The 57,671-nt window shown below is 43.5% G+C and carries 56 protein-coding genes and 1 pseudogene (1 of these 57 cut by a window edge); 34 read left to right on the top strand and 23 right to left on the bottom strand.

The annotated features are described in order from the left end of the window. The 3 genes from RAM70_RS03215 to RAM70_RS03205 all read left to right on the top strand — a co-directional run. Window positions 1-463 carry the 3' portion of a PilN domain-containing protein gene (locus RAM70_RS03215; protein WP_045361110.1) on the top strand. 308 nt of this gene lie to the left of the window's left edge, so only the last 463 of its 771 coding nucleotides appear in the window; the start codon falls outside the window, past its left edge; its stop codon occupies window positions 461-463. After that, window positions 460-1,260, top strand: a complete 801-nt coding sequence (locus tag RAM70_RS03210) for a pilus assembly protein (protein ID WP_312672270.1) — start codon at window positions 460-462, stop codon at window positions 1,258-1,260. Before RAM70_RS03215 ends, RAM70_RS03210 begins: the two co-directional genes overlap by 4 nt. 92 nt (window positions 1,261-1,352) lie before the next feature. Further along, complete coding sequence (locus RAM70_RS03205; protein ID WP_045361107.1) at window positions 1,353-3,446, top strand: secretin GspD/PilQ domain-containing protein; 2,094 nt, start codon at window positions 1,353-1,355, stop codon at window positions 3,444-3,446. A 167-nt stretch (window positions 3,447-3,613) separates the two neighbouring features. Here the strand turns inward: RAM70_RS03205 and RAM70_RS03200 are convergent, their stop codons facing one another. From RAM70_RS03200 to RAM70_RS03180, 5 genes and pseudogenes are all read right to left on the bottom strand, one after another. After that, window positions 3,614-3,736 (bottom strand): hypothetical protein, encoded by a 123-nt coding sequence (locus RAM70_RS03200; protein ID WP_274518360.1) that lies wholly within the window; start codon window positions 3,734-3,736, stop codon window positions 3,614-3,616. Between the two features lie 67 nt (window positions 3,737-3,803). Further along, window positions 3,804-4,850 (bottom strand): S66 peptidase family protein, encoded by a 1,047-nt coding sequence (locus RAM70_RS03195; RefSeq protein ID WP_045361105.1) that lies wholly within the window; start codon window positions 4,848-4,850, stop codon window positions 3,804-3,806. 39 nt (window positions 4,851-4,889) lie between these two features. Next, window positions 4,890-5,045, bottom strand: coding sequence for a hypothetical protein (locus RAM70_RS22855; RefSeq protein ID WP_288016917.1), 156 nt, complete (start codon window positions 5,043-5,045; stop codon window positions 4,890-4,892). A 209-nt stretch (window positions 5,046-5,254) separates the two neighbouring features. Continuing rightward, window positions 5,255-5,347, bottom strand: a pseudogene (locus RAM70_RS03185) (polyhydroxyalkanoate biosynthesis repressor PhaR); the annotation flags it as partial. 42 nt (window positions 5,348-5,389) lie between these two features. Then, a complete protein-coding gene (locus RAM70_RS03180) occupies window positions 5,390-5,857 on the bottom strand; it encodes a CBS domain-containing protein (protein ID WP_012265148.1) in 468 nt (155 codons plus the stop codon). A gap of 161 nt (window positions 5,858-6,018) precedes the next feature. On the opposite strand from RAM70_RS03180, the gene RAM70_RS03175 reads away from it, so the two are divergent. Further along, window positions 6,019-6,585: a Uma2 family endonuclease gene (locus RAM70_RS03175; protein WP_045361104.1), complete on the top strand. Its 567-nt coding sequence runs from the start codon at window positions 6,019-6,021 to the stop codon at window positions 6,583-6,585. 71 nt (window positions 6,586-6,656) lie between these two features. Then, window positions 6,657-7,505, top strand: a complete 849-nt coding sequence (nadC, locus tag RAM70_RS03170) for a carboxylating nicotinate-nucleotide diphosphorylase (protein WP_045361102.1) — start codon at window positions 6,657-6,659, stop codon at window positions 7,503-7,505. 103 nt (window positions 7,506-7,608) lie between these two features. Here nadC and RAM70_RS03165 read toward each other — a convergent pair whose 3' ends face one another. Beyond that, entirely contained in the window at window positions 7,609-8,406 is a 798-nt protein-coding gene (locus RAM70_RS03165) for an SAM hydrolase/SAM-dependent halogenase family protein (RefSeq protein ID WP_312672267.1), read from the bottom strand. A gap of 134 nt (window positions 8,407-8,540) precedes the next feature. Here RAM70_RS03165 and pirA point away from each other — a divergent pair, with 134 nt between their 5' ends. The 3 genes from pirA (at window position 8,541) to RAM70_RS03150 (ending at window position 9,464) form a co-directional block, all read left to right on the top strand. After that, on the top strand, window positions 8,541-8,702 hold the full coding sequence (gene pirA, locus RAM70_RS03160; RefSeq protein WP_002733724.1) for an arginine synthesis PII-interacting regulator PirA: 162 nt from the start codon (window positions 8,541-8,543) through the stop codon (window positions 8,700-8,702). Window positions 8,703-8,851: 149 nt separating this feature from the next. Then, entirely contained in the window at window positions 8,852-9,016 is a 165-nt protein-coding gene (locus tag RAM70_RS03155; protein ID WP_002760035.1) for a DUF8624 family small hydrophobic protein, read from the top strand. Further along, window positions 9,009-9,464, top strand: a complete 456-nt coding sequence (locus tag RAM70_RS03150) for a GNAT family N-acetyltransferase (protein ID WP_312672265.1) — start codon at window positions 9,009-9,011, stop codon at window positions 9,462-9,464. Before RAM70_RS03155 ends, RAM70_RS03150 begins: the two co-directional genes overlap by 8 nt. Window positions 9,465-9,700: 236 nt before the next feature. On the opposite strand, the gene RAM70_RS03145 is transcribed toward RAM70_RS03150, so the two are convergent. The 4 genes from RAM70_RS03145 to RAM70_RS03130 form a co-directional block, all read right to left on the bottom strand. After that, complete coding sequence (locus RAM70_RS03145) at window positions 9,701-10,921, bottom strand: efflux RND transporter periplasmic adaptor subunit (protein ID WP_312672263.1); 1,221 nt, start codon at window positions 10,919-10,921, stop codon at window positions 9,701-9,703. Window positions 10,922-10,964: 43 nt separating this feature from the next. After that, window positions 10,965-11,186 carry a DUF4327 family protein gene (locus RAM70_RS03140; protein ID WP_045361095.1) on the bottom strand — a complete coding sequence of 74 codons (222 nt, stop codon included), beginning with the start codon at window positions 11,184-11,186 and terminating at the stop codon, window positions 10,965-10,967. A 168-nt stretch (window positions 11,187-11,354) separates the two neighbouring features. Then, on the bottom strand, window positions 11,355-12,242 hold the full coding sequence (argB, locus tag RAM70_RS03135) for an acetylglutamate kinase (protein ID WP_045361093.1): 888 nt from the start codon (window positions 12,240-12,242) through the stop codon (window positions 11,355-11,357). 79 nt (window positions 12,243-12,321) lie between these two features. Beyond that, window positions 12,322-13,545 carry a M20 metallopeptidase family protein gene (locus tag RAM70_RS03130; RefSeq protein WP_312675784.1) on the bottom strand — a complete coding sequence of 408 codons (1,224 nt, stop codon included), beginning with the start codon at window positions 13,543-13,545 and terminating at the stop codon, window positions 12,322-12,324. Between the two features lie 917 nt (window positions 13,546-14,462). Here RAM70_RS03130 and cpcB point away from each other — a divergent pair. The 6 genes from cpcB to RAM70_RS03100 all read left to right on the top strand — a co-directional run bounded on the left by cpcB (window position 14,463) and on the right by RAM70_RS03100 (window position 20,019). Continuing rightward, on the top strand, window positions 14,463-14,981 hold the full coding sequence (gene cpcB, locus RAM70_RS03125) for a C-phycocyanin subunit beta (protein ID WP_045361084.1): 519 nt from the start codon (window positions 14,463-14,465) through the stop codon (window positions 14,979-14,981). Window positions 14,982-15,047: 66 nt separating this feature from the next. Further along, window positions 15,048-15,536: a C-phycocyanin subunit alpha gene (cpcA, locus tag RAM70_RS03120; protein ID WP_045361082.1), complete on the top strand. Its 489-nt coding sequence runs from the start codon at window positions 15,048-15,050 to the stop codon at window positions 15,534-15,536. 119 nt (window positions 15,537-15,655) lie between these two features. Beyond that, complete coding sequence (locus tag RAM70_RS03115) at window positions 15,656-16,471, top strand: phycobilisome linker polypeptide (RefSeq protein WP_045361081.1); 816 nt, start codon at window positions 15,656-15,658, stop codon at window positions 16,469-16,471. A 45-nt stretch (window positions 16,472-16,516) separates the two neighbouring features. Next, window positions 16,517-17,395, top strand: coding sequence for a phycobilisome linker polypeptide (locus RAM70_RS03110; RefSeq protein WP_045361079.1), 879 nt, complete (start codon window positions 16,517-16,519; stop codon window positions 17,393-17,395). A gap of 137 nt (window positions 17,396-17,532) precedes the next feature. Further along, window positions 17,533-19,209 (top strand): bifunctional 3,4-dihydroxy-2-butanone-4-phosphate synthase/GTP cyclohydrolase II, encoded by a 1,677-nt coding sequence (ribBA, locus tag RAM70_RS03105; RefSeq protein ID WP_312672258.1) that lies wholly within the window; start codon window positions 17,533-17,535, stop codon window positions 19,207-19,209. Window positions 19,210-19,275: 66 nt separating this feature from the next. Next, on the top strand, window positions 19,276-20,019 hold the full coding sequence (locus tag RAM70_RS03100; protein WP_312672257.1) for a Uma2 family endonuclease: 744 nt from the start codon (window positions 19,276-19,278) through the stop codon (window positions 20,017-20,019). A gap of 171 nt (window positions 20,020-20,190) precedes the next feature. Here the strand turns inward: RAM70_RS03100 and RAM70_RS03095 are convergent, their stop codons facing one another. Beyond that, entirely contained in the window at window positions 20,191-21,249 is a 1,059-nt protein-coding gene (locus RAM70_RS03095; protein WP_312672256.1) for a D-alanine--D-alanine ligase family protein, read from the bottom strand. A 293-nt stretch (window positions 21,250-21,542) separates the two neighbouring features. On the opposite strand from RAM70_RS03095, the gene RAM70_RS03090 reads away from it, so the two are divergent. Together RAM70_RS03090 and nblS are read left to right on the top strand one after the other, a co-directional pair. Further along, window positions 21,543-21,890, top strand: a complete 348-nt coding sequence (locus RAM70_RS03090; protein ID WP_045361076.1) for a DUF4359 domain-containing protein — start codon at window positions 21,543-21,545, stop codon at window positions 21,888-21,890. Window positions 21,891-22,004: 114 nt separating this feature from the next. Further along, window positions 22,005-23,996, top strand: a complete 1,992-nt coding sequence (gene nblS, locus RAM70_RS03085; protein ID WP_045361075.1) for a two-component system sensor histidine kinase NblS — start codon at window positions 22,005-22,007, stop codon at window positions 23,994-23,996. Here the strand turns inward: nblS and RAM70_RS03080 are convergent. Together RAM70_RS03080 and RAM70_RS03075 are read right to left on the bottom strand one after the other, a co-directional pair. Next, window positions 23,977-24,336, bottom strand: coding sequence for a hypothetical protein (locus RAM70_RS03080; protein WP_312675782.1), 360 nt, complete (start codon window positions 24,334-24,336; stop codon window positions 23,977-23,979). The genes nblS and RAM70_RS03080 overlap by 20 nt on opposite strands. A gap of 217 nt (window positions 24,337-24,553) precedes the next feature. Then, window positions 24,554-24,961: a hypothetical protein gene (locus RAM70_RS03075; protein ID WP_045361074.1), complete on the bottom strand. Its 408-nt coding sequence runs from the start codon at window positions 24,959-24,961 to the stop codon at window positions 24,554-24,556. Between the two features lie 44 nt (window positions 24,962-25,005). Between RAM70_RS03075 and RAM70_RS03070 the strand changes: the two genes are divergently transcribed. From RAM70_RS03070 to folE, 3 genes are all read left to right on the top strand, one after another. Continuing rightward, the gene (locus RAM70_RS03070) at window positions 25,006-25,911 is read left to right on the top strand and encodes a hypothetical protein (protein ID WP_312672252.1); all 906 of its coding nucleotides are present in this window, start codon (window positions 25,006-25,008) and stop codon (window positions 25,909-25,911) included. Between the two features lie 341 nt (window positions 25,912-26,252). Next, window positions 26,253-26,981, top strand: a complete 729-nt coding sequence (locus tag RAM70_RS03065) for an SDR family oxidoreductase (RefSeq protein WP_312672251.1) — start codon at window positions 26,253-26,255, stop codon at window positions 26,979-26,981. Between the two features lie 49 nt (window positions 26,982-27,030). Beyond that, the gene (gene folE / locus RAM70_RS03060; RefSeq protein ID WP_312672250.1) at window positions 27,031-27,729 is read left to right on the top strand and encodes a GTP cyclohydrolase I FolE; all 699 of its coding nucleotides are present in this window, start codon (window positions 27,031-27,033) and stop codon (window positions 27,727-27,729) included. A gap of 228 nt (window positions 27,730-27,957) precedes the next feature. Here the strand turns inward: folE and RAM70_RS03055 are convergent, their stop codons facing one another. Beyond that, window positions 27,958-28,596, bottom strand: a complete 639-nt coding sequence (locus tag RAM70_RS03055; protein WP_045361070.1) for a phosphoribosylanthranilate isomerase — start codon at window positions 28,594-28,596, stop codon at window positions 27,958-27,960. Between the two features lie 120 nt (window positions 28,597-28,716). On the opposite strand from RAM70_RS03055, the gene psaK reads away from it, so the two are divergent. Further along, complete coding sequence (gene psaK / locus RAM70_RS03050; protein WP_002756861.1) at window positions 28,717-28,983, top strand: photosystem I reaction center subunit PsaK; 267 nt, start codon at window positions 28,717-28,719, stop codon at window positions 28,981-28,983. A 778-nt stretch (window positions 28,984-29,761) separates the two neighbouring features. On the opposite strand, the gene RAM70_RS03045 is transcribed toward psaK, so the two are convergent. Next, window positions 29,762-30,289, bottom strand: a complete 528-nt coding sequence (locus RAM70_RS03045; protein ID WP_045361069.1) for a DUF3011 domain-containing protein — start codon at window positions 30,287-30,289, stop codon at window positions 29,762-29,764. 249 nt (window positions 30,290-30,538) lie between these two features. Further along, a complete protein-coding gene (gene psbD / locus RAM70_RS03040) occupies window positions 30,539-31,594 on the bottom strand; it encodes a photosystem II D2 protein (photosystem q(a) protein) (RefSeq protein ID WP_002737445.1) in 1,056 nt (351 codons plus the stop codon). Between the two features lie 494 nt (window positions 31,595-32,088). Here psbD and RAM70_RS03035 point away from each other — a divergent pair, with 494 nt between their 5' ends. The 5 genes from RAM70_RS03035 to RAM70_RS03015 all read left to right on the top strand — a co-directional run bounded on the left by RAM70_RS03035 (window position 32,089) and on the right by RAM70_RS03015 (window position 36,786). Further along, window positions 32,089-33,147 carry an AccI family restriction endonuclease gene (locus tag RAM70_RS03035; protein ID WP_190381488.1) on the top strand — a complete coding sequence of 353 codons (1,059 nt, stop codon included), beginning with the start codon at window positions 32,089-32,091 and terminating at the stop codon, window positions 33,145-33,147. Continuing rightward, window positions 33,140-34,753 carry an HsdM family class I SAM-dependent methyltransferase gene (locus RAM70_RS03030; protein ID WP_045361060.1) on the top strand — a complete coding sequence of 538 codons (1,614 nt, stop codon included), beginning with the start codon at window positions 33,140-33,142 and terminating at the stop codon, window positions 34,751-34,753. The genes RAM70_RS03035 and RAM70_RS03030 overlap by 8 nt, the downstream gene beginning before the upstream one ends. 259 nt (window positions 34,754-35,012) lie before the next feature. After that, on the top strand, window positions 35,013-35,270 hold the full coding sequence (locus RAM70_RS03025; protein WP_045361059.1) for a UPF0367 protein family: 258 nt from the start codon (window positions 35,013-35,015) through the stop codon (window positions 35,268-35,270). Between the two features lie 228 nt (window positions 35,271-35,498). Continuing rightward, on the top strand, window positions 35,499-36,167 hold the full coding sequence (locus RAM70_RS03020) for an energy-coupling factor ABC transporter ATP-binding protein (protein ID WP_190381490.1): 669 nt from the start codon (window positions 35,499-35,501) through the stop codon (window positions 36,165-36,167). Between the two features lie 73 nt (window positions 36,168-36,240). Continuing rightward, window positions 36,241-36,786, top strand: coding sequence for an NYN domain-containing protein (locus tag RAM70_RS03015; protein ID WP_045361085.1), 546 nt, complete (start codon window positions 36,241-36,243; stop codon window positions 36,784-36,786). A 144-nt stretch (window positions 36,787-36,930) separates the two neighbouring features. Here the strand turns inward: RAM70_RS03015 and sfsA are convergent, their stop codons facing one another. Beyond that, window positions 36,931-37,650: a DNA/RNA nuclease SfsA gene (sfsA, locus tag RAM70_RS03010; RefSeq protein ID WP_312672237.1), complete on the bottom strand. Its 720-nt coding sequence runs from the start codon at window positions 37,648-37,650 to the stop codon at window positions 36,931-36,933. 524 nt (window positions 37,651-38,174) lie between these two features. Here sfsA and aroC point away from each other — a divergent pair. After that, window positions 38,175-39,275, top strand: coding sequence for a chorismate synthase (gene aroC / locus RAM70_RS03005; RefSeq protein ID WP_312672235.1), 1,101 nt, complete (start codon window positions 38,175-38,177; stop codon window positions 39,273-39,275). A gap of 13 nt (window positions 39,276-39,288) precedes the next feature. Continuing rightward, entirely contained in the window at window positions 39,289-40,491 is a 1,203-nt protein-coding gene (locus tag RAM70_RS03000; protein ID WP_312672233.1) for a glycosyltransferase family 4 protein, read from the top strand. A 260-nt stretch (window positions 40,492-40,751) separates the two neighbouring features. Here the strand turns inward: RAM70_RS03000 and RAM70_RS02995 are convergent, their stop codons facing one another. Both RAM70_RS02995 and RAM70_RS02990 read right to left on the bottom strand, forming a co-directional pair. Further along, entirely contained in the window at window positions 40,752-41,342 is a 591-nt protein-coding gene (locus RAM70_RS02995; RefSeq protein ID WP_045361048.1) for a Uma2 family endonuclease, read from the bottom strand. 410 nt (window positions 41,343-41,752) lie between these two features. Then, complete coding sequence (locus RAM70_RS02990; protein WP_045361047.1) at window positions 41,753-42,247, bottom strand: hypothetical protein; 495 nt, start codon at window positions 42,245-42,247, stop codon at window positions 41,753-41,755. 455 nt (window positions 42,248-42,702) lie between these two features. On the opposite strand from RAM70_RS02990, the gene RAM70_RS02985 reads away from it, so the two are divergent. Beyond that, complete coding sequence (locus RAM70_RS02985; RefSeq protein ID WP_190381501.1) at window positions 42,703-43,533, top strand: hypothetical protein; 831 nt, start codon at window positions 42,703-42,705, stop codon at window positions 43,531-43,533. 129 nt (window positions 43,534-43,662) lie between these two features. Here the strand turns inward: RAM70_RS02985 and RAM70_RS02980 are convergent, their stop codons facing one another. Both RAM70_RS02980 and RAM70_RS02975 read right to left on the bottom strand, forming a co-directional pair. Beyond that, on the bottom strand, window positions 43,663-44,346 hold the full coding sequence (locus RAM70_RS02980) for a DALR anticodon-binding domain-containing protein (protein WP_045361044.1): 684 nt from the start codon (window positions 44,344-44,346) through the stop codon (window positions 43,663-43,665). Window positions 44,347-44,502: 156 nt separating this feature from the next. Further along, on the bottom strand, window positions 44,503-44,940 hold the full coding sequence (locus RAM70_RS02975) for a class I SAM-dependent methyltransferase (protein WP_288000435.1): 438 nt from the start codon (window positions 44,938-44,940) through the stop codon (window positions 44,503-44,505). 795 nt (window positions 44,941-45,735) lie between these two features. Here RAM70_RS02975 and RAM70_RS02970 point away from each other — a divergent pair. The 4 genes from RAM70_RS02970 (at window position 45,736) to RAM70_RS02955 (ending at window position 50,458) form a co-directional block, all read left to right on the top strand. Beyond that, window positions 45,736-47,358 carry an ArnT family glycosyltransferase gene (locus RAM70_RS02970; RefSeq protein ID WP_312672231.1) on the top strand — a complete coding sequence of 541 codons (1,623 nt, stop codon included), beginning with the start codon at window positions 45,736-45,738 and terminating at the stop codon, window positions 47,356-47,358. 439 nt (window positions 47,359-47,797) lie between these two features. Then, window positions 47,798-48,634: a putative glycosyltransferase family protein gene (locus RAM70_RS02965; protein ID WP_312672230.1), complete on the top strand. Its 837-nt coding sequence runs from the start codon at window positions 47,798-47,800 to the stop codon at window positions 48,632-48,634. 102 nt (window positions 48,635-48,736) lie between these two features. Next, the gene (locus RAM70_RS02960) at window positions 48,737-49,885 is read left to right on the top strand and encodes an IS4 family transposase (protein ID WP_312672229.1); all 1,149 of its coding nucleotides are present in this window, start codon (window positions 48,737-48,739) and stop codon (window positions 49,883-49,885) included. A 102-nt stretch (window positions 49,886-49,987) separates the two neighbouring features. After that, window positions 49,988-50,458, top strand: coding sequence for a hypothetical protein (locus RAM70_RS02955; protein ID WP_288002298.1), 471 nt, complete (start codon window positions 49,988-49,990; stop codon window positions 50,456-50,458). Between the two features lie 66 nt (window positions 50,459-50,524). Here the strand turns inward: RAM70_RS02955 and RAM70_RS02950 are convergent, their stop codons facing one another. Next, window positions 50,525-51,016, bottom strand: a complete 492-nt coding sequence (locus tag RAM70_RS02950) for a hypothetical protein (RefSeq protein ID WP_312672227.1) — start codon at window positions 51,014-51,016, stop codon at window positions 50,525-50,527. A 191-nt stretch (window positions 51,017-51,207) separates the two neighbouring features. Here RAM70_RS02950 and uvrB point away from each other — a divergent pair, with 191 nt between their 5' ends. Further along, on the top strand, window positions 51,208-53,211 hold the full coding sequence (uvrB, locus tag RAM70_RS02945; protein ID WP_312672226.1) for an excinuclease ABC subunit UvrB: 2,004 nt from the start codon (window positions 51,208-51,210) through the stop codon (window positions 53,209-53,211). Between the two features lie 4 nt (window positions 53,212-53,215). Beyond that, a complete protein-coding gene (locus RAM70_RS02940) occupies window positions 53,216-54,259 on the top strand; it encodes a flagellar assembly protein H (protein WP_312672224.1) in 1,044 nt (347 codons plus the stop codon). Between the two features lie 185 nt (window positions 54,260-54,444). Here RAM70_RS02940 and RAM70_RS02935 read toward each other — a convergent pair whose 3' ends face one another. Beyond that, complete coding sequence (locus RAM70_RS02935; protein WP_312672222.1) at window positions 54,445-57,324, bottom strand: UPF0182 family protein; 2,880 nt, start codon at window positions 57,322-57,324, stop codon at window positions 54,445-54,447. Between the last annotated feature and the right edge of the window lie 347 nt (window positions 57,325-57,671).

Genomic DNA, 57,671 nt, shown 5'->3' with positions numbered 1-57,671 from the left:
TCTGGTAACTGTATTCAATCAGATTAGGCCTTGGTCAGCCATTCTCCAAGAAATTCGTCTACAAACTCCCCCTAGTGTCCAGCTAACCAGTCTGCAACAGGTGGATGTTCCCGCAAACCCGGGGCAAGGGCAACCGAATCCGGCTACTCAGTTAAAAATTAGTGGTTTTGCCAGTAGTTACGAAGCAGTCAATGATTATCTCTTAACCCTACAAGCTTCTCCTTTTTTACAGGGTAAGAAAACGGTGATCGAAAGTGCTGCCCTGGCCGATTTGCCCGTACAGGTGGCCAATGAGTACAAAAATATTAGTGTTAGTTTCCCCCAAGCGGTTCAATTTGTGATCACCGCCCAATTAAGTGATACCCCCGCTACTGAACAACTGAAACAGCTGAAACGTAATGGAGCGGAAGGAGTTGTCACTAGGATTAATACCCTCAAAGACCAAGGAGCCATTCAACCATGACCTTTACTGAAGAATACATTGCCAATGAGGACAGGGAATTAGAGGAACTTGACCAGTATCCCACCGCTTTCGGGATAACTTTTACTCCCCGCAATAGTGGCATCACCGCCGGTGTGGTAGGTTTACTTGGCTCCCTCTATCTGCTTTATATTTGGGTGATACCCGCTTATAGTGACTTGCAGAAACTGCAAATCGATAAAGATAGCAAACAACAACAGGTAGATCAACAAACAAGCGGTCTCGGTGCCACGGAATTCCAAAAAATCGAGAGTCAGTTGCAACAAAAAGAGGCAACTAAACAGCAAATTCTGGCGCTTTTTGCTCAAGAAAAGAACTTAAGCACAATTCTCTTAGATATTAGCAAGATATTTAAGTCTCACAATGTTAAGCTGATTAGTTTCCAGCCCCAAGGACTAGAGCCGGTGCTGGTCTCCGATAGTTCCCTCGGTAGTGCGGTTAATAATAAGCTCAAGCGTCAAACTTTTAACGTCAAGATCGAAGGGAACTATACTAACAGCCAAAAGGTGATTCGGGATTTAGAAAGATTACAACCGCTGATTTTGCTGAATAGTCTCAATACCCAGATGGAAAAGGAAGGATCGGCGGTTAAAGTGGTTAGTACCGGTAACAATAAAGCCACTATCGAGCGCCAAGGCGATCAACCCGTTACTACCACCTTTCTTCTCAATGTGATTATTCCTCTCAATGCTGAAGAATTGGCGAAATTAGCACCGCCCCCCCCCGCTGAAGGTCAACCACCCGCCGAAGGTCAACCCGCCGCTAGTCCGCCCCAATAGGAGAACTTTCAATGATTAAATAGTCTTGATTCCATTGTCAGTATTGCGTTTTTTATCCGTTGAATCCCCTAATTGTGAGGAGTGAAATTAAAGTGAATCAGTCTCGCTATGCCCTGTTTATCCCGCAAATTGCCTCGTTTTTATTGATGGCTCCCCTGAGCGCCTTGGCCGAAACCCCCGAATCCTTCGATGGTTCAGAGTTAAAATCGAGTACATCAAAAATTGAATTTTCGCAAGAGTTTAGTCAAGAAAATTTACAAAAAAGACCTAAGAATTTCGTTCCCACCCCCGATGCCGTACAAAAGGAAATCAGCGATCGCATTTTAGCCAGTGAAAAACTGCTCGCCCAAAGTGCGCCCCTTGTTCCCAACCCGGAAATTATCATTCAAGGCGCCCCCCAAGCTCCCGGCGCTCCCACCCTACCGCGAGCCGTCGCCCCACCGGTGGGAGACATTGCCATCTCTAACATCGATGCTAGTGCCGAAAAGGTCAAATTTGATCGCAATGTCACCGTACCTCGTGTTTTACTCCGGGAAGCTTCCGCTAGAGAAGTGTTAATGACCCTTGCTAACATTGCTGGTTATAACGTCGTTTTCACCAGCGCCCAGGGGGAAGCTAACGCCACTTCTCAGACAGTTTCCTTGGAATTTACTAACGAATCGGTGGAAAGCATTTTTAACGCCGTGTTGTTAGTTTCCGGATTACAGGCCAACCGTCAGGGTACAACTATCTTTGTTGGGGCGCAATTACCCCAAGGCGCTCGCAATCTGATTAGCCGCACCCTGCGTCTCAACCAAGTTAAAGCTGTCGCCGCCGCCATTTTCCTCGCCACCCAAGGGGCAGAATACCAGCGTTTAGTTACCCAAACCGAGGATATCGTCGATCCCCTCACCGGACGGGTGACTGGTCGCCGGGATACTCCTCCCACCCTAGAGCCACTGGCCCCTCAAAACACAGAAGGCTCAAAAGCGGCCTTACTTTTAACTGGTTTAAGAATCGCCGCCGATGATCGCCTTAATTCTATCAATTTAATCGGCGAACCCCGCCAAGTCCAGATCGCCACATCTTTATTAACCCAACTGGATGCCCGTCGCCGTCAGGTAGTGGTCAATGTGAAAGTTATTGATGTCAACCTGCTCAATACCGACAGTTTTAGCAGTAGTTTTTCCTTCGGTTTTAACGATGGTTTCTTCGTTCAAGATAACGGGGCAGCAGTGCTGAACTTTGGTAATATGAACCCACCCACTAGCTCAACTGTAGGCAGACCGGGGGCTTTTGCACAGCCTGTTGTGCCGATTTTCGATATCATATCGGGTACGGGAACAGCAGAAATTCAACCTTTTTTTGACATTCAGAATGGCGCTCCCTTTGGGCGTGTTAACCGGGGACCGAATGACTTTTCAGGGGGTCTGACACCCTACTCGCGCCCTAGTTTTGGTCGCACTGTTAACCCCTTCCAACCCGGATTGAGTGATATTACTATTGACCCAGAGACGGGAATAATAGAGTATGAATACGAACCCCCGACCCTCTTCCAGTATCCCCAAAAATTCCTGATGACCCTGCAAGCGTCAATTCAGACAGGAAATGCCAAGATTCTCACCGATCCCTCGCTGGTGGTGCAGGAAGGTCAACAGGCCACCGTTAAGCTGACCGAGAAAGTGCTAGAAAGTGTTAACACACAGGTGGATCCTCTCAGTGGCGTACGCACCACTACCCCTGTACTGGCCGATGCTGGATTAACTTTAGCGGTAAACATCGATCAGGTGGATGATAACGGCTTTATTTCCCTGTCCGTTAGTCCCACTGTTGCCACTCCGGGGTCTCCAATTGAATTTGATAGCGGTGGTCTCACAGTCAACACCCTTACCCCCCTGATTCGTCGGGAATTAACTTCTGGGGTGATTCGTCTCCGGGATGGACAGAGTTTAATTCTTTCCGGCATTATCCAAGAGCGCCAACAGACTAACGAGACAAAAGTGCCGATTTTAGGCGATATTCCCATTTTAGGGGCTTTATTCCGCAGTCGTAGCAATAGCAATACTCGCAGCGAGGTGATCATTCTCCTCACTCCCAAAATCATCGAAGATACGGCCACCTCTACCCTCGGCATCAACTATCAACCTGGCCAAGACGCGGCGGAAATGCTTCAGCGTCAAGGTTTCCCCGTACAACCGCGACAGTAATCAGTAATTAGTTATCAGTAATCAGTAATCAGTAATCAGCTATATATTTTTAGGGATTGCCAATGATAGTGACCAACAGTGCGAGTGACTATTTTAATTATGAAAGTTTGACTGGAATCCAGATCAAGCAGCCTTAAACTTGAAAAAATACGGTGTGTCATTCAGGGTTATGGTGATGAGCAAATATTATCGAGGAAAGGGCGAATGCAATTCGCCCCGACAATAATATTATTGCGCCAATGGTAGGGGCGCACCGTGGTCAGTGAGTTGATCGAACTGCGTGCGCCCATAATGTAACTTCGCCAGTCTAAATATTCCGTTATCAGTTAAAAAAGGGAATAGCAACAGTCACCTATTTTACGGTTTACTAACCGCCGATTCTAACATAGTAATTGTTCCCTGATTCGCATCAAATTCTACTGCAATACCGATGGGAATAGTTTCAATAATTTCTAAATGTCCGATAGTTAATCCTAGACAAGCGGGAATTTTTAAGGGTTGAATATATTCTCGGATCACTTCTTCTAAAGTCAAGGAACCATAGTCACTATTGGCGCTACAATTGCTGCATTGACCGAAGATAAAACCAGCTAAATTATCGAGAATTCCCGCTAATTTTAATTGATTTAACAGGCGATCTATTTCATAAATATCTTCACCAATATCTTCTAAAAATAGGATAGCACTGGTAAAATCTGGTAGATAGGGAGAACCTGCGATCGAGGCTAAAGTGGTTAAATTACCACCGATTAATTTACCTTTTGCTTGACCTTTAGTAATAGTTTGAATCCGATTTTTTACCCGCATTAAACGATTGGCATCATCGGGATCGGGAATATTTCTAAAAGTCAACTTTTCCCCGGAAAATAAAACCTGTCGAAAGCTTTCAGTTTGAGCGGTGCGCCAACTAGAAAAGCCATTGGGAGCATGGAAAGTAACTAAACCAGTTTTGGCATAAATAGCTAATAATAAAGAAGTTATATCACTAAAACCACAGATAATTTTCGGATGACGGCCAATTAAATCGTAGTCGAGATAAGGTAATAAACGAGCGCTTCCCCAACCGCCGCGAATTGGTAAAATTAGGGCAATATTATCATCGGCAAAAAATTGATTTATATCCGACGCTCGCTCCCTATCTTTACCTGCTAAATAACCATAACGATCTAAAGCGTGTTGACCAACTTTTGGGACTAATTTTAAAGCTTTAACTGCTTCGATAACTATATTCAAATCATCTTCTTTAAAAGTTGCCCCCGCCGGACTAATAATACCCACTCCGTCCCCCGGTTGTAGATGTGGCGGTTTAATCAGAGGAAAATTAGTGCTAACGACTTTTCTAGGAACTAGGGAAAAACTAACAGCAGTTAGGGCGGAATTAGTGAGAAATTGACGGCGCTTCATCCTGATAGTTTTTAGAAAAATTGCAAGGGAAACAAGAATTTAGGGATTACTGCTCAGAAAAAAAGTTTTCACATATTTCTGGTTTTCCTCCCATGAGTTTAGTCGATTTTCTATTCCCTCAACTTTTCCCGTTAACACCGCTTGCCCTATCTTTAAATCCGTCACATCGTAACCGTTCAGGGGGGGGGATGTCAAGCCGCCAGTGGCATTGACTCTGTGGAAGGACTCTCCTGGGGCAGCAGAGAAGGAGAAGAACTGCCTTTCCTAGAGGCATGGATACTACTCTCCCACAGTAGCCGCTCTTTTCTACGCCTTTTTAGATTATCAGATTTTGTCCCCCCCTGAACTAGGGTTGATTCATTGTAGGGTTGATTCATGAATCAACCCTACCCCCTGAACAGTTACGTCACATCTTTTTGTAAAGAATCGATTTTTCCCTCAATCCGCATCAAGATAGTTTCTAGGGAATAAGTAACCGTTTCCTGAGATTGATTCATTTGTTCAAGACCTTTTAGTTAATTGTTGCCCTAGAAAAGCAATTATGCTTCGGATTTTGCCATATCGCGAATGATATCACCGCGAGTGATAATACCAATTACTTTGTGGGTTTCTTCCTCAATCACCGGTAAACGACGCACATGACGATCGTACATTAACGAGGCCGCTTCTTTCAAAGGGCGGTCAGCCGTGATACTAATAGGTTTATCGGTCATTACTTCCCCCACGGTTTGACCGAGAGCTTTATGGAGTAATTTCTCGTGACGGCTAGGATTTTGTAGATAGATGACGCTATCGAGGAGCATAATGTAAGGAGGAGCTTCTACTCCCGTTTCCTGCCACATGAGGTCAGTTTCGGAGATAACCCCAATCAGTCGCATATTGTCATCCACCACGGGTAAACCACTAAACCGCTTTTCGGCCAAAATTTTCACTGCTTCGGATAGAGAAGTGTTAGCGGTGACGGTGATGGGATTGGGAGTCATGATATCGGCAACTGTTTTCGTCATCTTAGCGACCTGCGACAATAATGCTTTCTCTCTCCATCTTATCATTAGGGTAATCAGTCACCGCTTAATTATGACTATTCTTCAATCTTCGGGCGAGAAAATGGTATAACATAAAAAGGAAATGGGATATTAATTTAGTTAGTTGACAAGGAAAAAGAAAAATGATCGCTCAACCTCAATACCCAGAAAGAATGACCCCGGAAGAGTATCTAGAATGGGACGCTACCCAGGAATGTCGCCATGAATATATTGATGGGGAAATTATCGCCATGACCGGGGGTAGTCTGCCCCATAATGATATTACCTTGAATTTTTATACGGCTTTAAGACTTCATCTCCGTCCGCGAGGCTGTCGAGTCAATGTATCTGATGTGAAAGTCCAAGCTAATAATAGTCGTTATTTTTATCCCGATTTGGTGATTAGTTGCGATTCTAGGGATAGAGAATCTCGTAATTTTATTCAACATCCACAAGTGATTATTGAAGTGCTTTCCCCCAGCACAGGAAACTATGATCGCACTAAAAAGTTACAATATTATCGTCAGATTGCCAGTTTACAAGAATACGTTTTAGTCGATCCCGAATCGATCAGTGTTGAGGTTTATCGTCGCGGTGAAGATAAAATTTGGTTTTACTGCGCTTATAGTCAAGGGGAAGAAATTATTCTATCTAGTCTCGATTTTCACTGTGCGATCGAGTTAATCTATGAAGGGATAAGTTTCGATTAAAGAAAGTTTACAAAAAGGTCAAACATTCCTAAACTTAAAATAAATACGTCCCGATTGTTTCGATAAATTCTATGTTACCGCCCCTATTAGTCCTTGATCCCTTGTTAGAAAACTGGTTACGAGAAGATCTCGGTAGAGGCGATCGCACCACCCAAGCAATTTTCTTCGGTCATGCTAAAATCGGTCAAGCTACTTGGATTGCCAAAGAAGCGGGAGTTATTGCCGGTTTACCCGTAGCTGAACGAGTTTTTCAACTGCTTAACCCCACTATTCACTTTACCCCCACCGTTGCCGAAGGGGAATTCTGCCCCAAGTCTAAAGTTATTGCCGAGATAGAAGGTTCCCTCGATGCGCTGTTAATTGGGGAAAGAGTCGCTTTAAATCTTGCTATGCGCTTGAGTGGGATTGCTAGTGCCACTCGCAAATATGTGGAGAAAATTGCCGATTTATCGACAAGATTGGTGGATACTCGCAAAACTACCCCCGGATTGCGAATTTTAGAAAAATATGCCTCCGGTATCGGTGGCGCTATTAACCATCGTTTGGGGTTAGATGATGCAATTATGATTAAAGATAATCATATTCAAGCAGCCGGCAGCATCGAGGAAGCAGTGCGTCGTGTACGGCAAAATATGCCCTATCCTCTCACAATTGAGGTAGAAACCAGCCAATTAGAAGAAGTGAATCAGGCCCTACAGCAGCAGGTAGAGATCATTATGTTAGATAATATGGATTTAGAGATGATGCAAACTGCTGTGGAGATGATCCGCAATTTTAATAGTAAAACCAAAATAGAAGCATCGGGAAATATTACCCTCGATCGCATTCGCAACGTTGCCGAAACAGGAGTAGATTATATTTCCACTAGCGCCCCGATTACCCGTTCTACTTGGTTAGATATTAGTATGAGAATTGATTAAAAGGCTATATCAGTTATCAGTTATCAGTTATCAGTTATCAGTTATCAGTTATCAGTTATCAGTTATCAGTTATCAGTTATCAGTTATCAGTTATCAGTTTTGATCACTGACTCCTATCTATTCTAACCTCGATCGCATCGCCAATATTTAGGTGTAATTGCTTTTGGGCGCTACCACTATTGACGGCAATTTCTAACCCCCCGTGACTACCGATAAAAGCGACTATTTCTCCGGAAGGAACATCACTGTAGGTGTTTTTTGCGGGGATAATTTTTGGCCCCAACTGCACTGACCAATTTTTTCCCTCTAGGAGATAATCGGGAATATTGCTGATTAAATTGCCGAAAATGTCAATATATTGAATTTGACCCCTGATTTTATCTTCCTCGATTTGCGGAACAGCGATCGCTAATTGTTGCAAGCTATCGGGATCAATAATCTCACCTAACATTTCTAGGGGTACTCCCCGGGACAAATAAGCGGCCACAGGAGCAAAAACATCACGACCGTGAAAAGTAGTGCTAGGGTTAGGGGTGCGCCAATAGGAAGAATTATTGAGATTAACGGCGGATATAGCGGTAGATTGGCTTAAAATGCCACTAAATAAACCATTATCTGGACCAACTAAATAACCACCGGCAAAACGAATCCCTACCCCGCGTCTTTTGCTTCCTACCCCCGGATCTATAACTGCCAGATGAATAGTGCCTTGGGGAAAATATTGATAGGCATTCAGGAGGATAAAACGACCAGCGTAAAGGTCTTGGGGCGAAATTTGATGATTCAGGTCGATAGTGCGAGCATGGGGGGCAATTCCCGCTATTACTCCCTTGATAATGCCCACATAACCGTCCCGTAGTCCAAAATCGCTAGTAAGGGTTATCAGTGCCTGTTCCGTCATTGACTTGTCACTAAGGTGGCCAACAGCTTTAATAAATCTTAACGCTAAATTCAGTAGCTAAAGATACAGTTTACCAAGGAGAATGTTATGATTTAGATATAAGGTAAGTTAAGTCGCTCAAAAGTCTGTCCATCATGAACAAAAATCGTCAGCAAGTCCTAACACAGGCCACCGTCGCTCATAGAGAAACACTCCGCAGAAATTTACAACACCGACTGGAAGTAGCTAGAGCGCAGGGAAATGAAGCTTTAGTACGTCAATTGGAAGCAGAGGCGGCCTATTTACACCTTCGTTAGATTTAATCGGTGTTTAGTCATAGTCTAGTTGTCGGTTTCTAGTGATCGGTATGCCGATCACTTTTTTTGGGCGAATTTTTTTTAATTGCTGATATCTTAACTGGCAATCCCTAAAATAGAAAGAATAGTAGTTTACAGATCAAATAATTATGGCTTTTTTCCGGCAATATATCGCCCCGCTCCTGACTATCTTCGTGTTTTTAGTTGCTCTGGTTGCCACTGGCATCCGGATTTTTTTACCGGCAGATTTAGCCGCACCCGCTCCGATCGAGCCATCCCTGGGCATAATTTTCTCTTATCCTTGGCATGGCTAACCTTCCCGAAGATTATCGGCTGCGACTGGGAAAACCGAGCGATCGCTATCTACTAATTAATTTTCTCACCCGCACCTATGAAGAATTTTTTCCCGAACAAAAAAACCTCTCCCATCTAGCTGATACAGTCAGACAGTTTTTTTGCCTCGATACTCCCCTGTGGATCGTCGAAGCACAACAAACGGCGATCGCTTGTCTCTGGATGGGGAGCGCCGTCGATCAGGTGACAGGCGATCGCTATGGTCATATTTTCCTAATTTACGTCGATCCCCAGCATCGTCGCCAAGGTATCGCCAGCGCACTAATCGATCGAGCTAAGGATTGGGCAAAAAGTCGCGGACAAACCCGCATCGGTTTACAAGTCTTCATCAATAACGACAATGCTCTCAATCTCTACCAAAATCTCGGCTTTCAAACTCGCTCTTTGCTGATGTTGAAAAATATTTAAAAACTTTCAGGAGACAGGAGACAGGAGTTAGGAGACAGGAGACAGGAGTTAGGAGTCAGTCCCGATGAAAAAATTTTCACCCCCACAGATGAAAGAGGTTTCCTTCCCCACACCCGTTCGGACCTCGGCGTGAGCTCGGTCGAACGCTGAGCTCACGGCCGAAGCCCACACCCCACACCCCACACCCTACTGATTACTGTTCACTGATCACTGAAAAGCCGCCAACCCCTGACTCATCAAGGATTACTCAGGATACTGATGCGGACTTTTTCACCATTTTGCAAAGGTTTACTACTATTGACGACGAAACGCTCCCCCGGTTCAAGTCCAGTGAGAATTTCTACTTGACCGTCGAGCGCTTGACCGAGACGAACGGGACGTTTTTGCACTTGCGAGTTAGACTCGGAAAGGACGAAAATGGCCGAGGATTCCCCCTGACCGACAATTGCTGTTTCGGGAACAATCACCTGAGGGGCAGAATTATTATTAAACCGCACCCGGGCCAATAATCCCCCTTTGATTAAACCATCCCCATTGGGTAGAGCAATCTCCACGGGAATCCGCCGGGCCGTGCCTTGGCTGAGGGGAAAAATCCTGGTGATGCGACCGGAAAAATTTCTCTCACCGAAAGCATCAAGACTGACATTAACCGTTTGTCCTAAATTAATCGTTTTTAAATCCAATTCCGATAATAATACTACCACCTTGACCTGTTTAAAATCACCAATTTTGAGGACTTCATCGCCGATACTGACTAAATCCCCCGGCTCTTTCAGTTTTTCGATCACTATCCCCGTCGCTGGTGATTTAAGAATAGCGTAGGCCTGACGTTGTTGTTCCTGAGCGATGACCGATTTTTGGGCGGCAATTCTGCCGATAATTGCCGCCACTACCTGCTCCTCGACTTTAATTCTTGATCGCCCGCTATTAACGGCTTTTAAAGCCACTGCCGCCGTAGTTTGGGCTGTTTCGCCCTGTTGCAGGGGAATCGCCCCTTCTAGGGCTAATTTTTGCAGGCGCTCGGCATCATTTTTGGCCTGTTGGTATTGTAGTTGTAGGCGCTCCACTTCAATTTCAGCGTTACTGACTTCAATTCTCGCCCGGGCTAATTCTGCTTCTAGAGACGATAGGGCAGCCTTTTCTTGTCGGACAACGGTGGCAAGGAGACGATCATCAACACGAGCGAGGATTTGCCCTAATTGCACCTCATCTCCCACATCGACGAGGAGATTGAGTAACTGACCCGTGGCTTGCGATCGCAGAGAAACGACTTTTAAAGGTCGGGTAGTTCCCGTGTAATCGAGATTGCGTCCGCTGGTTGCCGGTTTAGCCGTGGTGACGTTGACGGTAGTAGTACGGGCTGCTGGTGGCGGTGGTTGGGTTTCTGTCTGGGGAGAACAACTCGCACTTAAGGATAAGATAACCAGAGCGGAAAGGATAATCGGAGTCGATCCCATGGGGATAGTCCTAGTAGAAAGCCGCTTTTGAGTCGATGGTCGCTTATTCTTCGTCCCAAGCTTCTACCGCTACCACTTCGCTGAGAGGGTCTTGCATGGAGAAACCGAAATCGAGCAACTCTTGCTTCCAGTATACCCACTCATCTCCGTATAAAAGAGCCAGTTTCCAGATACTATCGCTAGGTTTGACTACTTTTGCATCTATCCACTTGCTAACCTTGCGTTGAAACTTCACCATCGGGTGAGCTACAGCTTGTTTGGTCATAAATTCAATTGCTATGAAAACTTCGGATTCTGCGCTTCCCGACTAAACTAACTCAAGACTAAAACTTTTGCCATTACAAAGGAGCGAGAAGCGCGTTTATTAACTTACTTGTACACCGGCTCTCTGGTTTTAGGCAAGTCTTTTTAACCAAAAGTACGGTAATTACTACTATAGATTACTATAACTGGAGGCCACAATCATGGAACCGATGCCTAGATCGGTGAAAATTTCCAGTAAAAGGGCGTGGGGAAGACGACCATCGATAATATGAGCGGCCTGAACTCCCTGGGCCAGCGATCGCACACAGCAGCCAACTTTGGGAATCATCCCGCCGGCAACGATGCCTTTTTCAATCAACTGCCGGGCCTGTTGGATATCCAATTTAGCCAATAAAGTGGAAGGATCCTTATAATTCTCCAAAATTCCGGCTGTATCGGTCATCAAAATCAGTTTAGCTGCCCCTAAAGCCGCCGCTATTTCTCCAGCTACCGTATCGGCATTGATATTATGAGCTTGGCCGGTTTCATCGGCGGCCACACTGGAAATCACGGGAATATAACCACTATTGACCAAGGATTCGACGACGCTAGTATCGACACTGCTGACTTCTCCCACAAAACCAATGCCCTCTTTACCCACGGGACGGGCAGTGATCAGATTACCATCCTTACCGCATAATCCTACTGCTTTACCGCCGGCTTGATTGATCAGGGCAACAATTTCTTTATTGACGCGCCCCACTAGCACCATTTCTACCACATCCATGGTGTCGGCATCGGTGACGCGTAAACCGTCTTTAAATTGGGGTTCAATGCCTAATTTATCCAGCCAACTATTGATTTCAGGACCGCCGCCGTGGACAATAACGGGACGAACCCCTACACAGGAGAGAAAAACGATATCTCGCATGACCGTGTCTTTGATATCGCTGTTATTCATGGCCGCGCCACCGTATTTAACCACTACGGTACGACCGCGAAATTCTTGAATATAGGGTAGGGCCTCGCTGAGGATTTTCACCCGTTGGGCATCGTTTTCGTGGGTATTATTGTTCATGGGTTTTTTTACCTGTCTGATTCAGTGACCAGTTTAGCGGTTTCGGGTTTGACAAAAACTGTTCACCTTGAACGGATTTCTAGAAAGTCTTAGAGTTACAGAATTTTTCCACGCAACGGACAAAAATCTCCACTCCCATGGCTAACACCGATTCATCAAAATCAAAGCGGGGATGATGGTGGGGATAGGTTAATCCTAATTCGGGATTGGCGGACCCCAAGAAGAAATAACAGCCCGGTACTTCCTGTAAAAAGAAGGACATATCTTCCCCTCCCATGGTTTGACATTCGGGAACGATTCCGGCTGGGGTTTCCACCACTTGTGCGGCGATTGAGCGCACTAATTCCGCCATCTGATCATGATTGATTACCGGGGGATACAATTGCCAGTAATCGAATTGATAACTAGCCCCCTGACTTTGACAGATGCCCGCGATAATTTCTTCCATCCGTTGTCGGAAATAGCCCCCTAACTGGGGATTGAAATAGCGCACTGTCCCACTGAGATTAGCACTATCGGCGATCACGTTTCTAGCGGTTCCCGCCGCTAATTTACCCACAGTCACTACGGCGGCATCGAGGGGGTTGAGGTTGCGGGCGACGATAGTTTGCAAGGCGTTGACGATTTGGGCCGCCACCAGTAGTGAATCGACGGTTTGATGGGGAATTGCCCCGTGGCCGCCCCGGCCTTGAATCTGGAGATCGAAACATTCCACCGCCGCCATTAAGGGACCATTTTTCACGCCCACTGTCCCTAAAGGCATATTATTCCAGAGATGCAGCCCGATAATTCCGTCCACGTCGGGATTTTTCAGCACTCCCCCTTCGATCATCGGTTTCGCCCCCCCCGGCCCCTCTTCGGCGGGTTGGAAAATAATTTTTACTGTCCCCTTGACATCGTGACGGTTTTGTGCTATATAAACTGCCGTGCCGAGGGCGATGGCTGTGTGACCATCGTGACCACAGGCGTGCATTTGGCCCGGATGTTGGGAACGATAGGGGACTTGGTTTTCTTCGGCGATCGGTAGTGCATCCATATCAGCCCGCAGGGCTAAAACTGGCCCCGGTTGACTGCCTGCGATGGTGGCGACAATTCCAGTGCCGGCGATGCCGGTTTGATGGTCAATTCCGTATTTAGTCAGGGTTTGACTGATTAAGGAGGCGGTGAGATGTTCTTGAAAGCCTAGTTCTGGTTTTTGGTGTATTTGTCGGCGCCAGTGGACTAATTGCGGCTGCAGGCAACGAATGGCAAGGCGAATTTGAGCGCAATTTAAGCTATTAGGAACGGGAAAGGAGGAAATCATCAGGTTCGGACGGCTAGATTTTTTGAGCACCGATTTCTAGTTTAACGTCGGTCGTCGGTCGTCGGTCGTCGGTCGTCAGGATTCAGGAGATTGCCTTTATTTATTCTCCCTTCTCCCCACACCCCACACCCCACACCCCACACCCCACACCCCACACCCCACACCCCACACCCTTCTCCCCACACCCCACACCCCACACCCCACACCCTTCTCCCCACACCCCACACCCCACACCCCACACCCCACACCCTTCTCCCCACACCCCACACCCCACACCCTTCTCCCCACACCCCACACCCCACACCCCACACCCTTCTCCCCACTCCCCACTCCCCACACCCCACTCCCCACACCCCACACCCCACTCCCCACTCCCCACTCCCCACTCCCCACTCCCCACTCCCCACTCCCCACTCCCTTCTTTACAAAACTTCATCGTATTTGAGGGCTGGAAAGGGCAATCCTTGGCTAATAGGGGAAGGGAAAGCGGGGAAATATTAAAAAAAACTTAAAAATTTTATCTTGCTGCCCTTTATACCCTTAAAGCCTTGCTGTCTCTGATTTCCCGACGGTGAGAGGCTTTGAGCCATGTCAGGAATTGATGACCAACTCGATCGAGTCATTGTTAAGTGACTGTTACAAAAAGACAGCAAAAAACTTAATAAGATGTAACAAACAAAGTTTCGACAGCAGTGTATAAATTTAATTTGAGGGGCCAAGATAACAGACAAAAGTTAAGCTGGATACTTGTTTAACCTCCTTAAGTGGTTTATGAGAGAGCCATGAAGTTTTTTCAGGTTTCTTAAAGTAAATCGCAACAATCGCGGTCAAGGCTCGTCCAGACTCACCGTGAAATCCCTTAAGAGGGAAAATTTTGATTGCAAGCAAAGCCCATTTAAATTTAGGAGATTGTCACAATGTTTGACGCATTCACCCGGGTAGTATCCCAAGCTGATGCTCGTGGCGAATATTTAAGCCCTTCCCAACTAGACGCTCTGAGCGCCATGGTTGCCGAGAGCAACAAACGGATGGACTCTGTTAACCGGATCACCAGTAACGCTTCCACCATCGTTGCTAACGCCGCTCGTAGCCTGTTCGCTGAACAGCCCCAACTGATCAGCCCCGGTGGTAATGCCTACACCAGCCGTCGTATGGCCGCTTGCTTACGCGACATGGAAATCATCTTGCGCTATGTTACCTACGCTACCTTCTCTGGCGACGGCAGTGTTCTCGATGATCGTTGCTTAAATGGTCTGCGCGAAACCTATGTAGCTTTAGGAGTACCTGGAGCTTCCGTAGCTGCTGGCGTAAGCAAAATGAAAGAAGCTGCTTTGTCCATCGCTAACGATCGCAACGGTGTCACCCCCGGCGATTGCAGTGCTTTAATGTCTGAAATTGCCAGCTACTTCGACCGCGCCGCCGCTGCTGTCGCCTAGTCCCTGGGGCTAGTCTCAATTAAACCGTAGGAAACTTATTGCAAGATTATTGGGAGATACCAAACAATGAAAACCCCCCTTACCGAAGCCGTAGCAGCCGCTGATTCTCAAGGCCGTTTCTTAAGCAGCACCGAAATCCAAGTTGCTTTCGGTCGTTTTCGTCAAGCTGCTGCCAGCCTCAGCGCCGCTAAAGCGTTAACCGAAAAGGCTTCCCAATTAACCCAGGGCGCAGCTCAAGCGGTGTACAACAAATACCCCTACACCACCCAAATGCAAGGGGCTAACTTTGCGGCGGACCAACGCGGTAAAGACAAATGCGCTCGTGACATCGGTTACTACCTCCGCATGGTGACCTACTGCTTAGTTGCTGGTGGAACCGGTCCGATGGACGAGTACCTCATCGCTGGTATCGACGAAATCAACCGCACCTTCGACCTGTCTCCTAGCTGGTACATCGAAGCTCTCAAATATATCAAAGCCAACCATGGTTTAAGTGGCGACCCTGCGGTAGAAGCCAACTCCTATATCGACTACGCTATCAACGCTCTCAGCTAGTCCGATCAAAAAAACTGCTGGTCTGGAAAGACAGGAGGTTGTTAGCAAAAGGGTTAGCAATCACCTGTTCTTCCAGACCTTGTTATATCCATTAAAGGTTAGTTTCAGGAGGATCGACGATGACTAGCTTGATAGCGGCCCAAAGACTGGGATTTGAACCCTACAACGGTTCCCCCCGCTTGGAATTACGCTCCACCGACAGTGATGAACAGGTAGAAGTGGTGATCCGCGGGGCCTATCGACAGATCTTGGGCAACGAGCATCTGATGTCCAGCGAGCGCCTAATCAGCCTAGAATCCCTCTTACGCAATCGTTCGATTAGCGTCAAGGATTTTGTTCGGGCGATCGCTCAATCAGAACTATATCGGCAGAAATTTTTCCACAGCAATCCCCAAAATCGCTTTATCGAGTTGAATTATAAACACCTGCTCGGTCGCGCTCCCTACGATCAAGCTGAGATCGCTTTCCACACCGATCTCTACAATCAACAGGGTTACGAAGCAGAAATTAATTCCTATTTCGATTCCCCCGAATACAACCAACATTTCGGTGAGAACATTGTCCCCTACTATCGCGGTTTCGCTACCCAAACCGGTCAGAAAACCGTCGGTTTTAGTCGGCTGTTCCAAGTCTATCGCGGTTATGCGACCAGCGATCGCGCGCCGTTAAAAGAGGGAAAACTGACCAGGGAACTAGCCTATAACAGTGCTTCCCCCGTTTATATTAACGGAACCGGTCAATCCTTAACCGGATTAGCTGGGGGCGATCGGGGCAAATTCTATCGCTTGCGCGTGGTTAGTGGCGCAAAAGCGGGACGACAAACCCGTGTGCGTCGCAGTGTGAGCGAGTATCTCGTTGCCTACGAGCAACTATCGAACAAATTGCAAGAAATAAACCGTCAAGGCGGCCAGGTAATCGAACTTATTCTCGCCTAGTTTTGAGCGGTCAGAAAATGATCATTTTTTTGTAGGAGAACTTTAGTGGCAATTACTACCTCAGCTTCCCGTTTAGGGACAACCGCTTTTAGCGAGGTTGCTCCCGTGGAATTACGTCCCGATTGGTCCCGTGACGACGCACAGGCGGTTATTCGCGCTGTCTATCGTCAGGTGCTAGGCAATGACTATATCATGCGTTCCGAGCGCCTTACCAGTGCCGAATCCTTACTCTGCAATGGTTCGATCACCGTGCGGGAATTCGTCCGCGCCGTGGCCAAATCGGAACTGTATAAGAACAAATTCTTCTACGGTAACTTCCAAACCCGCGTCATCGAACTTAATATCAAACATCTTTTAGGTCGCGCTCCCTACGATGAGTCGGAAGTGGTCTATCACCTCGATCTCTACGAAAACAAAGGATTCGAGGCCGATATCGACTCCTACATCGATTCCGCCGAATATACCGAAAACTTCGGCGATAGCATCGTTCCCTACTATCGTGGTTTTGCCAGCCAACCCGGTCAAAAAACCGTGGGATTTACCCGGATGTTCCAACTCTATCGCGGTTATGCCAACAGCGATCGCTCTCAGATTGCCGGCAAAACCTCCCGTTTAGCGGTGGAATTAGCCCAAAACGGCGCTTCGGCAGTAGTCGGTCCCTCCGGTGGCAGCGATGGTTGGGCCTATCGTCCCTCTGGTCAACGCAACACCCCCAGTAAAGCTCTTGGTGGTAGTGTGGCCTATGGTGATGTGGGTAAGCTCTATCGCGTGGAAATTGCCGCTATTAGCAAACCGGGTTATCCCAGTGTCCGTCGCAGTAGCAAAGCGGTTATTGTCCCCTTTGAACAGTTAAATAACACCCTGCAACAGATCAACCGTCTCGGTGGCAAAGTTGCCAGCATCACCCCCGCTAGTTTGAACTAATTTTCTAGCTTAAGATAACTAAAAGTCTCCCGGGCAGCCGTCAGGTTCACCGGGAGACTTCTTTCTAGGGAACTGGCAGAAATTGACCCTCAGCAGATCGAGCAAACCTGTAGAATAAAAGTAATTCCCTCGTTTTAATGCCTGTGACTCTCACTTCGATCGCTTTTGACTCTATCGATACTGCCTTAGCGGAAATCAAAGCCGGACGTGCCATTGTCGTAGTTGATGATGAGAATCGCGAAAATGAAGGAGATCTAATCTGTGCGGCCCAATTTGCCACCCCCGATATGATTAACTTCATGGCAGTGCAAGCTCGCGGTTTAATCTGTCTGGCAATGACGGGAGAGCGTCTTGATGCTCTCGAATTGCCTTTGATGGTGACAAAAAACACCGATAGCAATCAAACCGCTTTTACCGTTAGCATCGATGCCGCTCCCCATTTAGGGGTTAAAACTGGCATTTCGGCAGAAGATCGGGCGAAAACCGTGCAAGTTGCCATTAATCCGGTCACTCGTCCCGACGATCTCACCCGTCCCGGTCATGTCTTCCCGATTCGTGCTAAAGCCGGTGGAGTCTTAAAACGCGCCGGTCATACGGAGGCAGCCGTGGATCTGGCTCGATTAGCCGGGTTGTATCCGGCGGGAGTTATCTGTGAGATCCAAAATCCCGATGGTTCCATGGCCCGTTTACCGCAACTATTTGAATACGCTCGTCAACATAATTTAAAGTTAATCAGCATTGCCGATCTGATCAGTTATCGCTTAAAATATGATCGCTTTGTCCATCGGGAAACGGTCTGTGATTTTCCCAGTCAATTCGGCACTTTTCAGCTTTATGCTTACCGAAATTTATTAGATCAAACCGAACACATCGCTATTGTGAAAGGGTATCCCGCTCTCTTTGGCGATCAACCTGTAATGGTACGAATGCACTCAGAATGTCTGACCGGGGATGCTTTGGGATCCTTGCGTTGCGATTGTCGGCAACAGTTACAAGCTGCCCTAAAAATGATCGAAAACAACGGTTTGGGGGTGGTGGTTTACCTGCGACAGGAAGGACGGGGAATTGGCTTAATTAATAAGCTAAAAGCCTATTCTTTACAGGATATGGGACTAGATACGGTGGAAGCCAACGAAAGGTTAGGATTTCCCGCCGATTTGCGCGATTACGGCATGGGAGCGCAAATGCTCAACGATTTGGGAGTGAGAAATATTCGTTTAATTACCAATAATCCGCGTAAAATTGCCGGATTAAAGGGCTATGGTTTGGAAATAGTCGAGCGAGTACCTTTGCTGATCGAGGCTAATGATTATAATTCCAATTATCTGGCCACAAAAGCGGAAAAGTTAGGACATCTATTCCTACAAACCTATCTAGTCACCATCGCTCTCAGTTGGGGGGAAAATCCGCCGTCAATTTCCCAGAGATATCATCAATTAGAGAAATTACGGCAGTTAAGTCGCGCTAATCAATTATCTCTCCAAGAAGAAACCCGACCAGTAGCCAATGCTCTTTTTGATCGCGCCCCTTTGATCGTACATTTAGGTTTAGATATTCGTCAGGGTGTCAGCAGTAATTGGTATAAAAATCCTTCCCATCCTTACCTTTTGGTTATTGACAAGATATTAAATGACGTTAAAGATTGGTCGGAAATTGAACGCTTAGAATTTTTAATTTCCGACGGAGACGATTCGATGACGGGATTACAAATGAAACTCGATCGTCAAAAAATGTCCGATGAAGATTTCTCACAATTACCACAATTAGCTACCCAAATTATCTACAGTTTTACTCGTGAGTCAGCCAAAAATTAGTTTTTTATGACCAGAAAAGATCGTAACAGTTATAATTAAACAAAGCTAGTATAACGGGGAAAAACTATGACAACTCTCGACATTTTACCGGAAGTTACCTGTCCCCCCACCGATTTATGGAGTGATGAACCACCCTTGGAAAGTGATTTACACCTGCAACAGATCATAATTCTTCTCAGTTGTCTAGAATTATTATGGCAAGAGAAAAACGATTACTATGCTTCCGGTAATCTGACTATCTACTATAACGAAGAACAACTGAAAAAGCGCGATTTCTGTGGTCCTGATTTTTTTGTGGTTTTAGATACAGAAAAACGTCCCCGCAAAAGTTGGGTGGTTTGGGGAGAACAGGGAAAATATCCCAATGTAATCGTCGAGATTCTTTCCGATTCTACGGCTAATATTGACTGCACTAAAAAGAAAATTCTCTATCAAAATACTTTTCGCACTCCTAATTATTTTTGGTTTGATCCTAATACCTTAGAATTGCAAGGATTTAGACTAATTGAGGGACAATATCAGGCTATTGCTGCTAATGACCAGGGTTATCTATGGAGTGAACAATTAGGATTATATTTAGGCATATTTGACCGTAAACTGCGTTATTTTACCGTTGATGGTCAATTGGTTCCCACTCCCCAAGAAGCTGAATTAGAGCAAAGACAAGCAAAGGAACAGATTCTTTTAGAAAGGGAACAGGAACGACAAGCGAAGGAACAGGCTATCCTCGAAAAAGAACAAGCTATCTTAGAAAAGGAAAAATTAGCCCAAAAATTACGAGAATTGGGCATTGATCCTGAAACTATCTAATACAGAAAACGGGTTTCTCCGAGAAACCCGTTTTCTCTCGGAGAAACCCGTTTTCTCTCGGAGAAACCCGTTTTCTCCCCTTATCAAGGGGGGACTAAGGGGGGATCAAAGACAAAATTTATCTTCTATTTAATAGGTAATTCCTATCCTATAAATGGTAGTAATTTAACCTTATTTTTCCTGTCTTTCTAAGGCTAATTGTACTAACTTATCGACCAATTTATCAAACTCTAAACCAGTGGCTTTCCAGAGTTGGGGATACATACTAAAATTAGTGAACCCCGGCAGAGTATTAATTTCATTGATCAACACTTCCCCAGTCTTCTCCACATAGAAAAAATCCACCCGCGACAATCCCGCAGCATCCACAGCTTTAAATGCTTCTACAGCCATTTCTCGCACTTGATCAGCAATTTTATCAGGAATATTAGCGGGAATCACCATACTCGATCGCCCATCAGTATATTTAGTTTCATAGTCATAAAAATCACTATCAAAAGTAATTTCTCCCACCAAAGAAGCTTGGGGATTATCATTACCTAAAACCGCACATTCGATCTCTCTTGCGGTTACTCCTGCTTCAACAATAATCCGTCGATCATAACTAGCGGCACTATCTAAAGCAGCCTCTAATTCTTGCCGGTTGCGAGCTTTACTAATACCCACCGAAGAACCTAAATTAGCCGGTTTAATAAAACAAGGATAACCTATTTCCTCGGCGATTTGATCGCACAACTGCGGAAAAATACAGGGATTTGACCACACTTGCGAGCGGGTTATGGCCTTATACTTAACTTGGGGTAATCCAGCGGCTGCAAAAGCAGTTTTCATGGCAATTTTATCCATTCCCAAGCATGAACCCAGGACCCCACTACCCACAAAAGCAACCCGCATGAGAGTGAGTAATCCTTGTAAAGTGCCATCTTCCCCATTCGGTCCGTGGAGAATTGGAAACCAAACCTCAATTTCGCTCACTTCTGGGGGAAATTGCCAAATATTGACTTTTATATCACTCTCAATAGCTAGGGGTTGCCCAGAGGTTAAAATTTGTCTAGCAGTTTCTGCTGAATGCCAACAGCCATTTTTATCGATATAGAAGGGTATAACTGCGTATTTGTGAAGATTTTCGGGGGAATTAAAAGCTTGCAGGATCGATCGAGCCGAATTGATAGATACCTCGTGTTCTCCCGATCGACCACCAAACAATAATCCCACCTTGATCTTGTCCATGTTATCCCCTCTAGAGCCAGCTAGATCCTAAATTAGAGTTCAACTATCATACTATGGGCGGGGTTGACCATAGTGCCAAATGATTGAGACTCTGATTACAGCAACAGCTTGCTGAAAACAATCTGACTCTAGCCTTACACAAACCCAAGCAATTCCCCCTGAATATCCATTTACGGACAGTTTCTAAATAAGCTTAGGGACAGGTGATCGGTGATTCTCTTGTCCCCCTAGCCAGATCGAAAATGTCTTGTCAAAATAGAGTGGAGAAGACAAAATCAAGGAGCTAAATAGCTATGGGAGGTAATTTCTTCAAGGGAGCGATCGCCTTGGGGGTATTAGCGGGGATGATGGGATTTACCAATCCCCCCCAAGAACTTTACAGCGAATACGCCTCGGAAAAACTTCTCGCTCATGCCGACAAAATCGCTTGCGAGAAAATCAGTCTCTGTGACTCGATCGATTCTTTGCCAGTGGCAGCCAGAAATATCATCAAAAATCAAATCTTAAAACCAGCGATCGAAACCTCTAGTCAACGGCAAAATTTAGGTGTGTTCAGTATCTACACCACAGAAGTACCGGGGGTAGCTAAAATTAGAACTCTTGGCGCTTTTGGGCATTTCTTGACTTTCTCGGAGACTTAGGTGAGATCAGTGCCAGCTTAACCGCTACCAGCCTAATAATGAGTTAAGATGATCATATTAACCCGCGATTTGAGCGATAGAGTAGTCAAGAATACAGATTAATGCTGCCTAACCGTGTCTAATTTTCTGCCTAGTCTCCGAGAAGCGATCGCCCATTGGTGGTCCGAATTCACTCTCCAAACTAAATTGATGGCTGCGGCTACTTTAGCCGTTTCTTTGTTGATGAGTGGTTTAACCTTTTGGGCGGTTAACACGATCCAGCAGGATGTCCGTCTCAATGATACCCGTTTTGGCCGGGATTTAGGGCTGTTATTAGCCGCTAATGTCTCCCCCCTCATTGCTGAGGACAATTTAACCGATTTAGCCCGTTTTTCAGCCCGTTTTTATAGTAGTACCTCCAGTGTGCGTTATTTGATCTACGCTAACGAGGAGGGTCAAATATTTTTCGGCATTCCCTATTCTACCGCCGAAGTTAAGAATTCCCTGACGATCGAGCGTCGCATTCAATTACCAGAAAATTATGGCGAAAATGGGGAAACTCCCCTCGTCCGTCAGCATAAAACCCCCGACGGTGAAGTAACCGATGTCTTTGTTCCCTTGAATCATGAAGGCAAATATTTGGGAGTATTGGCGATCGGGATCAATCCTAACGCTATTGTGGTGGCTTCTTCTAATCTAACCCGTGATGTTACTATTGCCGTTTTTGTCTCGATTTGGGCCATGGTGATTCTGGGGGCGGTTTTTAATGCTTTAACTATCACCAAACCGATCAAGGAGTTATTAGTCGGCGTCAAAAATATTGCAGCAGGAAATTTTAAGCAGCGCGTTGATTTACCCTTGGGAGGAGAGTTAGGGGAATTAATTCTCAGTTTTAATGAAATGGCGGAAAAGTTAGAACGATACGAAGAACAAAATATCGAAGAAATGACCGCCGAAAAAGCCAAATTAGATACGTTAATGTCCACTATTGCTGATGGGGCGATTCTCTTAGATACTAATTTTCAATTATTATTAATTAATCCCGCAGCTCGGGAAATATTTGGCTGGGAAGATCAGGAAATTATCGGTCAAAATGTTCTACATCTTTTTCCCTCGGAACTAACGGTTAAACTAACTAAACCTCTCTATCAAATTGCGGCGGGAGAAACCCTCCAGCAGGAAGAATACGCTAATCAAAATCAGAAAAATGCTGTTATTGATCAGGAAAATAATAACTATTCCCCGTCGGAATTTAGATTATCTTTAACTAACCCGAAACCCTGCACAATTCGCATTTTGTTAACTCAGGTATTCGATCAGTATCGGGAGAATGTTCGGGGGATTGCCATGACGCTACAGGATATCACTAGAGAAACAGAATTAAATGAGGCAAAAAGTCAATTTATCAGCAATGTTTCCCATGAGTTAAGAACCCCTTTATTTAATATCAAATCTTTTATTGAAACCCTGACAGAATTTGGTGAGGATCTGAGCGATACAGAAAAAAGAGAGTTTTTAGAAACCGCCAATCATGAAACCGATCGCTTAACTCGTTTAGTTAATGATGTTCTCGATCTTTCTCGGTTAGAATCCTCGCGTAACTATAACTTAGATGCGATCGATATCGGACAATTAATCGAACAAACCCTAAGGACCTATCAACTCAATGCTAGGGATAAAGGACTAGAATTAAGCTCGGAAATTGAAGCCAATTTACTACCAATTTTAGGTCATTATGATCTACTTTTACAGGTATTAACTAATCTAGTCGGTAACTCCCTAAAATTTACTCCTGCCGGCGGTAAAGTGGTGATTCGTGCCTATAAAATAAGCAGAGATAATCCCCAAGAAACTCCCAAAATTCGCGTGGAAGTATCCGATACTGGTATTGGCATCGATGCCGAGGATCAAAGTGCCATATTCGATCGCTTCTATCGGGTAGAAAATCGCGTTCATACCCTAGAAGGGACGGGATTAGGATTATCGATCGTTAAAAATATTATCGAAAAACACTATAGTCAAATTAATCTGATTAGTGAAGTGGGCATTGGCACAACTTTCTGGTTCGATCTAGATTTATATCAAGGCTCGATCGCCAGCAAGAAAATTAACGACGTGAGTTTATAAAAGCCAGGGCAATACTGCCCAAAATCAGGGTTAATAATAGCAATAATCCCTTATTTCTGAGACACCAATTTTTAAAAACCCTAGAGAGAGGGAGAGGAGGAATTTTTTCGGCTATTATTTGGCTATTTTTGTATAAAGTGCAACTGGTAGCGTAGGGACGTTGGGGAAAATTACAGCTATCATCGCTATGGTAGAGACAAGTTTCACATAAAAACTCGCCCGTGACAGCTTGATGCAGGGTCATGCCGGGATGACCATAGGCCTTTAAAATATTAGAACAGTAGGGACATTGTAAGGCTTGACTATCGACCTTGTGTTGACAACGAGGACAGGTAATCATGATCGCTAAATTTTCCCTTTGAGGATTATCATTGCTGATGATCATAGACTATAAGTAGTTGGGTGTTAAAAACTATCAGACTCCCCCCTTATTAAGGGTAGATCCCCCCGCCTATCGGCACCCCCCTTATCAAGGGGGGCAGGGAGGATCGAACCCAAAATCTATCTTCAATTTAATTATAACCAGCTACTTAGCAAAATCCCCGGGTTTTTTCTGGTTATTTTACTAAATAGCTGCGCCATTGCGAGGCAACTTCTTCCAGTAAACGCCAAGTTTTCCCCTCGATCTGTCTTTGTAAATAAAGATCAAAATTGTTGTGTTGTTTGGTATCTTTTTGATGGGGCAATTGCAGAGTTAGATCGTAATCTCCCTGCAAGTGATAAGCGGGCAAATTGCCCACATAAATCGGTTCCAGACTGGTGACATTAATTTTAGCAATTTTTACCTGCGGATCATCGATCTGTAAAGATTGACTAAGGCGATTAGATGTGTGACGAAATTGTAATAAAAGGGCTTTGGCGACGATTTCTCCGTCAGGGGCAAATTCTTTCGGGGGAGTGACACTACCACAAGCAGTCAAGAAGACAAGGAAAATACTGGTTAAAAAACCGAGAAAACGGCGCATAGAATGATATTTTGAAAAAGAATGGCAGCGAGTTAAGAAAGATTATGACTCAACAAAATGAGCGAGAGAATTTCAGCCAAGCAGAAACGGTGATCCGACTACAAGAGGCGATCGAGCAGTTAAATTCGATCGTTTCCCAACTTAACACGGGAACGGGGACAGTGTTACCCCCAAAAGTTGCTGTTGATAATCTTCTTAACTCAACGCAACAGTTAGCCGCTGCTTTAAAACCAGACGAATTCGCAGAAGTTGAGCAAAGTTTAACCCCAGATTCTCCCATCGCAGCCGCCGAGGGAATTGACGATATTTTACCGGATTTCGAGCAGGTGGAAGGGTGGTGGACGACGATTTTGAGCAAAATTCGCCGACTTTTACCAGGGGGAATTAGCGAAAAAATTCCCGATTGGTTAATTACCGGCTTGTTAACAGGAAGTTTAGTCACTATCCTCTTAGTAGCCGTGATCAGTTTACCGAAAAATCCGGCGGAAATTGCCGAAAATATGCCCGAAGTTGTCTCTAGTCCCCCACCGGCAGCCGGGGAAATTATCGAAACCCCCCCAGAATTAACCGCACCAGAGGCACCGATTCCCGTCCCGATTACTAAAGCAAAACCACGATTAACTCCCGAACAAAGTTTAGTCGCAGCTATTCAAGAAGAAATTACCGATTTAACTACTCGTTATCCCACCGGGATTATTTCTACCGTAGAGGCAGATTTTTGGGCTAGTCGTCTAGTAGTTATTTTGGGCGATAATTGGTATAGTCTGGAGGCATCACAACAGGATAAATTGGCTAATTCGGTTTTTCAACGTTGCCAAAGTCTCGATTTTCGGCGCTTGGAAATGAAGGATAACCAGGGAATTCTCCTCGCTAGAAGTCCCGTTATCGGCGATCGAGTGGTGATTGTCAATCGCAGTCAACCCAGCGCTGGCATCTCCTCCGGTGAGTAGTTTTGAGCGCGGGGAGAGGGAGTTTTCGACCAAGACAGCCTCAATAATTCTCCCCCACCAGGCCACTTTTTTCCCTCGCTGGTTAGATATCTAAATATACACAAAGATTAGTGATCCCTGACTTAACAGTGCTATAATTGGCTAGGTAAAATTTTGTAACGATTTTTAATCTTGAACCTACCTGATAGTCAATGCTTCCCCCCGCCCCGAGTGGACGCAGCAATTTTGGTGCGAGAAAAATTGCTCCGATCCAAGCCAACTCCCTTAAACTTTTCTAGGGTTCCCCTAACCGCCAAAATTTTGCCCTAACTACCCAGAATTAAGAGATTTCAGATTATACCATGAACTCTGTTATTCGTCAACAGCGAGCGCTGATCACCGGAGCCAGTAGCGGCATCGGCAAAGAAACCGCCCTCGCTTTCGCCAAGGCGGGAATTAATCTGGTTTTAATCGGTCGCAATCAGCAAAAATTGGCAACCGTGGCGGCAATGGCGGCAGATTTAGGCGTATCAGCCCAAGCTTACCCCTTAGATTTGGCAGATATCCTGGAAGTAGCTCCTAGGATCGCTAAAATCGCCCAAGAATCCGGACCGATCGATATCCTGATCAATAATGCTGGCATGGGTTACACAAATCCCTTAGCTGACACACCTTTGTCAGACTGGCAGCGGGTGATCGACCTGAATTTAACCAGTGTTTATCAGTGTGTGCAAGGAATTTTACCTGCCATGCGTCAACAGGGAGGAGGCACGATCATTAACGTTTCCTCGATCGCCGCCGATAATTTTTTTCCTGATTGGGGGGCCTATAGTGTCAGCAAAGCGGGATTAGTGGCATTTTCTCGCATTTTAGCGATCGAGGAGCGGGCCAACGCCATTCGCGTCACGATTATCACCCCCGGGGCTGTCAATACTCCCATCTGGGACAGCGATAGCGTCAAAGCAGATTTCGATCGCTCGGCCATGTTAACCCCAGATATCATCGCTCAGGCCATTCTGCAAGCGGTGTTACTACCCAAACAGGCCGTAGTGGAAACGATGACCATTATGCCCAGTGCGGGGGCATTATAACCCGAAATACTTCTATTTATCAATCAATTCGCCTACAGGCCTCTTCATTATGACCATAGCTTCTTCTAACGGTTTAAACGGTAATTTAACCGACGCTATTCAAGCACGCGTAACCACTAGCCCCGATCGCAACACCCACAATGGCAAAACCGCTCAAATTCATCCAACTTCCGACGAAAACAAAGAACAGATGATGGATGCGGTCAGAAATATCCTGATCTCGGTGGGGGAAGATCCCGACAGAGAAGGTTTATTAAAAACCCCCAAACGGGTGGCCGAAGCGATGCAGTTTCTCACCCAAGGCTATCAACAATCCCTAGAAACCCTCGTTAATGGTGCGATCTTCGATGAAGGTCATAATGAGATGGTATTAGTGCGCGATATTGACTTTTTTAGTCTCTGTGAACATCATATGTTACCCTTCATGGGGCGGGCCCACGTTGCCTATATTCCTAACCAAAAGGTGGTCGGATTAAGTAAATTGGCCCGCATTGTGGAAATGTATTCCCGTCGTTTACAGGTGCAAGAGCGCCTCACCCGTCAGATTGCCGAAGCGATTCAAGAAATTCTCGACCCCCAAGGGGTTGCGGTAGTCATGGAAGCAACCCATATGTGCATGGTGATGCGCGGGGTGCAGAAACCGGGATCTTGGACTGTCACCAGTGCCATGTTAGGAGTCTTCCAAGACGAGCAGAAAACCCGCGAGGAGTATCTTAACCTGATCCGTCATAAACCTAATTTCTTCTAGTCAGGGAGATGGGGAAATGGGGAAATGGGGGAATTCAACTAAAACCCTAAAACCCTACAACCCTAAAACCCCAACAACCAAAACCTTCTAACTCGACCGAATCTAAGACCTAATTGGTTAAGCTAAAAGCTTTGATGTGCTTAGTTTCTAACCTTGTTTTTAGGTAGGAGAATTGTCAGATTCTGTCTTTTGCACGAGTGCCTGTTGCCTCTTGCCTTCAGAAGCTGATCACTGATCCCTGAATTTTTGCAGTCGCTCTAGCAAGAGGGCGACTTTTTTGAGGTCTTTATCCCCTGGGGATCGCTCAACGCCGCTAGAGACATCAATACCCTGGGGGTGCAGCCGAGTTAAAGCTTCACTAATATTATCGGGGTTGAGTCCTCCGGCCAGAAACCAGGGCAAGGGGGGCGAAAAACTGGCTAAGGCTTGCCAGTCTAAGGTATGTCCCGTACCGCCGAGCAATTGGGGATGGTAGGCATCTAACAGTAAAGTATCGACGCTATTGAAGTAAATTGCCGACTTTTCCCAACTTTCTCTGTCTTTGATCCGCAAAGCTTTGATAATTTCCCGGTCGGGTAATAATTGCCGCAACCTTTGGCAATATTCGGGAGATTCTTTACCATGTAACTGCACACTTGTCAAGGGGGTTTTAACAATTATTTGCTGAATAATTTCCGGTTGCTCGTCGGCAAAAACCCCGATCAAATCGATTTGGTCGGGTATTGCGACGGTAATGGCGTTAATTTGCTCGATGTTGACGTAACGAGGCGAACTCGGTACGAGGATAAAACCTAAGGCCGTAGCTCCTAAATTGGCGATCGCTCGTCCTTGGTCCGGTTGGGTAATGCCGCAAATTTTAATTCGCATTTAATCTTATTCACAAAACGTTACAAAAACTGTTAAGTATTCAAACAAAAAGCAGTTTCGGGTCAAGAGCTTTTTATAATGCCCTGTGATTAACAAAATCTTATCAAGACTGGAGCGCAAATGATCCCTTCCGCCTTACTTTTAGCCACTGCTCAAACCATTCCCTGGAATTTATCCGTCGGGATTACCATGACGTTAGCTAACCTAGTAGCGTTCGTTATCGGTTATTTTGCTATCCAAAATACCGGAGCAGGTCCTGCTTTACCCTTGCCGCAGTTAGCCTCGAAAAAAAGCTTCGGTCTGCCGGAATTATTAGCTACCATGAGTTTTGGCCATATTCTCGGTGCGGGACTGGTTCTCGGTCTTTCTAACGCGGGTATTCTCTAATCAGGGATCAGTAATCAGTAATCAGTGACCGGTAATCCTCAGAGAGAGGAGTAAGGATCTGGTAGTCAGGAGAACTAAGTAGGGTCTGCTGAAAAAGTTTGTTGGTGGGGGCAGGGTGTGGGGTGTGGGGTGTGGGGTGTGGGGTTTTACCGATTTTGAGGTAGTCAGTTACCTAATTTTCAGGGAAAAAGTACCTGAATTTTACCCCCGATCCCTCCAATGGCTGGCACTTTTTGAGGGGAAAAAAGTCCAAAAGTCTTATCCAACAAGGTTTCTAGATTTATTCAGCAAACCCTAAGTATAAAGAGATTTTAGGCAACTTCATCCCTATTTTTCCCATTTTTGAACTCTCAAAAGTTAATTATGCCAGAAGTCTAGTAATCGTCCAGAGCGGGTGATTATTCTGGCTGCTGGCGAGAAAATTAAGAAAGCAGTTGCCCAAGTCGAAGTTGGACACTTTGCTAACAAATAAGAAGCAGTATGGCTCTCTTATTCTTTATGTGATAATTTTAACTTATATAAGAGCGATCAATCTTTGTGTCCTTTGTGTCTTTGTGGTTCGTTCCACTCCCTCGCCAGCAGGACTGTATCTTAGAAGACATTTTACCCACCAAACCCAAGAGAGCCGCAGCTTGCCCTGAGCTACGTCGAAGGGTATTATCGTTAGGAAAAGCGCGATACTGCCCATAGAGGGGATGTAAGACCAAAAGCCTGGCATAAGTCCGTCTTGAGGCAATCCCCCGTGAAATAGGAAGCTCTCAACGACCTTGAGGGTAGTTCACCCCCGATCCTCACAAACAAAGTCCACTACTCGATCGATTTCCCGGGATGAGCGGATGCGACGACTACCGCTGCCGAGTTCGCCGCCACGACAATTGGCCCACCAACGCTCGCGACTGCCATTAACGATCGCATCAAATTCTCTAATTCTGCCACTATCATAATAACTGCGGCGATCAACGACAAAACGACCGATATTGGGGAGGCGAAATTCTTCGTAAACATTACCTTCCCAACCGCCACCAGAATTACCGTGATGGTCGTCGGTGCGTACCTCAAACTCGCCCCGACAACCATTTCTCACCACAATATTGCCGTTTTCGAAATCCCAATTACCCTCACAGGGAGCAGCGGAGCGAGTGCGGGTTAATCTTACTTGGGCCCATCGAGCGTTGACGGGACAGCGAGTAGTGCGACCGCTTTGACTTTCACAATTAATTCTCATGGTTCTGGCCGCTGCTGGCTCGCTCCCCAGGGGATAAATTAGCAACAAACCGAGACTAGATAATAAAATTTGGCGAAACATTCTCTTTATCTCCAAGAAATTCTCTAGTTTATCTTACAGGGGTATCCAGAAAATGAGTAATACTAAATCTGGTTATTAAAAACTGATTATTTATTCCCCCTTTTGCCTATTGCCTTCTGCCTTTTGCCTATCTTCACTAGGAAATTTATTTTGCACGACTACTTAGTTGCTTGAAGTGCCTTAATCAACAAAAAAGAAGGGTGATTTAACCTCACCCTTCCCCCTATTCGGTAAATTTTCTTGCCATCCTTAGAGAGCGTTACCGCGAGGTAATACTTCTTCAGGGAAGATAAAGTTTTCGTGGGGTTGGTCTTGGGGAGCCATCCAAGCTCTCAGACCTTCGTTAAGCAGAATATTTTTAGTGTAGAAGGTTTCAAATTCCGGGTCTTCCGCCGCTCTCAATTCCTGAGAAACGAAGTCATAGGCCCGTAGGTTAAGGGCTAATCCCACCACACCCACAGCACTCATCCATAAACCAGTTACGGGGACAAAGAGCATGAAGAAGTGTAACCAACGTTTGTTGGAGAAAGCGATGCCGAAGATTTGCGACCAGAAACGGTTCGCAGTCACCATGGAGTAGGTTTCTTCCGCTTGGGTGGGTTCAAAAGCTCGGAAAGTGTTGGAACCTTCACCGTCTTCAAACAGGGTATTTTCTACGGTCGCTCCGTGAATAGCACAGAGAAGCGCACCACCGAGGATACCGGCTACACCCATCATGTGGAAGGGGTTAAGGGTCCAGTTGTGGAAGCCTTGGAAGAAAAGAATAAAACGGAAGATACCAGCCACGCCGAAGCTAGGGGCAAAGAACCAGCTAGACTGACCGAGGGGGTACATCAGGAAGACACTGACGAACACCGCAATCGGACCGGAGAAGGCGAGGGCGTTGTAGGGACGAATGCCGACTAAACGGGCGATTTCAAACTGACGCAGCATGAAGCCAATCAAGCCGAAAGCACCGTGCAGGGCGACAAAGGGCCATAAACCGCCGATTTGACACCAACGGGTAAAGTTACCTTGGGCTTCCGGTCCCCAGAGAAAGAGGATGGAGTGACCGAAGGCATCGGCGGGGGTGGAGACGGCTACAGTCAGGAAGTTGCCGCCTTCCAGGTAGGAACTGGCTAACCCGTGGGTGTACCAGGAGGTGACGAAGGTGGTGCCGGTTAACCATCCACCTAGGGCCATGAAGGCGCAGGGGAAGAGTAGTAAACCAGACCAACCGATGAAGACGAAACGGTCTCTTTTGAGCCAGTCATCGAGAGCATCAAACAGCCCTCTTTCTGGGGCGCGTCCGACAGCAATGGTCATGGGGGTTTTCTCCGAAAAATGTATATTATTGCTAAGATTCCGCGCTCTCTTCTCCATCTATCCGAGCAGGCCAGCAGATGTGTAGAAGAATTGTGAGAAATCTTTACTTTTCTTAACTTACACTATATTGGAAAAAATGACCAATATTTTTTAGGTCGATCTTAAAAAAATCTAAAATTTTTCGGGGAGACCACTTGCTGGGCGACATTCGGCGAAGCTCAGTCGAGCCGTTGCGGGAGGAGATGGGGATTTGGGGAGATGGGGAGATATGCCGCCTCAATTGCTTGGTATTGTCGTCTTCACGTCTTGAGTGGAATGCTAGACCCCTCTGTGCGGTAATTATCCCCAAATTGAGGTGATTAAACCGCACGGTGCGCTATTAAGTCCTATTAAGGGGTGTTAGACCGATGGAAGTGGGATAGTAGGATGGAGAGGGTTGCTCGACCGCAGGGAGCGGTATAATTGATGGCTGGGCTGAACAAGAAGGAGAATTCATGTACAAAGATGATATTCTGAACCTGATCAAGCAATCACCACTTGAGATTGATACTGAAATACAAATGACTGGAAAGCCCCCAACAATGGCTAACTCCGAATTTCTCACGAACAAGGAACAGGGTGATTGGGCTGAAACAATCGTCTTTAAGGCAGTCAATGAATATTCTGGTGATTATTTTGCTGTTAAATATGGGCGTTCCGAATCCATAGCCGCAGGTGATGATGGATTTGCTGATTTCTATATGGAATATCAGAGTGAACTTAATGCGATAGGTAAGAGGCCAGATATCCTGATATTTAAGGTCAGAGACTTTCCAGATGGAAGTATTGACATTAAAAATGATCAGCACATAAGGCAGGCTGTGGCTGCGATTGAAGTAAGATCAAGTTCTTTTTTAGCAGACAAATATGCGGCATTCATGCGGGACAGACAAGATCGGGCCATTAAAAAATGCGAAGAAATTAGACAAGACATAATCAATACCGCCCTTGGTGATCTATTAAGGCGAAAAAACCAGACAATTTACAATCTAATGTCAAATGCTACAGATGACACCTTTAGAGAATTAGACTTTCGTTGTCCGTCATGGTCATCAACAAAAGAGTTAAGAAATCTAACTGAATTACTGAAGAATCTCAAAGAAAATATAAAAATACTGCACAAACGCGATTATTTGGGCATTACCCCAAAAATTGAAGATGTTGCCTTGGTCAACAGGTGGATTCAGAAATATAATGTCAAGCATTTTTATCTACAAGTATTTTTTGACAAGGCATATATAATATCATTTAAAGATATTTTGGCACTGGTTTCAAACGATAACAATGATGGAAATAATTTTTCAATAGAAAGAGATGTAAAAAATCAAGGCAAAACTACGATCAAGATCAATGTGCAAATTGGAAAAGAAGTCCTTGGAAAAATTGATATGCCTGAACATAAATCGGCTCTGAAAGAATTAGATAGGGGTCGTCTGCTTTTTTATGTGACTTTTGCAGGCGGCAAGGGATACCTTGATAATAAAATATTTCTAAGGGATGTTATTAATGCGTGAGTTAAAATATATAGCTGAAACTCCACTTAATCATAGGAAGGATTACGGTCAGTTTTTTACACCTATGTGCGTTGCTCGCCTCATGGTACAGTGGGTTTTAAAAGATAATCCAGAAACAGTATTAGACCCAGCGTTTGGCTTAGGCGTTTTTTATGATGAAGCAATAAAAACACCTTCAGGTAATCAAGTACATTTCATGGGATATGAGATTGATAGAAATATATTTGAGTTTCTCAATCGTAATGGTGACAGTCCTTATTTGAGAGTTATCAATAGTGATTACCTCGAAGCTGAAACTGAAAATTTTGACGGTATCATTTGTAATCCACCATATATGCGATTTCAGAAATTTCTTAAGCGTCATGATATATTACCAAAAATTGAAGAAAAAATAGGTAAGAAACTTATCGGTTACTCTAATATCTCTTCCGTATTCCTTGTCAAGTCTTTAAGAGAACTTAAAATCAATGGTAACTTGGCGTATATTATGCCTTTTGAGTTTTTTAATACTGGCTACGGAAAAGAAATCAAAAAAAGTCTCCTTGAAAATCATTTATTGAAGCAAATAATAATCTTTGCCAATGAAAAAGAAATTTTCCCAGAGGCAACGACAACCGTTTGTGTGCTTCTTTGTAAAAATGACGGAAAAAAAGAAACCATTAAAATTTTACAGATTAAAAAAAGTGATGAAATAGATAAAATATCTGATATTAGTAAATTCTATCAGTGGGAAATCGAACCATCGAATTTACCATACAACAAAAAGTGGACACCTATTATTTCATCATTGTTCACTGAACAAGTATCTCCAAATGGCTTCTGTAAGTTGTCCATATACGGTACGTTTACGAGAGGTATTGCTACTGGCGCAAATGAATTTTTTGCGTTAAAAAAATCAAAAATTGAGCAACGGAAGTTGAGTGATAACAATATTTGTAAGTGTATTACAAAAAGCTCTCAAATCCGCAAAGCAGTATTTACTGAGCATGATTTTAATGTACTATACAATGAGGATAAGCCAGTCTATTGTTTAGATGTAAAAGATCACGACAACTCTGAAATACGAAATTACATAAAAGAAGGCGAAAAATTGGGATACCATGGGAGGTATCTTACAAAAACAAGGAACACCTGGTACAAAATTGAAAAGAGAAAACCAGCTCCAATTTTATTCGGAGTCTTTAGCAGGGGCAGGTTAAAAGTAATACGCAATTTCACAACAGCAATAAATTTTACCTGCTTTCATTCCTTTTATCCAAATAAATTAGGACAACAATTTATTAATAAATTGTTTGTGTATTTGCTCAGTGATATTGGACAGGAAATAATAAAAATCAATAAACGAAGTTATGGTGATGAATTAGACAAGTTTGAACCAAGGGATTTGAATGATAGCTTATGTCCAAGCCAGAAACAATTTGAAATGATCAGTGATGAAGATGCTGAAGAAGTAATTAGTATTGCACAAAATGATCACCAAAAAGCAATTCTCATGAGTAATGCTCTGATCAAAAGACTTATGGACTCCCAACAATGCGCTGCACCGGACGGCAATTCCGCTGCGCTCCATAGTGCGATCACCGATCTTGTAGGGTGCGTTCCCTGATGCAACTCCTACTGCTGCACCGATAGATTTTTGGGGAACGCACCATGCTCATTCATTGAAGCAAGTGATTGCCAGCTAACAACGCCTCTGCACACCGACTGCCGAGAGTTAATCGCTGATGACGCTAAGGTTATCCCCACAGTGAACAGCAATCAGTGAACTGAAAACTCACATCTGATCACTGATAACTGATCACTGACTTCCCAACCCCTGCTATACAATGGTTTTTGACTTGTTTTTTGGAAGGGAACGCTAAACTATGTATTCGATCGATATTACCCTGAAACTCTCGCCCATCCCCATTTCCGTGCAGCGCAAGGAAGAAGCAGCAGCAGACGCTTTGTATCAAACAATTATTAACGCTATGCGATCGCCGAATCCGGAATTATTAGAATTAACCTGCGAAAAACAAACCGATAAAAAGGTGGCGGTTTTGAGCGATCAGATCAGTGCGGTGATTGTGTCACAAAAATCCGGGGCTGCCTCCACTGGTAAAGCGCCGGGGTTTGTCGCTTGAGCCACAGAATAGTTCTTTAATCAGTTATCAGTGAGCAGTAATCAGTAATCAGTGACAAAAAAACGGCAACCGCCTACATAACACTTTCCACTGAAAACTCAAAACTCAAATCTGATAACTGATAACTGATAACTGATCACTGATAACTGATCACTGATAACTGATAACTGATAACTGATAACTGATAACTGATAACTGATAACTGATAACTGAAAAGGCTAATAATTCATGACTATAAAAGTAACAGACCTCTGCTTTAGCTGGCCGAATGGGAAATCAGTATTAAATGGCTGCTCTTTGCAAGTTCCCAGAGGAGAATTTTGGATGTTGTTGGGGACAAATGGCAGCGGTAAATCAACCCTGCTGCGGCTCTTAGCGGGATTATTAAAACCCAGTCGCGGGGAAATAGAGATACCTAACCCCCTCGGTTTTGTTTTTCAAAATCCCGACCATCAGTTAGTTATGCCAACAGTGGGGGCAGATGTGGCCTTTGGGTTGGTATCCGAGGGTTTATCCACGCCGGCAATTCGGGCCCGGGTGCGGGAATCCCTAGGGGCGGTGAATTTATTAGAAATGGAAAAACGACCGATCTATGCTCTCAGTGGCGGACAAAAGCAAAGAATCGCCATTGCGGGGGCCTTAGCTCGTCATTGCGAGGTTTTGCTCTTTGATGAACCCACCGCCCTTTTGGATGGGGATACCCAAATAGAATTAGTCTCTCAAGTGCAGAAATTGGTCAAAAACCGGGGGATTACGGCCCTTTGGGTGACGCATCGCCTTGATGAATTGGATTACAGCGATGGAGCATTTTTGTTGGAGGGTGGCAAGGTAACGGATCAGGGAAATGCCCTAGAATTAAAAGCGAGATTATTGGCAAGTGCGGCGGGAGAATCCTAGATTTTTTGTTAATATCATTAGGACGCTGTTTTTTAGAACTGCCCTTAATGCCACACGAATTACTCTCAAAGCCATGCTTAATTCTTCTGATCGTTCCCTTCTGCTGGTTGACGGCTACAACGTCATCGGCGCTTGGCCGTCCCTGAAAAAAATTAGCGATCGCCACGGTCTCGAACCGGCGCGAGACAAGTTAATTGAAACCTTAATCGGTTACACGCACCATCAGGGTTATCAAACCCAAATCGTCTTCGATTCCTACTTTCAAGACACCCCCAGCAGCCAGGAACGCTACACTAACCATTTATCGGTTTATTTTACCGCTCACGCTCAAACCGCCGACACCTATATCGAGAAAACCTGTGCCGATTTTTGGCACGATCGCGCCCCAGCTATCGGACGGATTATCGTCGCTACCTCTGATAATGCCCAAAAAATGACCGTTATGGGTTATGGGGCCCAGTGGATTTCCGCTCAACGTCTGGAAATCGAGGTGGATTTAACCGGTCGTCGTCTGAGAAAATCCCAGAGTTCTTCTCAAAGTCCCAAAGGGCGTTTTTTGTTCCATTCTCTCGATGCTAAGGTGCAACAGAAATTAGAGAAAATGCGCCACGGAATTTAGTTATCAAAAACCTTGACAAATTACCTCAAATATGTATCGACAAAATCCCCAGTAGAGACACAGGTAACTGTGTCTCTAAGCTTTTCAAGGTCAGTTGCGGTCTGGGGGATTTTGTCAAAAGCTGGCCCCTCTAAACCACTGGTTTCACAGTTGCAATTCTGCTAAACCTAAATAATTAATTCCCGTGGGTGTCACTTGGAAGCGACAGGGTAAAACCTTGACTCCTTTAGCCACTGCTTGACGCAATAACTGCCCGTATTTAGCATCTTTACTATCCCCCGGAGCAAATCGGTAACAATCACCCCGATTAATAAAGTAGAGCATAATCGCTTCCGCTGCCGGCAATAAAGCCATTAATTCGTTTAAATGCTTCTGTCCTCGCGTGGTGACAGTATCGGGAAAAAGTGCCGTTTCTCCCCGATTCCAAGTGGTATTTTTCACCTCGATATAGGTGAGGGAATTATCAGCATGGGTCAAAAGAAAATCAATTCTACTGCCGTTATTTTGACCGTAGGTCACTTCCGATCGCACCTCGGTGTCATTTTTGACCAAATCGGGAAAAACTCCCTGCAACAGGGCATTTTTCACCACCTGATTAGGAAGATTGGTATTAACTCCCACCCAAGTCTCCCCCAGTTGAATCATCTCCCAGGTATAAGCTAATTTTCGCTTCGGGTTATCACTGCGAGAAAGATAAACCGGTTGACCCTCTACACATACATCTGTCATCGGTCCGGTATTAGCGCAATGGGCCGTAATTAATTCTCCGTTGTCCAATTGTATATCGGCAAAAAAGCGTTTGTAACGTTTAATTAAAATACCCTTGACAAGAGAAGGGTAAGTGTGAACCAACAAGGAAGTCATCAAATTTTCGCCGGGTTATATCAGGTAAAGAATAGCCTTTTTTTGGCATCTTAACCTGAAGACAGAAGACCTTTCAGTTATCAGGGAACAGTGATCAGTAAACAGTAATCATACTATTTTCCTTTATTCGTAGCAGCCATTTTACTCTCTTGGGTTTGGTGGGTAAAATGTATTCTAAAATACATTCCTGCTGGCGAGCAAATGGAACGAACCACAAAGACACAAGGGACACAAAGATCGATCGGTATTATATAAGTTAAACTTATCACACAAAGAATAAGAGAGCCGGCATTTTACTCCCCTCTCCCCCCTTGCCTCCCCGATGTCGGGGGGGTTGGGGGGGTTGGGGGTAAGGGAAATTAACCATCCCTGCGATTACTTTTGAAAAATGGTATTAGTGACAAGAAAACGGCAATTTTCTACTTAAGACTGTCCACTAAAAACTCACATCCGATCACTGATCACTGATCACTGATAACCGTTCAGGTACAATAAAAGCTTGAGGCTTAATAGACATTGAGATTATGGGTAACACTTTCGGACGACTATTTCGGGTTTCCACTTTTGGAGAATCTCACGGGGGTGGGGTAGGAGTGGTTATCGATGGTTGTCCTCCGCGCTTAGAAATTTCCGAAGAGGAGATTCAAATCGATTTAGACCGTCGCAAACCGGGACAAAGCAGAATCGTGACCCCGCGTCGGGAAAATGACATTTGTGAGATAATTTCGGGCGTTTTTGAAGGCAAAACCCTCGGTACACCGATCGCTATTTTAGTGCGGAATCAGGATGCTCGCTCGCAAGATTACAACGAAATGGCCGAGAAATTCCGACCTTCCCATGGGGATGCCACCTACGAAGCAAAATACGGCATTCGCAACTGGAAAGGAGGAGGCAGATCTTCGGCCCGAGAAACCATCGGCCGGGTGGCCGCAGCAGCGATCGCTAAAAAAATCCTTAAATCTGTCTATAATGTCGAGATTATCGGTTATGTGAAGCGAATTAAAGATATTGAGGCAATCATCGACCCCAACACCGTCACCCTCGACGAGGTGGAAAGTAATATAGTGCGTTGTCCCAACGAGGAAACGGCCGCCCAAATGATCGCCCTGATCGACCAAATTCGCCTGAATAAAGACTCGATCGGCGGTGTGGTGGAATGTGTAGCCAGAAATGTGCCGAAAGGTCTAGGAGAACCCGTTTTTGATAAGCTAGAAGCCGATTTAGCTAAGGGGATGATGTCCTTACCCGCGAGTAAGGGATTTGAAATCGGATCGGGATTCGCGGGAACCTTCTTAACCGGCAGCGAACACAATGACGAGTATTTTATCGATGATAACGGGGAAATTCGCACCACTAGCAATCGTTCGGGAGGCATCCAAGGAGGAATCAGTAACGGCGAAAATATTATTATCCGCACCGCTTTTAAACCCACTGCGACTATCGGTAAAGAACAAAAAACCGTGACGCGCACCGGGGAAGAAACCACCCTGGCAGCCAAAGGAAGACACGATCCTTGTGTTTTACCCCGAGCGGTCCCCATGGTGGAAGCGATGATGGCTTTGGTATTATGCGATCATCTGCTCCGTTTTCAGGGACAATGTACGATTAGCGATCGCTTTTTCTAAACCTTTACCCGCGATGAAATTTTTATTCCTTCATGCCAATTTTCCCGCCCAATTTCGCCATTTAAGCACGGTTTTAGCTCAAGAACCCCGAAATCAAGTTATTTTCGGCACTACCAGGCAAGAGGGAGAGATAGCGGGGGTAAAAAAATTTATTTACAAGGAAAGTCGCGCTGTTTCTCCCCAAACCCATCATTATGTCCGTCCCCTTGAAAGTGCGGTTTTACAAGGTCAAGCGGTTTATGCTGTTTGCCAACAACTGAAAAATCAAGGATTTTATCCCGATATTGTCTATGCACATTCTGGCTGGGGGCCGGGTCTATTTATCAAGGATATTTTCCCGAAAACTAAGTTTTTAGCCTATTTTGAATGGTTTTATCATGCCCATGGTTCCGATGCTGATTTTGATCCAGAGGATCCCCTTAATGCTGATGCCGAGGCCCGGATTAGAATTAAAAATGCGCCAATCCTGATCGATCTGGTCAGTTGCGATCGAGGTTTATCGCCGACTATCTGGCAAAAACAACAATTTCCCCCCGAATTTCACTCGAAACTGACGGTTTTACACGATGGCATCGATACGGACTATTTCTGTCCCCGTCCCGATGTGCAGTTAGTGATTCCAGAGATAGGTTTAGATTTATCCGGTGTTAAGGAGATTGTCACCTATGCAACCCGGGGAATGGAACCCTATCGCGGTTTTCCCCAATTTATGACGGCTGTTTCCCTAATTTTAGCCCGTCGGCCTAACTGTCATGTGGTGATTGTCGGGGAGGATCGGGTTGCTTATGGGAAAACTCTACCGGACGGCAAAACCTATAAACAATTGATGTTAGAAAGCCTTTCTTTGGATTTATCCCGGGTGCATTTTACCGGTTCTCTGCCCTACGGTCAATATAAACAGGTTTTACAGGCATCGGCCGCCCATATCTATCTTACTCGTCCTTTTGTGCTGTCCTGGTCAATGTTAGAGGCTATGGCCATGGGTTGCGTCGTGATTGGTTCCGATACTCCCCCCGTGCGAGAATTAATTACTGATGGGGAAAATGGTTTATTAGTGGATTTCTTTTCTCCCCAACAAATAGCCGATCGCGTGGATGAAGTGTTAGATTATCCCCAGGGTTGGCAAAATCTGCGTTTAAATGCCAGGGAAACTATCAAGCAACGCTACGACCTCAAGCAATGTTTACAGTATCATCTAGACTGGTTATTGAGTTGATGAAATGAGAGCATTTTCAAAAAAAATACTGTCTTTTAAAGGATTAATATCGCTATTAAATCCTTTCTCTTATAATCCTAATTCCTTCCCAAGCAGGAATATTACCTGCTCGTCTTTCTTCTAATAATACGGAGGCGATGAAACGGTTAAAAACTTGTTCCCTTTTGATAGAATATTGAGAATTTAATTCTTGGCATTCTGCAACTGTTAAGTTAACCCATAATCTTTAGATAGGCGGAAAAAATCAGCATTTTATATGGTTATGTTGATTCAATAATTTTTATCCCTGCTCTAAATTCCCGCAGGGCTTGAGCATGATTTTCTGTATTAATACAACGCATCAATAAACCTACATCTAAACTCGGTAAAAGTTGCGATTTACTAACAGCTTTATATCCCTCATTTCCTAAACTATAAAACAATAACTCATCATTCATCCAAAACCAAACTTCGGGAATTTGTAACCGTTTGTATGCTTCCAGTTTATTAATTCCTCCACTACTAACAACCACCTCAATCACTAAATCAGGATGTTTTCTATTGGCTCCCAATTCATAGGATTTATCACCTTCTCTTTTAACCTTTTCAAATTCATTTTCTAAGGTGACAGAACCAGTAGGAGTAAAATCTAATCCCAAAAATTCTAAATAAATTTCTAGTAAAGCACCAATACGTTCTTTGATAGTTTCGTGTTTTTTCCCTGGCATTTTTCTAATCTCCAAAACTCCATCTAAAAAAGATAACCTTAACCCTGGGCGCTCGATTAGCTGTTCAACAGCTTTAAATTCTCTCCAGGTTAAGTCATTAATTAAAATTGGTTCTGCTTCCCGTTCAATGAATGTAGTTATCATAATTTAAACCCAAATTTAGAGAGTGAATTTTTCTCAACATGATATCAGATAAAAACAGATTATCATGAAAAATATCATAGTCTGACAAACTACCTTTAATCATACCATAGCCTTGATCAATAAACCTTTTGAGAAGGCCAAATCATCAGACCTCTTCTAAAAATCAAAAATTGTCTTGGTTGGTTAGGAGGCAGTAGTCAGTAGTCAGGAGAATTAAGAATGAATAATAATCAATTAAGTGGTCTATTTACAGATATTAGGCAATTTAATCGTTATTTTTGACGTTTTTGAACCCTCAAAAATTAACTAGGCAAGAGATATTATCTAAATTACTTGTTAATACTGCACACTTAAAACTCAAATCTGATAACTGATAACTGATAACTGATAACTGATAACTGATAACTGTCTTACTCGGCCTTTACCAAACCCTGAGAGCGAATGCAGGCCTGTTCCCAGCGACAATCGGGATTAACTTCCACCGGTTTGAGTCGCGCCCAGATTTCGCCTTGATCATCAGCATAAAAACTATCAATAATAGCAGGAATACGAGTACCAAAAGGTTCGGTAATGAAGACAGAATCGGTCAGATTAAATACTTCGCCATTGGCTCCCGTCGCTTTTTCGATGACGGGAATTTCTGCTTTGGGAATCGGTTTTCGGAATAGAGGAGCCGAATCGGAACGGGGACGGAGGGGAGATTTTATCTCGCTACTGACTGATTTTACCGTTTCCGCGGCTGGTTTTTCCTCAATTATTTCTGGAGGGGTTTCCGGGGGTTTCGGGGGTACTGCAGCCCTAGAACCCTTTTTAATAATTTGTAGAGGTTGTAGGGGAGGAGTGGCTTTAATTGGCTCTTCGGGGGGTTCAGGGGTGCTAGGGGTTTTCTTTGGGGGACGTGGCATAGTAGGACAAGGAAAATAAAAACTATAGGATTATTGAAGCACATCAAGCCGCTAACCCGCTCGACCGGTGCTTGTATCAATAGATATCTAGGGTTTGCGGCAAAAAGTTTTTCGTGGGGGTGGGGTGTGGGGTGTGGGGTGTGGGGTTTTATGGCTGGCACTTTTTGATGGTAAAAAAGTCTAAAAGTTTTACTCAACAAGGTTTTTAGATTTATTCAGCCAACCCTATCTAGGAATTAGTCGATTCCCCTCTCCCCCAACTTATTGAAAAAAATTTTCATTAAGTATTGACAAAAATTCCTAATAAGCTTATGGTTATTTATAGTGTTCTCCTCTTAAGGATCGGCAGTGGAACCGCGCGGCAGTCTCTAACAATGCGGTTCCCATTTTTTTTTGGAACGATAGAAGGCTTTTAACGTCTCTAAACTTCTAGGTTTCCTCATCCTTTGGCTTTTATGAACGATAATTCCGACCTGTACCTCGATCATCTCACCCATGCGGATACTGTCATCACTGCTGAAATTGTCGAGCATGAGAGTCAATCAACAGATGAGACAGATTGGCCGGCTCTATCCTCTCATTTACGTCAACAAAATCAAGAATTACAAGCGGAGATCTGGCGACGGGAGCAAGCTCTCGCGGAACTGCGATCGCGGTTAGCCGAGCAACATCGTCGCTTGCAAAGTTGTGATACCCTAATCCAGCAGCAAAACGAGGAACTGCAATACGAAAAGCAACAATTACAGCGAGCTTTAGGAGAAATCGAACAGTATCGTCAAGCAGAACAACGGCAACCGATGATTATTGCCAATTTGACCGCAGAATTGACCCGCACGCGCCAACAATTAGCCCGTTTAGAGCGAGAATGTGCCTTAATTCAGGAAAGTTATCAGGAAAAAAGCCAAAAACTGTGCAACTATGACCAGCAATTGCAGGAATTACGCACCCGTCTCCAACGTCAGCAACGCTACACCCTCCAGTATAAAGCGGCCTTGGCCCAGTATTTCCAGGGCGGTAGCGATCGCAATTCTGCCCCGGATTTAGCCATTGTCGCCAAGGCAGCCGCGATCGAGCCTTGGTCTCAGACAGAGAATCAAGAAAGCGATGAAGTGGCTCCCATCGATGAGTTTTTAGCGGAATTAGAGACAATTGAGCCAGTAGAATCCTTAAATAAGAAAGACAGGGATTGGCCCGCACCTGTCATCTCTCCTTCCCCGAAATATTCCTCTTTTCGGGTCGATTTGCCCACTTTTATTAAATATCGCCAAGAAAAAGATAATTCCTGAACAACAGAAAGAGAGCCGGCGACTGTCCATGTTTCGTCTCGGCTCTCTATTCTGGCTCGCTCCTCACACTAATTAAAATCTATCATAAGCTAGTGATTTTGTCCACTCAATTCACAAAAGTTAATATTTTTATAGTTCCGTCAACGGTAGCAGTTGCCATTTTTGACGGAGAAGACGGTTAAGTAGTTTTTGACTGACGCTAATCAGGATTAATCTCGATCGCTGAATTGGGGACGATTCTCCGATAATGCGACAGTTACGCTCAAAATTGAGCATCGCTTCGCAAAAATTTGCGGTTAAGGGATAGAGTTTCTGGCCTTCCCAACAATCACAAACGGTTAAAATTTGCAGGATTAAGGCTATTTCGGCGGGATGATGCCAGGATAATAGTTCTGGCTCGGTTAATCTAATTTTTTCCCTATTGAGCAGTTGGAACAAACTAGAATAGCGAGCGTGGGTATATTGAAATAAAAAGAAAAATTCTCCTTCGGGATGGAGAGGAAGCTGATCAGAGAAAAACTTATCGATTAAATCGTTTAGTTTCAGTAACCAAAAGGACAAAAATTGTTGATCTAATAATAATTCTAGCCATCCTTCTTTAAGCTGAATTTGCGGAAAAAGGGCGATTAAATGGTTAAATATGGTTTGACATTGAGCGGGCGTAAAATAATAAAACAGAGGTGAACGATAGAGAATACTATCAGTTTTTGAGCAACGATATAAAGTTAATTTATGGTTGTTTTCTGGAAAAATATTAATTAATTGTTGTTTTAAGCAATGCTCGATCGAGGGGTGATTGCAGATAAAATTCATACTCAGAAGCAAAGCAAACGCATCTCAATAATCCTTGACAAAATGAACTTTATCTGGGTTGCCTACCCAGAGGGCGATTCAGGCATATTTGAGGAGAATTTGCCATCTCCGGTCGAGTTCGTAACTATTCTGATTGACTGGTATCACTTGAAATGCCTACACAACAAGCGGATCACAAAATTGGGCAATTGTCAATAGCGTTTGAGATGCGCTAACCCTGATTTCGGGTTGCACATGGACAGCGAAGACTTGTTCTACTAAATTCGTGATAGGAAAACTAAAATAACCTGTCCCCGCACCGATATCTGTCACAGGGGCTGTGGGTTTTAAATGTAGTGCGGTGATCAGATCATCGGCTTTTTCTGTGAAACTGCGACTAGGACGTTCTAACCATAACATTTCTTTGTGTCCCATAAATTTAGCGATTTCCCGTCCTAGATAAAATTTACCGATACCATTGCGACTATGAAGGGAGCGAATCTGATAATATTGCTGCTGTGCTAAAACTGAAGCATCGTAGGTAAAATTTAATAATCCGAAACTACAGCAAAGCAGCATTAGGCAGGTGACGATAAGAAGAATTCGTTTGATCATCATTGGCAACCCAGTGGGGTATCGTTGAAATTAGCTGCAGACCATTGTCCAAAGACATCTTAACAGAAACACCTAATCAATAAACCTCTGGTAAAAATCAAAAATTGTTGTTAGGATTAGGATTAGGAGTCGGTCGTCGGTCGTCAGTAGAATCAAGAATGAATAATAATCAATTAAATGGTCTATTTACAGATTTTATGCCATTTAATCCTTATTTTTGCCGTTTTTGAACCCTCAAAAATTCATTAGGCAAGAGGTTTAATCTATAATAAATCGGATACGCATATCGATTAAAGGTCTTCGTCACCCGATTCAGCAAGAGATGACGATGCCCTATCAGGTTATACTTCATCTTGATGAGAAACGCTGTCATCGGGGGGAGGGTTTTTGCTTGTTGTAGCCACTGCTTGTCAATTTACTTTACAATTCTGGTAGTTTTTGATAACATCTTGGTAGAATGTCTCTGGTTTTCTGCCAGCCAGGAGATGGTTTATATCAAGGATTATCCTAGTGTAAGCAATCTTCTCGGCTTTCCAGAAAACATGGCCGATTAACCTGAAATTTATGGGCATCTTAGATGAGCAATCTTGAGGGAAAGTGATTTGGTATTTTTTTTGACATTTTAACCTCACAAAAATCTTTTGTCATGAGGATGTCATTTTGATCTACTATCCTAAAACCAGAAAGAAAATAATCAAATAAATAACCGCCATGAATCAAGAAGAAAAGCTGTGAACTGGAAAAAACTGTTACCATTTGCGCTCCTTCAATACAATAATTAGTCTGTTTAATTCCATGGTAAAAACTGAGCAAATCCAAGTCATTATATCGAAATTTAAAGATGCCACTCTCTGGTTACTATTTTCTCTATCGGCAATCATCTTGCTGTGGAAATTAGGACAGAGGAGTTTAGAAGATTGGGATGAAGCTATATATGCACAAATTTCCAAAGAGATTGGACAAAATGGTGACTGGATAACTCTACATTACGGATATGTGCCTTGGTTTCATAAACCCCCCCTATTTATGTGGTCAACCGCTGCTTTTTTTCAATTATTTGGGGTTGACGAATTTTGGGCAAGAGCCGCTTCGGCTTTATCGGGAGTCGCCTTAATTGCTATTATCTATTTAATTGGTAAAAAAGTTTATGGATATTGGGCAGGAGTTTTTGCCTCGTTGATTTTGTTGGCAAGTTATCAATTTGTCCATTCTGCTCGGTTTGGTACCACCGATATGATGTTGACATTCTTTCTGTTTCTATCACTTTACGGTTATCTTCATCTTCGCCAAGGCAATCAAAAATGGTGGTATTTTATTGGTACTGCTTGTGCCTTGGCTTTTATGGTTAAAGGTTTTGCTGCCATTGTTGCACCAGCTGCCATTATGATAACGCTGTTGATTGAAAGACAGTTATTAACTACTTTTAAATCAAGGCATTTTTGGCAAAGTATTGTCTTGGCTACTTTGATAATTCTTCCCTGGCATTTAACAGTGCTACTACAGCATGGACAGGCTTTTTTGGGGAAATACTTAGGTTATCATGTGATTGAACGGGCAACCCGTCCCCTAGAGGGAAACAGTGGAGACTTTCTCTCATATTTCCGAACAGTTATTAAATTCTTTTTTCCTTGGGTTTATCTAATTCCTTTTGCCTTTATCGTCAGTGTTAAAGATACTTTAAAGCCCCATAGCTCGTCAAGAATTCTAATCGTTTTCTTTCTGGTGGTTTTTGGTCTATATAGTTTGGTATCAACCAAATTAAGCTGGTATATTCTTCCCCTTTATCCGATTTTGGCAATTTTTATCGGTTATTTATTTCAAAAGGCACAAGCTTCTTCTACTGCTCGTTCGTGGATATTGATTAGTATCGCAACTGTAGCTTTAGTTATTTTTCCTTTAACGCCTCTCAAAATTGTTGGCATTATCAGTCCTTCAGTTAAACAGATAGTAGCAGTTTTCTGTTTTGTGATTGCGGCAACTCTACTTGTTCTCATTTTACTGAAAAGGCTTACTCCTAAATCGGCGACTATTTTACTATTTGCGGTTTTTGTCTTTTCTGGAATCAGAGAAGTTAGAGGACTTTATACTGCAAGAGTAACTCCCCTAGCTGCTTTAGCACAAGTGGCAGGGCAAGGGGATTTTAGTAAGAATAAGAAAAATCCCTTAATAATTGCTAAGTTATCTGCTAGTCTTAATCATCCCAGTGCCTTATTTTATAGTAATAGACCGGTTTGGTGGGTGAGGAGTGCTGAAGAACTTAAAACTGCCGTCAATAGCGATAAAAATCATGAAATTATTATGAGTAAAGAAGATTTTGATAATTTATCTTCCGAATATGAAATTCAAGTATTAGCTGAAAAAGCTAGTCTAGTTTATGCTAAAATTTATCCTAAGAACTTTCCTAGAATAAATAAATAAGTAAGATATCTATTTGATAGATAATAATTATTTAATTCTGTAGCTTGATATTGCTACAATCTAGGATTAGATAACGAGGAAAAGATTAAAATCTTCCGCTTACCTGATCATGAATATACTTGTTAGTCTTGCTCGATTACATAGAAAACAACTTAGTTTCGCTCTTCTGGTGTTTTTGATTATAGGTAGCACTTGGTTAGCTTTCTTATTTGCTCCAGAAAGAACAAATGATGGTCTTGTTCATTTATTTTGAAATAGTTTTTGGGCAGAGCAAGTTAAGTCTGGAGATTTATTCCCAAAATGGTATGCTCAAGGCTATGGAGGCTTCGGAAATGCTGCATTTTTATTCTATCCTCCTCTTTTAAGATATGTAGCTTTTCCCTATCATTTGCTCGGATTTTCTCCAGTTGTTGCTCTAAGACTTACGGTGCTAACCATTTTGCTCATCAATATAATTAGTGCCTCAACTTTAGCAGCATATTTATTCAAAAGAAGGGGCATACTTTACTATCAACTAATTATTATTTTAGCAATTAATCCTTACCTATTTTACTGTTTATTTTGGCGCGGAGCATTAGCAGAATGTTTAGCCATTGCTTTAATGCCTTTTTTTATTGTCGCTCTCTTAAAAGTATCCAATGTAATTACTTTCGCCAATGGTTTAGCACTAACAATCACAACTTCTTTGATAGCACTAGCTCACCTACCTAGTCTGATTATTATATTTTTTCTGTTTGGTATTTATTCGGTAATTATCCTGTTAAAAACTAGAAATTTTCGAGATTTTGGCTGGCGGATTCTCTTTTTTATCATCGGCCTAATTTTTTCTTTTCCTTACCTAATTCCTGCGGTTTTTAATTTAAAGGAAATTCGTCAACCGATCGGAACTTCCCTAGGTGATTGGGTGGCTTTTGGTAATAACTTTCATCAAAATAGACAGACTTTTATAATTAGTCTCATTTTCAGCATCTATCTAATTATCTATCTCTTAAGTATTCGAGCAGTTTGGCAGAGACGAAACCAATTAGAAAAATTTAATTTGTTTTCTCTAATCGTTTTATCGGGTCTGAGTTTATTGATGATTTCACCTCTTTCTTTACCACTCTACAAAATCATTTTTCCCCTGCAAAAAATCCAGTTTCCCTTTCGCTTTATTGCCGTGGCAGCTGGCCTAGTTTCTACTTTGGCGATTCTCTGCATTTCCGGGAAATTTAACCAGTTCAAAAAACGCCTTTTAGTCAGCCTGTTAGTCATTGCTAGTGTGTCTATTCCCTGACAGGGGGACAAGCCAGCTGAAAAGCTTATGTAGCATGGAATACAGACACAGACTTCCAAAAAAGATAAGTCATATATAGTAAATATGACCTAGAGAACAAAAATGATAAGTGAACTATACCAGAAAGTGTTAGAAAATGAACTGGGACGAGCCAGATATCTACTGTTGTTAATGATAGTTGGAACCTGGCAAATACTAAAGCAAGCTAAGTTAGAGATATTAGCAGAAGCACTGCCAATACCGATCCTGTTTGAGAGTCGGAGAAAAAAACTAAAAAGATTTTTAAAGCTGGAAATTCTGAATATTGAAAAAATCTGGTTTCTCTGCTTAAAAGAGATGTTAAAACAGCAGGAGAGATTCACAATAAAAGGATTAGTATATATTGCCATAGACCGAACGAGTTGGGGAGCAATTAATATCTTGATGGTGAGTCTAATTTATGACAAGAGAGCCATCCCAATCTATGGGGAGATATTGGATAAAAAAGGAAGTAGTAATCTCGAAGAACAGCAGCGAGTATTGGGGAAAATATTGACGGTGCTATCAGGTCATAAAATCGTGGTGTTAGGAGATAGAGAATTTTGCTCGGTCAGTCTTGGAAAGTGGCTTCAGAAGCAGAGTTTATACTTTTGTTTAAGACAAAAAAAAAGTACAAATGTCAAGACAAAAGAAGGAATTTATCAAGAAATGAGAGAGTTAGGTTTAAGTCCAGGAACTCAACTATTTTTGAATGATGTCAATATTACAAAAGAGCAGGGATTTGGACAGTTTAACTTAGCTGGTAAGTGGAAAAAAACCTGTCGGGGTTTTCCAACAAAAGAACCTTGGTATATTCTGACAAATTTTGGGGATTTAGAGACGGCAATAATGGCCTATCAAAAAAGATTTGATATTGAGGAGATGTTCCGAGATTTTAAGTCGGGAGGCTATAGCTTAGAAGGTTCTCAATTAGCACCGAAATACCTATCAAAGCTGATAATTGTTATAGCTATCGCCTATACAAGTGCCACACTGCGAGGTAAAAAAATTAAGGATATGGGAATCCAAAAATATGTCACAAGACCTGAAAAAAGATATAAAGGTCAACGCAGACACAGCAGTTTTTATGTGGGTCAACATCTCTATCATTGGCTCCAGCTACATCAAATGTTCCCAAAAAATATAGAAGAGCTAATGCAAATTAGCCGCTATCGGTTGAAGGATTACATCAAAGGACAAAGAGCGATATCGCTTGCCCTATCTACCTTCTAGCTCGCTTGTCCCCCTCTCAGGTCTATTCCCCATTACTTTTTATTATCAAGTGTCCTAACTCCTGTTTACCAAGATTCCCTGGCCAAAGAACAACTCAATAACTTGATTACCGCCAGGATTAAACAGCCATCTTATCAATCCCAAAGAACAGCAGCGGCTAATTTTTTACCAGTAGAACCAATTAAAGTCGGAGGTAAAGGATTTAATCTAGCGGCCGGTCTCTTAATTGTCCCAGATGTAGTAGATTATCTTCCGGCTGCCCTGAGTGAGAAAACCCCTTTCTGGAAATTTCAAGGTAATACCGTTTCTCCTGCTCAAGGTTATCAAGACCATTATGTTCGCAATGGTAACGGTCAATTAGCTATGGTCAAAGCTTCTTCATATAATCGTATTTGGGATTGCCAAATCGTCTCAGATACTCAGGTTGATCTGGGAATCACTTATTTTAGTCGCTGGCACTTTGAAACTAATCCCAAGGGAATGATTAGCAGTCAGGGAATCTCTCAGGACGGCTTATTTACTCTGCAATTAAAACCGGGAAAATACCAACTAATTGCTCAATATCGTGCTTAACTAAAGGGAAAAAAATAAATTCCCCGTCCGGGACAGGGAAAAAATCTGTCTTGATCAACAAAACAATTAATCCAAAAATCCCATTAAAGTTTCGGGATCATCGATTTCATTGGAAGCAACGGGACGATTACCCATGACTGTATAGGTTTCGCTAATGTGCAGATGACTAAGAGCGATCGGACGATTGCCAGAAATCGCTAGAGTGCTACTGACTTCCATACCGCTAGAGCCGACAGGACGCAATCCACCGACGGAAGAATAGGTACTAACAATTTTCAGATGGCTAACTTCCACGGGACGGCTCCCGGGTAACATTTCATCTTCCGTGAAGTGAAGATGGCTAGTACCAACAGGACGATTTTCGGGTAAGCGATGTTCAGGTTGATAGAATTTTAAGGCTTTGGAAGCCGATTGAGCGTTGTTTTTCACCGAAAGGGCGACCACTTCTTTATCTTTGGCGGTTTTAGCCGTAGTAGCTTTACCGCGTGAGCTGCTGGTCTTTTCTTCTGTGGTTGCTGGGGTTTGGGTCCCGTTCGTTTCTAGATTTTCCACCGTCATAACCTGATACTCCTTTCCGTTAATAGCTTCGGGGAAACGATAAGATTTAAGTTTAGGGTATTCTCGAAGACTTTTAATCTTTTTTTAAAATCCTCTCTAATATTAAGATACATCTTTCTTTCCCAAAACCCTATAAGTGTTGGTAATTTGATTGATAATTTATTTTGCCTGTTCTCTACACCTAGCCGCTAATGACCGCTTTTCAACTACAAGCACCCTTTCAACCCACTGGGGATCAACCGGCAGCGATCAATAAATTGGTAGATTCCCTGCAAAACCAGCATCGTTTCCAAACCCTCTTAGGGGCAACAGGCACCGGCAAAACCTTCACCATTGCCGCCGTCATCGAGAAAATTGGCAGGCCTACCCTCGTCCTGGCCCATAATAAGACCCTGGCCGCCCAATTATGCAACGAATTGCGGCAATTTTTCCCCAATAACGCCGTGGAATACTTTATCAGCTATTACGACTACTATCAGCCGGAGGCTTATATTCCTGTCAGCGATACCTACATCGAAAAGAGTTCTTCGATTAATGATGAGATCGATATGCTGCGCCATTCGGCCACGCGATCGCTGTTTGAACGCAGGGATGTGATCGTCGTCGCTTCCATTAGTTGTATTTATGGTTTGGGAATGCCGGCGGAATACCTAAAAGCGGCGATTTCCTTAACAGTTGGTCAAGAGTTCGACCAAAGGCAATTATTACGGGCCTTGGTGTCAGTGCAGTACAATCGCAATGATTTAGAGTTAACTCGCGGCCGTTTTCGTCTGAAGGGCGATATTTTGGAAATTGTTCCCGCTTACGAGGATCGGGTTATTAAAATTGATTTTTTTGGCGATGAGATTGAAAGTATTCGTTATCTCGATCCCCTGACGGGGGAAGTTTTGCAAAAATTAGAGCGAATTAGTATTTATCCGGCCCGTCACTTTGTTACCCCAGAGGAACGTTTAGAGGTGGCCTGTCGGGATATTAAAACCGAGTTAGATAACCGTTTATTGGAGTTGGAAAAAGCGGGCAAATTACTGGAAGCGCAACGGTTGGATCAGCGGACTCGTTATGATTTAGAAATGTTGCAGGAAGTGGGTTATTGTAATGGCGTGGAAAATTATTCGCGGCATTTAGCGGGTAGATTAGCGGGGGAACCCCCGGAATGTTTGGTGGATTATTTTCCTCAAGATTGGTTATTAGTTGTGGATGAATCCCATGTCAGTGTGCCGCAGATTCGCGGGATGTATAATGGCGATCAATCACGAAAAAAAGTTTTGATCGATCACGGTTTTCGTTTACCCAGTGCTGCGGATAATCGTCCTTTGAAGTCAGAAGAATTTTGGCAGAAAGTTAATCAATGTATTTTTGTTTCGGCCACTCCGGGAGATTGGGAATTAGAACAGTCAGAAAATCGCATTGTTGAACAAATTATCCGACCGACGGGAGTTTTAGATCCAGAGATTTTTGTGCGACCAACCGAGGGACAAGTGGATGATTTATTAGGGGAAATTAAGGAGCGAGTGCGGTTAAATGAACGGGTTTTGATTACCACTTTAACCAAACGCATGGCCGAAGATTTAACCGAATACTTGCAAGAAAGGGGAATTAAAGTTAGATATCTACATTCGGAAATTCAATCAATTCAACGGATTGAAATTATTCAAGACCTGCGAGAAGGGGTCTTTGACGTGCTGATCGGGGTGAATTTGCTTCGCGAGGGGTTAGACCTGCCGGAAGTGTCTCTAGTGGCGATTTTAGACGCAGATAAGGAAGGATTTTTAAGGGCTACCCGCTCTTTAATTCAAACTATTGGCCGGGCTGCTCGTCATATTCGCGGTCAGGCAATTCTTTACGGAGATAATCTCACTGATAGTATGATTAATGCGATCGAAGAAACCAAGAGACGGCGAGCTATTCAAGAGGAATATAACCAGAAACATGGGATTATTCCGCAACCGATTGTTAAAAGGTCGAGTAATTCAATTTTGGCTTTTCTGGATATTTCCCGTCGTCTAAATTCCCAACAATTAGAGCAGGTTTGTGAGAATATAGAAGAACTTTCTTTAGAACAAATTCCCGAGTTAATTCAACAACTAGAAGCGCAAATGAAAGAAGCGGCGAAAAATCTAGAATTCGAGGCAGCGGCTAAATATCGCGATCGGATTAAGCAATTGCGAGATAAGTTATTAAATCATCTTAGATAAACCTATGACTAGATTTATTCATGACCAGTTTGCCAAAGATTATCTCGAAGAATTATTATCTTCTCTGGGAGAGGTAAAATCGGCACGGGTTGTACGCGGAGAAGTACGAGAAATCGATGTCTGGTTTTCACCCAATATTCTCGATAATAATCCGAGAGAACTGCTGGGATTACTGGGAAAAATGGCGATTAATCCCTGTTTATTTGAACCCTTTCGCAATCCTGTCACCGCTACAGAAATTAGAACTTGTCTGTTAAAATTGTTGCAAGTGGAAGGAGAAATTAATCGTCAAGCAAATCGTCAGAAAACGAATGTTAACGATGGGGAAATCCCCCGTCTCTGGATTTTGACTCCCACCGCTTCCTCGCAACTGTTAGGAGGATTCGGAGCTAAATTAGATGAGGAGAATTGGGGGGAAGGTATCTATTTTTTAGCTCCCTCTTTACGCACGGCAATCACCGTTATCCATCAATTACCCCCAACAGAAGCAACTCTCTGGTTAAGAATTTTAGGCCGGGGAAAAGTACAAGCAAGGGCGATCGATGAGCTAGAATCGTTACCAGAGGATCATCCTTTTCGGGTAAATGCTCTAGAATTATTATTAAACTTGAGAACTTCTTTAACTAACGATCAAGAGCTTGAAGAGGAGGACAGAGAGTTAATTATGAGATTATCACCTTTATACACTTCCCGTCTTCAGGAAGAACTGGATGCTGGCCGTCAACAAGGTCTTCAACAGGGTCTTCAACAGGGTCTTCAACAGGGTCTTCAACAGGGTCTTCAACAGGGTCTTCAACAGGGTCTTCAACAGGGTCTTCAACAGGGTCTTCAACAGGGTCTTCAACAGGGTCTTCAACAGGGTCTTCAACAAGGTCTTCAACAGGGAGAACGTCTGGTGATAGAAAATTTATTGAAAGCTCGTTTTGGTAGTTTAGACCCAGATTTGTCCGTAATCATTGATCGCATTTTATTATTACCAGTGGAGGAGTTTACCCCTTTAATAATTAATTCATCTCGCACAGAATTAATTGCCCACTTTTCCAATTAAAAGCATAACTCAATCCTTTGATGATACTGGATTTTAAAATTGGCTGATTAACCAGCGTCCTCTTATTATCTTTCTCAATCTACGAGAATTTGCCAGGCAATTTTCCGGGCAAATTCGGGGATATTGAGGATCGTTCTGGAACCAGGATCAGCTTTTTTGCTAATTTGTGGCCAATTAGCGGCAATTTAGCTCTGATGACCTGAGAATAGCTTTTCTAAAGCTTCCTTCAAGGTTGGTTCCATGACAATTTTATTTTGATAAGCAACTGTTACTCTAGCGATTGTCGGGACACTATTTTGGTCTGCCACTAGATACAAAGGTTCTACATAAAGCAGAGATTGTTCAATGGGAATAATTAATAGGTGTCCTTGCAAAACTTTAGAACCGTCCCGATTCCAAAGGGAAATCTGTTGAGAAATATCTGGATCTTGGTTAATTAAAGCCTCAATTTGATTCGGTCCGTACACTAACCTTTGTTTAGGAAATTGATAGAGTAATAACTTACCATACTCTCTATCGTCTGAACGCGCCGCTAACCAAGCGATTAAATTTTGCCGACTAGAGGGAGTATAGGGATGGAGGAGAATAAATTCTTCTTTGTCGGCATCGGGCAGTTTCATGATTAAATAATAGGGTGATACAGCCTGGGGTTCCGTGCCGTAAATTTCTAGGGGAATTTCCCATTGATCCTCCCGATTATAAAATACTTGTGGATCGGTCATGTGATAGGTTAATAATCTTTCCGCTTGGGTACTAAATAAATCTTCGGGATAACGTATATGACTGCGGAGAGTTTTCGGCATTTCTGCTAAAGATTTAAAGAGATGAGGAAAGATTTTACGCCACGTCTGAATAATTGGATCATTTTCATCGGCAACATAGAAATTCACCGTTCCATGATAGGCATCCACTACCACTTTGACCGAATTGCGAATATAGTTAAATTTATCTTTTCCTGGGTCAGAATAGGGATAGCGATCACTAATAGTATAAGCATCAATAATCCAATGTAATTTACTACTACTATCGCCCACATCTGCCGCTACTAAATAGGGGTTGCGATCATAATTTAAAAAAGGGGCGATAGTTTGCACGCGATTTTGGATATCACGACGCATTAATAAGCGAGTTTCGGGAGTAAAATCTTGGCTAAATAACATTTGCCAATCCCGCAGATAAAGGGCAAATAGCCAACGTCTCCACCCCGTACCCACTAGGATTCCTCCCTTTCCATCGTAGGTATTATAGACATTTCCATCCCCGCTGGGAAAATCCAATTCTTCTACGGTGGTGGGAGTCATCACATAATTATTAGTTAATTCCCCGTAGTAAATGCGGGGTTTACCAATGGGAATACTATAATCAATTAATTCGCTAGAGGTTTGTAGGGCCCCTTCGTCTTTATTTGTGCCGATATCTTTGACAAAATAGTAGGGTAAACCCCCGGCAGCCACTAAATTAACCGGGGAAAGAGTGAACCCATAACCGTGGGTATAAACGAGATGTTTATTCACCCAAGTGTTAGCAGAAGTGGGAACCGCACTATAATCTAATTCTCTAGCGGCAATAATGGTCTGTTGTTTTTCAGATATTTGACGTTCCTCGATTTTTTCAGGCACTCCCACTCGTACCCGATAGCGATCAATATCAGCATCGGGGAATTTATAATATAAGCGAATTTGCTGTAACTGTCGGTTAGTTTCTAGCAGTGGTTTGGTATCCCAAAGACGAATATTATCGATAGTTAGATGATTTCTCTCTAAAACTTCGGCATTTAATTCGGCCTGTGGATCGAAAATTTGGGCATCAATTCTATCTAAGGAAAAAGCCGCTCTTGTGGATTGAATACTTCTTTCAATATAGGGTCTTTCTCTCACTAATTCATTCGGTTGTACGATTATTCTTTGTAATACTCCACTGATAATTGTGCCACTTATCCAAACAATTAAATAGAGAAATACAGGAACTAAGTAGGGGGAAAATACCAACTTTTTCTTGGCGGTTTTGTATAACTTGCGACGGTCTTTTTTACCAAATAATGATTTTTCTCCTAACCATATAGAGGTTATTGCTGCAATAATTCCCAGAATAATTTCAATAAATTGACCAACATGAACATCGATATAACCCGCACCATAAACTACTCCTTCGGGAGAATAAAGTAGCAGGTAACGCTGAATAATATGGTGTAATACTAGCAGCCCCATTAACCCACTCCACAGGGCGTACAAATGACGCAGTTGCGGACGGGAAAACCCCGGAAATGTTCCCAGAGAAAGACTATCGGCCGAAAAAAGATAGGTTAAACTGACGGCGAAAAGAGTATATATTCCCACACCACTAAGCCATAATTCTAGTAACTGCCACAGGGGTAATTGAAAGATGTAAAAACCTAAATCATTCCCGTATTGAGGATCGTTAATATTGAAAGGAACACCATAAAAATATTTTAAAAAATTCGCCCACTGCCCAGCAATAATAAAAGATAGCAGTAGGGTGAACACTAGGGATATTATTCGCAAAAAATAATCGGTTTTAATTAATAATCCCAGAACTAAAAAAGCGATAATTAACCCTTGCCAAAGATTACTGGAAATATCGGTTAATACTTGCCTAATCCAAACTATTTCCAGAGGAGAACTTATGGAAGAACTAAGGTTAGGAAGATTAAAATCTGGTGTCCAGAGACTGAGGGCTAGTTTACTGTAATACAATAACATTGACCCGATCCAAGCTCCAATTCCCGTTGCGATAATCAAAAGACTGAGTAAATTAATACTAGGAGATTGAGGACTAAGAGGATAACTATCTTCTTTGGGTTTTTGCCAACGAAAACGCTGGGCTAAACGTAAATTAGTAAAAATAAAGAGTAGAGAAAGAATCGCACTTCCCCAACCTAATCCTAGTTGCCAAGATAATTGTTTCAGGAAAGTGTTTAAATAACCCATCTCGGTAAACCAGAGGCTATTGGCTACCACTAATATCCCCAACTGCCCGATCACAAGGCAGCCAAGAAACAGTAGAATAGGTTTAGCGATCGAGCTTCGGTTATGTCTGATCAGCATAAATAAAGTGATAAGGGAGAGTCTTTTTTTATTCTAGCGATTCTCGTCGGGTGCATCTCACATTTACAGAAATCCGGAAAATCAGCAATTAGTCAGTGACTCTTAAATTATTACAAATATATCAGCAGCTGCGTGTAAGCATCCCACCGAAAAACTAATGCGCGAGGGGTTTGGGGACGGCGCTTGCGTCCCCAACGGGGGGTTTGGGGGGTAGAACCCCCCAAAGGCTTGGATTGAGTGATAAAATCAGAAGTAATGACTAATTTTAGCAGAGAGTTTCCCTTTAAAAATTCCAACTCAGTAGATTGACAAAAATGAGATGCAGCCTTCTCGTCTCTCCCTGCTGC

The organism is Microcystis wesenbergii NRERC-220, from assembly GCF_032027425.1.
GTDB lineage: Bacteria > Cyanobacteriota > Cyanobacteriia > Cyanobacteriales > Microcystaceae > Microcystis > Microcystis wesenbergii_A.
This window is presented reverse-complemented; position numbering and strand designations above follow the sequence as displayed.

Bases quoted from the DNA above. Each gene is read 5' to 3' on its own strand.
- RAM70_RS03210 (WP_312672270.1), top strand. From the start codon at position 460: ATGACCTTTACTGAAGAATACATTGCCAATGAGGACAGGGAATTAGAG.
- RAM70_RS03200 (WP_274518360.1), bottom strand. From the start codon at position 3,736: ATGGGCGCACGCAGTTCGATCAACTCACTGACCACGGTGCGCCCCTAC.
- RAM70_RS03195 (WP_045361105.1), bottom strand. From the start codon at position 4,850: ATGAAGCGCCGTCAATTTCTCACTAATTCCGCCCTAACTGCTGTTAGT.
- RAM70_RS03180 (WP_012265148.1), bottom strand. From the start codon at position 5,857: ATGACGAAAACAGTTGCCGATATCATGACTCCCAATCCCATCACCGTC.
- RAM70_RS03175 (WP_045361104.1), top strand. From the start codon at position 6,019: ATGATCGCTCAACCTCAATACCCAGAAAGAATGACCCCGGAAGAGTAT.
- nadC (WP_045361102.1), top strand. From the start codon at position 6,657: ATGTTACCGCCCCTATTAGTCCTTGATCCCTTGTTAGAAAACTGGTTA.
- RAM70_RS03165 (WP_312672267.1), bottom strand. From the start codon at position 8,406: ATGACGGAACAGGCACTGATAACCCTTACTAGCGATTTTGGACTACGG.
- pirA (WP_002733724.1), top strand. From the start codon at position 8,541: ATGAACAAAAATCGTCAGCAAGTCCTAACACAGGCCACCGTCGCTCAT.
- RAM70_RS03155 (WP_002760035.1), top strand. From the start codon at position 8,852: ATGGCTTTTTTCCGGCAATATATCGCCCCGCTCCTGACTATCTTCGTG.
- RAM70_RS03150 (WP_312672265.1), top strand. From the start codon at position 9,009: ATGGCTAACCTTCCCGAAGATTATCGGCTGCGACTGGGAAAACCGAGC.
- RAM70_RS03145 (WP_312672263.1), bottom strand. From the start codon at position 10,921: ATGGGATCGACTCCGATTATCCTTTCCGCTCTGGTTATCTTATCCTTA.
- RAM70_RS03140 (WP_045361095.1), bottom strand. From the start codon at position 11,186: ATGACCAAACAAGCTGTAGCTCACCCGATGGTGAAGTTTCAACGCAAG.
- argB (WP_045361093.1), bottom strand. From the start codon at position 12,242: ATGAACAATAATACCCACGAAAACGATGCCCAACGGGTGAAAATCCTC.
- RAM70_RS03130 (WP_312675784.1), bottom strand. From the start codon at position 13,545: ATGATTTCCTCCTTTCCCGTTCCTAATAGCTTAAATTGCGCTCAAATT.
- cpcB (WP_045361084.1), top strand. From the start codon at position 14,463: ATGTTTGACGCATTCACCCGGGTAGTATCCCAAGCTGATGCTCGTGGC.
- cpcA (WP_045361082.1), top strand. From the start codon at position 15,048: ATGAAAACCCCCCTTACCGAAGCCGTAGCAGCCGCTGATTCTCAAGGC.
- RAM70_RS03115 (WP_045361081.1), top strand. From the start codon at position 15,656: ATGACTAGCTTGATAGCGGCCCAAAGACTGGGATTTGAACCCTACAAC.
- ribBA (WP_312672258.1), top strand. From the start codon at position 17,533: ATGCCTGTGACTCTCACTTCGATCGCTTTTGACTCTATCGATACTGCC.
- RAM70_RS03100 (WP_312672257.1), top strand. From the start codon at position 19,276: ATGACAACTCTCGACATTTTACCGGAAGTTACCTGTCCCCCCACCGAT.
- RAM70_RS03095 (WP_312672256.1), bottom strand. From the start codon at position 21,249: ATGGACAAGATCAAGGTGGGATTATTGTTTGGTGGTCGATCGGGAGAA.
- RAM70_RS03090 (WP_045361076.1), top strand. From the start codon at position 21,543: ATGGGAGGTAATTTCTTCAAGGGAGCGATCGCCTTGGGGGTATTAGCG.
- RAM70_RS03080 (WP_312675782.1), bottom strand. From the start codon at position 24,336: ATGATTACCTGTCCTCGTTGTCAACACAAGGTCGATAGTCAAGCCTTA.
- RAM70_RS03075 (WP_045361074.1), bottom strand. From the start codon at position 24,961: ATGCGCCGTTTTCTCGGTTTTTTAACCAGTATTTTCCTTGTCTTCTTG.
- RAM70_RS03070 (WP_312672252.1), top strand. From the start codon at position 25,006: ATGACTCAACAAAATGAGCGAGAGAATTTCAGCCAAGCAGAAACGGTG.
- RAM70_RS03065 (WP_312672251.1), top strand. From the start codon at position 26,253: ATGAACTCTGTTATTCGTCAACAGCGAGCGCTGATCACCGGAGCCAGT.
- folE (WP_312672250.1), top strand. From the start codon at position 27,031: ATGACCATAGCTTCTTCTAACGGTTTAAACGGTAATTTAACCGACGCT.
- RAM70_RS03055 (WP_045361070.1), bottom strand. From the start codon at position 28,596: ATGCGAATTAAAATTTGCGGCATTACCCAACCGGACCAAGGACGAGCG.
- psaK (WP_002756861.1), top strand. From the start codon at position 28,717: ATGATCCCTTCCGCCTTACTTTTAGCCACTGCTCAAACCATTCCCTGG.
- RAM70_RS03045 (WP_045361069.1), bottom strand. From the start codon at position 30,289: ATGTTTCGCCAAATTTTATTATCTAGTCTCGGTTTGTTGCTAATTTAT.
- psbD (WP_002737445.1), bottom strand. From the start codon at position 31,594: ATGACCATTGCTGTCGGACGCGCCCCAGAAAGAGGGCTGTTTGATGCT.
- RAM70_RS03035 (WP_190381488.1), top strand. From the start codon at position 32,089: ATGTACAAAGATGATATTCTGAACCTGATCAAGCAATCACCACTTGAG.
- RAM70_RS03030 (WP_045361060.1), top strand. From the start codon at position 33,140: ATGCGTGAGTTAAAATATATAGCTGAAACTCCACTTAATCATAGGAAG.
- RAM70_RS03025 (WP_045361059.1), top strand. From the start codon at position 35,013: ATGTATTCGATCGATATTACCCTGAAACTCTCGCCCATCCCCATTTCC.
- RAM70_RS03020 (WP_190381490.1), top strand. From the start codon at position 35,499: ATGACTATAAAAGTAACAGACCTCTGCTTTAGCTGGCCGAATGGGAAA.
- RAM70_RS03015 (WP_045361085.1), top strand. From the start codon at position 36,241: ATGCTTAATTCTTCTGATCGTTCCCTTCTGCTGGTTGACGGCTACAAC.
- sfsA (WP_312672237.1), bottom strand. From the start codon at position 37,650: ATGACTTCCTTGTTGGTTCACACTTACCCTTCTCTTGTCAAGGGTATT.
- aroC (WP_312672235.1), top strand. From the start codon at position 38,175: ATGGGTAACACTTTCGGACGACTATTTCGGGTTTCCACTTTTGGAGAA.
- RAM70_RS03000 (WP_312672233.1), top strand. From the start codon at position 39,289: ATGAAATTTTTATTCCTTCATGCCAATTTTCCCGCCCAATTTCGCCAT.
- RAM70_RS02995 (WP_045361048.1), bottom strand. From the start codon at position 41,342: ATGATAACTACATTCATTGAACGGGAAGCAGAACCAATTTTAATTAAT.
- RAM70_RS02990 (WP_045361047.1), bottom strand. From the start codon at position 42,247: ATGCCACGTCCCCCAAAGAAAACCCCTAGCACCCCTGAACCCCCCGAA.
- RAM70_RS02985 (WP_190381501.1), top strand. From the start codon at position 42,703: ATGAACGATAATTCCGACCTGTACCTCGATCATCTCACCCATGCGGAT.
- RAM70_RS02980 (WP_045361044.1), bottom strand. From the start codon at position 44,346: ATGAATTTTATCTGCAATCACCCCTCGATCGAGCATTGCTTAAAACAA.
- RAM70_RS02975 (WP_288000435.1), bottom strand. From the start codon at position 44,940: ATGATCAAACGAATTCTTCTTATCGTCACCTGCCTAATGCTGCTTTGC.
- RAM70_RS02970 (WP_312672231.1), top strand. From the start codon at position 45,736: ATGGTAAAAACTGAGCAAATCCAAGTCATTATATCGAAATTTAAAGAT.
- RAM70_RS02960 (WP_312672229.1), top strand. From the start codon at position 48,737: ATGATAAGTGAACTATACCAGAAAGTGTTAGAAAATGAACTGGGACGA.
- RAM70_RS02950 (WP_312672227.1), bottom strand. From the start codon at position 51,016: ATGACGGTGGAAAATCTAGAAACGAACGGGACCCAAACCCCAGCAACC.
- uvrB (WP_312672226.1), top strand. From the start codon at position 51,208: ATGACCGCTTTTCAACTACAAGCACCCTTTCAACCCACTGGGGATCAA.
- RAM70_RS02940 (WP_312672224.1), top strand. From the start codon at position 53,216: ATGACTAGATTTATTCATGACCAGTTTGCCAAAGATTATCTCGAAGAA.
- RAM70_RS02935 (WP_312672222.1), bottom strand. From the start codon at position 57,324: ATGCTGATCAGACATAACCGAAGCTCGATCGCTAAACCTATTCTACTG.